Source organism: Paraburkholderia sp. BCC1884 (assembly GCF_900996225.1).
GTDB lineage: Bacteria > Pseudomonadota > Gammaproteobacteria > Burkholderiales > Burkholderiaceae > Paraburkholderia.
In genome coordinates, this window is sequence record NZ_CAAJGL010000112.1 from 403,701 (window position 1) to 447,385 (window position 43,685).

40 protein-coding genes (1 of these 40 only partly in view) are annotated in these 43,685 nt (G+C 62.4%); 28 read left to right on the forward strand and 12 right to left on the reverse strand.

Translation table 11 applies throughout. The features are described 5' to 3' along the window. The 4 genes from FQ705_RS27400 to FQ705_RS27415 all read left to right on the forward strand — a co-directional run. Window positions 1-670 carry the end of a sugar ABC transporter ATP-binding protein gene (locus tag FQ705_RS27400; RefSeq protein WP_144146547.1) on the forward strand. It extends 845 nt beyond the left edge of the window, so the window shows 670 of its 1,515 coding nt (coding positions 846-1,515); its start codon lies beyond the left edge, outside the window; the stop codon is at window positions 668-670. Window positions 671-686: 16 nt separating this feature from the next. Further along, the gene (locus tag FQ705_RS27405) at window positions 687-1,712 is read left to right on the forward strand and encodes an ABC transporter permease (protein WP_144146549.1); all 1,026 of its coding nucleotides are present in this window, start codon (window positions 687-689) and stop codon (window positions 1,710-1,712) included. 89 nt (window positions 1,713-1,801) lie between these two features. Continuing rightward, a complete protein-coding gene (locus FQ705_RS27410; RefSeq protein WP_144146552.1) occupies window positions 1,802-2,743 on the forward strand; it encodes an ABC transporter substrate-binding protein in 942 nt (313 codons plus the stop codon). Between the two features lie 115 nt (window positions 2,744-2,858). After that, window positions 2,859-4,157 (forward strand): L-fuconate dehydratase, encoded by a 1,299-nt coding sequence (locus FQ705_RS27415; protein WP_144146555.1) that lies wholly within the window; start codon window positions 2,859-2,861, stop codon window positions 4,155-4,157. Here FQ705_RS27415 and FQ705_RS27420 read toward each other — a convergent pair. Beyond that, window positions 4,118-5,584, reverse strand: coding sequence for a UdgX family uracil-DNA binding protein (locus FQ705_RS27420; RefSeq protein ID WP_144146558.1), 1,467 nt, complete (start codon window positions 5,582-5,584; stop codon window positions 4,118-4,120). The genes FQ705_RS27415 and FQ705_RS27420 overlap by 40 nt on opposite strands. A 9-nt stretch (window positions 5,585-5,593) precedes the next feature. Then, window positions 5,594-6,805 carry a putative DNA modification/repair radical SAM protein gene (locus FQ705_RS27425; RefSeq protein WP_144146561.1) on the reverse strand — a complete coding sequence of 404 codons (1,212 nt, stop codon included), beginning with the start codon at window positions 6,803-6,805 and terminating at the stop codon, window positions 5,594-5,596. A gap of 113 nt (window positions 6,806-6,918) precedes the next feature. On the opposite strand from FQ705_RS27425, the gene FQ705_RS27430 reads away from it, so the two are divergent. From FQ705_RS27430 to FQ705_RS27485, 11 genes are all read left to right on the forward strand, one after another. Beyond that, entirely contained in the window at window positions 6,919-7,533 is a 615-nt protein-coding gene (locus tag FQ705_RS27430; protein WP_144146564.1) for a 2'-5' RNA ligase family protein, read from the forward strand. 573 nt (window positions 7,534-8,106) lie between these two features. Next, on the forward strand, window positions 8,107-8,508 hold the full coding sequence (locus FQ705_RS27440) for a DnaJ family domain-containing protein (RefSeq protein WP_144146570.1): 402 nt from the start codon (window positions 8,107-8,109) through the stop codon (window positions 8,506-8,508). 50 nt (window positions 8,509-8,558) lie between these two features. Further along, window positions 8,559-9,245, forward strand: coding sequence for a tRNA adenosine(34) deaminase TadA (tadA, locus tag FQ705_RS27445; RefSeq protein ID WP_409934740.1), 687 nt, complete (start codon window positions 8,559-8,561; stop codon window positions 9,243-9,245). Between the two features lie 27 nt (window positions 9,246-9,272). Further along, the gene (gene ldcA / locus FQ705_RS27450; RefSeq protein ID WP_144146576.1) at window positions 9,273-10,199 is read left to right on the forward strand and encodes a muramoyltetrapeptide carboxypeptidase; all 927 of its coding nucleotides are present in this window, start codon (window positions 9,273-9,275) and stop codon (window positions 10,197-10,199) included. A gap of 333 nt (window positions 10,200-10,532) precedes the next feature. Then, the gene (locus FQ705_RS27455) at window positions 10,533-11,270 is read left to right on the forward strand and encodes a GntR family transcriptional regulator (RefSeq protein ID WP_144146579.1); all 738 of its coding nucleotides are present in this window, start codon (window positions 10,533-10,535) and stop codon (window positions 11,268-11,270) included. Between the two features lie 333 nt (window positions 11,271-11,603). After that, complete coding sequence (locus tag FQ705_RS27460; RefSeq protein WP_144146582.1) at window positions 11,604-13,085, forward strand: NCS1 family nucleobase:cation symporter-1; 1,482 nt, start codon at window positions 11,604-11,606, stop codon at window positions 13,083-13,085. A gap of 51 nt (window positions 13,086-13,136) precedes the next feature. Further along, window positions 13,137-14,003, forward strand: coding sequence for an aspartate/glutamate racemase family protein (locus FQ705_RS27465; RefSeq protein WP_144146585.1), 867 nt, complete (start codon window positions 13,137-13,139; stop codon window positions 14,001-14,003). 160 nt (window positions 14,004-14,163) lie between these two features. After that, the gene (gene puuE, locus FQ705_RS27470) at window positions 14,164-15,114 is read left to right on the forward strand and encodes an allantoinase PuuE (protein ID WP_144146588.1); all 951 of its coding nucleotides are present in this window, start codon (window positions 14,164-14,166) and stop codon (window positions 15,112-15,114) included. Then, complete coding sequence (gene uraD, locus FQ705_RS27475) at window positions 15,111-15,632, forward strand: 2-oxo-4-hydroxy-4-carboxy-5-ureidoimidazoline decarboxylase (protein ID WP_144146591.1); 522 nt, start codon at window positions 15,111-15,113, stop codon at window positions 15,630-15,632. The genes puuE and uraD overlap by 4 nt, the downstream gene beginning before the upstream one ends. A gap of 76 nt (window positions 15,633-15,708) precedes the next feature. Beyond that, window positions 15,709-16,722, forward strand: a complete 1,014-nt coding sequence (gene alc, locus FQ705_RS27480) for an allantoicase (protein ID WP_144146594.1) — start codon at window positions 15,709-15,711, stop codon at window positions 16,720-16,722. Further along, a complete protein-coding gene (locus FQ705_RS27485; protein WP_144146597.1) occupies window positions 16,719-17,231 on the forward strand; it encodes an ureidoglycolate lyase in 513 nt (170 codons plus the stop codon). The genes alc and FQ705_RS27485 overlap by 4 nt, the downstream gene beginning before the upstream one ends. A 123-nt stretch (window positions 17,232-17,354) precedes the next feature. Here the strand turns inward: FQ705_RS27485 and FQ705_RS27490 are convergent, their stop codons facing one another. From FQ705_RS27490 to uraH, 4 genes are all read right to left on the reverse strand, one after another. Further along, window positions 17,355-18,707, reverse strand: coding sequence for a type II toxin-antitoxin system HipA family toxin (locus tag FQ705_RS27490; RefSeq protein ID WP_144146600.1), 1,353 nt, complete (start codon window positions 18,705-18,707; stop codon window positions 17,355-17,357). Then, entirely contained in the window at window positions 18,704-18,970 is a 267-nt protein-coding gene (locus FQ705_RS27495) for a helix-turn-helix domain-containing protein (RefSeq protein ID WP_144146603.1), read from the reverse strand. Before FQ705_RS27495 ends, FQ705_RS27490 begins: the two co-directional genes overlap by 4 nt. 258 nt (window positions 18,971-19,228) lie before the next feature. Continuing rightward, a complete protein-coding gene (locus tag FQ705_RS27500) occupies window positions 19,229-20,422 on the reverse strand; it encodes a urate hydroxylase PuuD (RefSeq protein WP_144146606.1) in 1,194 nt (397 codons plus the stop codon). 190 nt (window positions 20,423-20,612) lie between these two features. Then, a complete protein-coding gene (gene uraH, locus FQ705_RS27505) occupies window positions 20,613-20,966 on the reverse strand; it encodes a hydroxyisourate hydrolase (protein WP_144146609.1) in 354 nt (117 codons plus the stop codon). 528 nt (window positions 20,967-21,494) lie between these two features. Between uraH and FQ705_RS27510 the strand changes: the two genes are divergently transcribed. Then, window positions 21,495-22,883 (forward strand): 8-oxoguanine deaminase, encoded by a 1,389-nt coding sequence (locus tag FQ705_RS27510; RefSeq protein WP_144146612.1) that lies wholly within the window; start codon window positions 21,495-21,497, stop codon window positions 22,881-22,883. A 67-nt stretch (window positions 22,884-22,950) separates the two neighbouring features. On the opposite strand, the gene FQ705_RS27515 is transcribed toward FQ705_RS27510, so the two are convergent. Beyond that, a complete protein-coding gene (locus FQ705_RS27515; protein WP_144146614.1) occupies window positions 22,951-23,883 on the reverse strand; it encodes a LysR substrate-binding domain-containing protein in 933 nt (310 codons plus the stop codon). Window positions 23,884-24,134: 251 nt separating this feature from the next. Here FQ705_RS27515 and FQ705_RS27520 point away from each other — a divergent pair, with 251 nt between their 5' ends. The 4 genes from FQ705_RS27520 (at window position 24,135) to FQ705_RS27535 (ending at window position 29,030) form a co-directional block, all read left to right on the forward strand. Further along, complete coding sequence (locus tag FQ705_RS27520) at window positions 24,135-25,736, forward strand: ABC transporter ATP-binding protein (protein ID WP_144146617.1); 1,602 nt, start codon at window positions 24,135-24,137, stop codon at window positions 25,734-25,736. A gap of 66 nt (window positions 25,737-25,802) precedes the next feature. Next, a complete protein-coding gene (locus FQ705_RS27525) occupies window positions 25,803-26,909 on the forward strand; it encodes an ABC transporter permease (protein WP_144146620.1) in 1,107 nt (368 codons plus the stop codon). 27 nt (window positions 26,910-26,936) lie between these two features. Continuing rightward, window positions 26,937-27,866, forward strand: a complete 930-nt coding sequence (locus FQ705_RS27530; RefSeq protein WP_144146623.1) for an ABC transporter permease — start codon at window positions 26,937-26,939, stop codon at window positions 27,864-27,866. Window positions 27,867-27,935: 69 nt separating this feature from the next. Further along, window positions 27,936-29,030, forward strand: a complete 1,095-nt coding sequence (locus tag FQ705_RS27535; protein ID WP_144146626.1) for a BMP family ABC transporter substrate-binding protein — start codon at window positions 27,936-27,938, stop codon at window positions 29,028-29,030. Window positions 29,031-29,139: 109 nt separating this feature from the next. Here the strand turns inward: FQ705_RS27535 and FQ705_RS27540 are convergent, their stop codons facing one another. Continuing rightward, the gene (locus FQ705_RS27540) at window positions 29,140-29,346 is read right to left on the reverse strand and encodes a dodecin (RefSeq protein WP_144146629.1); all 207 of its coding nucleotides are present in this window, start codon (window positions 29,344-29,346) and stop codon (window positions 29,140-29,142) included. 183 nt (window positions 29,347-29,529) lie between these two features. Here FQ705_RS27540 and FQ705_RS27545 point away from each other — a divergent pair, with 183 nt between their 5' ends. The 4 genes from FQ705_RS27545 (at window position 29,530) to FQ705_RS27560 (ending at window position 34,270) form a co-directional block, all read left to right on the forward strand. Then, the gene (locus tag FQ705_RS27545) at window positions 29,530-30,480 is read left to right on the forward strand and encodes an NAD(P)-dependent oxidoreductase (protein ID WP_144146632.1); all 951 of its coding nucleotides are present in this window, start codon (window positions 29,530-29,532) and stop codon (window positions 30,478-30,480) included. Window positions 30,481-30,563: 83 nt separating this feature from the next. Then, entirely contained in the window at window positions 30,564-32,156 is a 1,593-nt protein-coding gene (locus tag FQ705_RS27550; RefSeq protein ID WP_144146635.1) for an ABC-F family ATPase, read from the forward strand. A gap of 196 nt (window positions 32,157-32,352) precedes the next feature. Beyond that, entirely contained in the window at window positions 32,353-33,543 is a 1,191-nt protein-coding gene (locus tag FQ705_RS27555) for an NAD(P)H-dependent flavin oxidoreductase (RefSeq protein ID WP_144146638.1), read from the forward strand. Window positions 33,544-33,613: 70 nt separating this feature from the next. Further along, a complete protein-coding gene (locus tag FQ705_RS27560) occupies window positions 33,614-34,270 on the forward strand; it encodes an OmpW/AlkL family protein (RefSeq protein WP_144146641.1) in 657 nt (218 codons plus the stop codon). 73 nt (window positions 34,271-34,343) lie between these two features. Here FQ705_RS27560 and FQ705_RS27565 read toward each other — a convergent pair whose 3' ends face one another. The 3 genes from FQ705_RS27565 to FQ705_RS27575 all read right to left on the reverse strand — a co-directional run bounded on the left by FQ705_RS27565 (window position 34,344) and on the right by FQ705_RS27575 (window position 37,660). Continuing rightward, window positions 34,344-34,547, reverse strand: a complete 204-nt coding sequence (locus FQ705_RS27565) for a DUF1289 domain-containing protein (protein ID WP_144146644.1) — start codon at window positions 34,545-34,547, stop codon at window positions 34,344-34,346. A 147-nt stretch (window positions 34,548-34,694) separates the two neighbouring features. Beyond that, window positions 34,695-35,966, reverse strand: coding sequence for a phospholipase A (locus FQ705_RS27570; protein WP_260854623.1), 1,272 nt, complete (start codon window positions 35,964-35,966; stop codon window positions 34,695-34,697). A gap of 389 nt (window positions 35,967-36,355) precedes the next feature. Continuing rightward, complete coding sequence (locus FQ705_RS27575) at window positions 36,356-37,660, reverse strand: Nramp family divalent metal transporter (RefSeq protein WP_144146647.1); 1,305 nt, start codon at window positions 37,658-37,660, stop codon at window positions 36,356-36,358. A 532-nt stretch (window positions 37,661-38,192) separates the two neighbouring features. Here FQ705_RS27575 and FQ705_RS27580 point away from each other — a divergent pair. The 4 genes from FQ705_RS27580 to FQ705_RS27595 all read left to right on the forward strand — a co-directional run bounded on the left by FQ705_RS27580 (window position 38,193) and on the right by FQ705_RS27595 (window position 42,324). After that, window positions 38,193-39,293, forward strand: coding sequence for a polyamine ABC transporter substrate-binding protein (locus tag FQ705_RS27580; RefSeq protein WP_144146650.1), 1,101 nt, complete (start codon window positions 38,193-38,195; stop codon window positions 39,291-39,293). A 120-nt stretch (window positions 39,294-39,413) separates the two neighbouring features. Beyond that, window positions 39,414-40,580, forward strand: a complete 1,167-nt coding sequence (locus FQ705_RS27585; RefSeq protein WP_186308017.1) for a polyamine ABC transporter ATP-binding protein — start codon at window positions 39,414-39,416, stop codon at window positions 40,578-40,580. Further along, on the forward strand, window positions 40,577-41,509 hold the full coding sequence (locus FQ705_RS27590; RefSeq protein WP_144146653.1) for an ABC transporter permease subunit: 933 nt from the start codon (window positions 40,577-40,579) through the stop codon (window positions 41,507-41,509). Before FQ705_RS27585 ends, FQ705_RS27590 begins: the two co-directional genes overlap by 4 nt. Continuing rightward, on the forward strand, window positions 41,506-42,324 hold the full coding sequence (locus FQ705_RS27595) for an ABC transporter permease subunit (protein ID WP_144146656.1): 819 nt from the start codon (window positions 41,506-41,508) through the stop codon (window positions 42,322-42,324). The genes FQ705_RS27590 and FQ705_RS27595 overlap by 4 nt, the downstream gene beginning before the upstream one ends. 312 nt (window positions 42,325-42,636) lie before the next feature. Here FQ705_RS27595 and FQ705_RS27600 read toward each other — a convergent pair whose 3' ends face one another. Further along, on the reverse strand, window positions 42,637-43,023 hold the full coding sequence (locus FQ705_RS27600) for a hypothetical protein (RefSeq protein ID WP_186308011.1): 387 nt from the start codon (window positions 43,021-43,023) through the stop codon (window positions 42,637-42,639). Window positions 43,024-43,685 lie beyond the last annotated feature (662 nt).

Consider the following 43,685-nt stretch of genomic DNA (forward strand, 5'->3'; position numbering starts at 1 on the left):
AATCCTGGGGTTCGCCGGCCTGATGGGCGCCGGCCGCACGGAGGTCGCGCGCGCGGTGTTCGGCGCCGACCCGATCGAATCCGGCGAGATCGTCGTACGCGGGGTGAAGGCGAGCATCCGCCAGCCGAGCGACGCGGTGGCGCGCGGCATCGGTTATCTGTCGGAAGACCGCAAGCGCTATGGGCTCGCCACCGGCATGGACGTCGAGTCGAACATCGTCATGTCCAATCTGCGCAAATTCCTGTCGTTCAATTTTTTCTTGCGACGCACGCAGATCCGCAAGACTGCCCGCCATTTCATCAAGCTGCTCGCCATTCGCACGCCCTCGGCGACCCAGCAGGTGCGGCTGCTGTCGGGCGGCAATCAGCAAAAGATCGTCATTGCGAAGTGGCTCGAACGCGATTGCGACGTGCTCTTCTTCGACGAACCGACGCGCGGCATCGACGTCGGCGCCAAGAGCGAGATCTACAAGCTGCTGCGCGCGCTCGCCGAACAGGGCAAGGCGATCGTGATGATCTCGTCGGAACTGCCGGAGATTCTGCGCATGAGCGACCGCATCGTCGTGATGTGCGAAGGCCGAATCACCGGCGAACTGACCGCCGCGCAGGCGTCGCCGGAAAGCATCATGCATCTGGCGACCCAGCGCGAAACCCTGAACGCAGTGGCCTGAACCTCAAGAGGTCCTTATGACCGTGCCATCGGATACGCCGGCGCTAGCGAACGAGGGGCTTGCCTCGAGTCTGAGAGCCCGGCTTTTCGCGCCGACCGCGTTGCAGAAGCTGCTCGCCTTCGCGAGCCTGATCCTGCTGCTGGCATTTTTCGGCTTCGCCTCGCCCGCGTTTCTGCAGATCGACAATATCCTCGGCATTCTGCAGGCGACCGCTGTCAACGGCGTGCTGGCAATCGCGTGCACGTTCATCATCATCACGGGCGGGATCGATCTGTCCGTCGGCACCTTGATGACTTTCACCGCGGTGATTTGCGGCGTGTTCCTTACCTACTGGCATTTGCCGATGTGGACCGGCGTGCTCGCCGCGATCGGCACCGGTGCACTGTGCGGGACCATTTCGGGCACGCTCACGGCGAAAATGAAAATCCCGCCGTTCATCGCCACGCTCGGCATGATGCTGTTGCTGAAGGGATTGTCGCTGGTGGTCTCCGCCGACAAGCCGATCTATTTCACCGACACCGACAATTTCTACATGATTTCGCAGGACTCGTTGATCGGCTATTTCCTGCCGAGTCTGCCGGTGCCGAACGGTGTGCTGATCCTGTTTTTCCTCGCGATCGTCAGTTCGATCACGCTCAATCGGACGGCGCTCGGCCGCTACACCTTCGCGCTCGGCAGCAACGAGGAAGCGGTGCGGCTCTCGGGCGTGAACGTCGATCGATGGAAGATCGCCATCTATGCGCTGGGCGGCGCGATTTGCGGTATCGCCGGACTGCTGATCGCGTCGCGGCTCAATTCGGCGCAACCGGCGCTCGGCCAGGGCTATGAACTCGAAGCGATCGCCGCCGTGGTGATCGGCGGCACGTCGCTCAGCGGCGGCTCGGGCACGATACTCGGCACGATCATCGGGGCCTTCATCATGAGCGTGCTGACCAACGGGTTGCGCATCATGTCGGTCGCGCAGGAGTGGCAGATCGTGGTGACCGGCCTGATCATCATTCTGGCGGTCTACGCCGATATCCTGCGACGCAGAAAAAGCTGACGCTTCACGCCATACGATCAAGAAGAGGAGGGCGCTCGCACTTCCTCGATAACTGAAGGTTGATGTTCCACCTTAGGAGGAGACTTGCCATGTTGAATCGACGATTGTTCGGTGTCGTGGTCGGGCTGGGCGCGCTGATTGGCGCAACCCCTGCGGCGCACGCGGATGAGCCGTATATTCCGCTGATTTCGAAGGGCTTCCAGCATCAGTTCTGGCAAGCCGTTAAAGCCGGTGCGGAACAGGCGGCCAAAGACCAGAAAGCCAGAATCACCTTCGAAGGCCCGGAAACCGAGGCCATGGTCGACAAGCAGATCGACATGCTGTCGGCGGCGCTCGCTAAAAAGCCGCAGGCGCTCGGCATCGCCGCACTCGACAGCAAGGCGGCGATTCCGTTGCTCAAACGCGCGCAGGCTTCGAAGATCCCGGTGATCGCGTTCGACTCGGGCGTCGACAGCGACATTCCGCTCACCACGTGTGCAACCGACAATATCGCCGCCGCCGCGCTCGCCGCCGACAAAATGGCCGAGGCGATCGGCAATGCCGGCGAAGTGGGGCTGGTCGTGCACGATCAGACGAGCCGCACCGGCATCGATCGTCGTGATGGATTCCTGAACGAGATGAAGGCGAAGCATCCGAACATCAAGATCGTCTCCGTTCAGTACGGCGCGGGCGACCATTTGAAGTCGGCGGAAATCGCCAAGGCGATGATTCAGGCCAATCCCAACCTGAAGGGCATTTTCGGCGCCAATGAAGGTTCGGCCGAAGGCGCGGCGATCGGCGTCAAGGAATCGGGCAAGAAGCTCGTGCTGATCGGCTACGACTCCGGCAAGGAGCAAAAGGACGACATCAACTCAGGTTTGATGCTCGGCGCCATTACGCAGAATCCGGTCGGCATCGGCAAGTGCGTGGTCGACTCCGCGATGAAGGCGCTCAAGGGCGAAAAGCTGCCCAAAAAGGTCGACACCGGCTTCTACTGGTACGACAAGAGCAATATGAACGATCCCAAGATCTCCGCCGTGCTCTATGACTAAGCGTCGCCGCTAAAGCGCGATCGGGCAGGAGGGCGGGCGGCCTTTCCTGCTCGTTGGGTTCCGTCTTCGCTCTCGCAGGCGGAAGTCGATCACTGTCGACGAGGAGTGTGCTCAGGTGACTACGATCACAAAACTGTCCGTGCGGGATATCCGGTTTCCGACCTCGCGTTCACTCGACGGCTCCGACGCGATGAACGCGGCGCCCGATTACTCCGCCACCTACGTGACGCTTGAAACCGATTCGCCGCGGGCGCTCACGGGCCACGGACTGACTTTTACGATCGGCCGTGGCAACGAGATTTGCGTGACGGCGGTCGAGGCGCTGGCGCCGCTGGTGATCGGTAAAACGCTGGAGGAAATCGCCGCCGATATGGGCGGGTTCTGGCGCGCGCTGACCTCGGATAGTCAGCTACGCTGGATCGGCCCGGACAAGGGCGCGATTCATCTGGCGACGGCGGCGGTGGTCAACGCGGCGTGGGACCTGTGGGCCAAAGCGGAAGGCAAGCCGGTGTGGAAGCTGCTCGTGGACATGAGCCCGGAAGAACTGGTGCGCTGTCTGGACTTCCGCTACGTGACCGATGCGATCACGCCCGAAGAAGCGATTGCAATGCTGCGTCGTCACGCGAACAGCAAGGACGAACGCGAGCAGGAAATGCGCGCTCACGGCTATCCGGCTTACACGACCTCGGCCGGCTGGCTCGGTTACGACGACGAGAAGATTCGCCGGCTCGCCCGCGAAGGCGTGGCGCAGGGATGGACGCATTTCAAGCAGAAGGTGGGCGGTAATCTCGATGAAGACATGCGGCGCGCCCGCATTCTGCGCGAGGAAATCGGCGAAGACCTGAAGCTGATGATGGACGCGAATCAGGTGTGGGATGTCGACGAAGCCATCGCCAATATGCGGCGTCTGGCGGAATTCGACCCATGGTGGATCGAGGAACCGACGAGTCCCGACGATATTCTCGGGCATGCGGCGATCCGGCAGCGGCTCAAACCGATCGGCGTGGCGACCGGCGAGCATTGTCACAACCGGGTGATGTTCAAGCAGTTGCTGCAGGCGCAGGCGATCGACTTCTGTCAGGTGGACAGTTGCCGTTTGGGTGGCCTGAACGAGGTGCTCGTGGTCCTGCTGATGGCGGCGAAATTCGGCGTGCCCGTTTGTCCGCATGCGGGTGGCGTCGGCTTGTGCGAATACGTGCAGCATATTTCGCTGTTCGACTATATCTGCGTGTCGGCGTCGCTCGAAAACCGGGTGCTCGAGTATGTGGATCATCTGCATGAACACTTCGTCGATCCGGTCGTGATCCGCCACGGCCGGTACATGCCGCCGGAGCGTCCGGGTTACAGCATCGAGATGCGGGTCGCCTCGCTCGATCAGTTCGACTTTCCCGATGGCCCGGCCTGGCGATCCTGAGCGGCTAACTCGCGGGCGCGAACGAGCGCCTGACTGATCGCGGCGAGGATCGTGTCGCGCGCCTTGTCGTCCTGCTGCCTGAGCGCGAACGACGGATGATAGGTGGCGATACCCCACGCGCCCGCTACGTCGAACGGCGCGCCCAGGTGGTCGCGCAAGCTCGCTTTCTTGTGGAGCAAAGCGGTGAGCGCCGTCGCGCCGAGCGTGACGATCACGGCGGGGCGCACCGTTTCCAGCTCACGTTCGAGCCAGACGGAACAGGCCTCGATCTCGCGTTGTCCCGCTGTTTTGTGCAAGCGGCGTTTGCCACGCGGCTCCCATTTGAAATGCTTGACGGCATTGGTCAGATAGACCTCGTCGCGCGACAGACCGGCGCGCGTGATCGCGAGCGTCAGCAATTGTCCGGCGGGACCGACAAACGGCAAGCCGGCCAGATCCTCCTGATCGCCGGGTTGCTCGCCAATCAGCATGATTCGCGCATCACCGGGTCCCGAGCCGCCGACGGCCTGCGTCGCATTGCGCCACAAGTCGCAGCGCCGGCAACGATCGAGCGAAGAGGGGGGCTCGCGAGCCGGCTGCGCAGATTCCGCTTCAACCGGGATTGATTTGCCGTCGAGCATACCGACGCCGCTCGCCTGCGCCACGCGACGCGCACCGCTTTTCGCATCGCTGATCATGGCGGGAATCAGATGACCCTCAGGCAGGCCTTTCCAGAAGCGCACCGGCATGTGCTGTTCGAGCGCGGCTTCGTTCAGCCGGGCCGGATTGAAGGTGCTGCGGTAGTAGGCGAGCCAGAGGGCCTCGGCTTCGTCCGGCGTGTCGGAACGATGCTCGCCGGCCAGCGCGTGACGCTGCTCCAGATGCAACTGCTGGCCGTCCCAGAACGCGGCGGCGCGCGGCGTGGCGATCATCCACGAGGTGCGGCCCATGCGCTCGGCGAAATGTTCCGCTGCCCACTCGAGCACATCGTGATCGGGCTCGTACCATGCGAGGTATTCCGGCGTTTGCGCCGCTGGCGTTTGCTTGCGAAAGCGCACGTACGCAATCATGTCGTGTTTGGCGCGCCGTACGCTTTTGGCCATGCGATAAAGCTGGGCGCCGTCTGCGTCGGCTGGCGAAGCGACGGCTCGGTCGCCGTGTTGCCAGCGCCATAGCACTTTGTACAGGAATGCCCAACGTTCGGCGGCGCGGTATAGCGCGGCGTCCTGCAGTAAGGCCGCCAGTTCTTTTGAAACGTGGACGGTCGACGCGGGTGCCGCTGCGTTTTCGGACGCCTCGCCATAGTCGAACAGCGCCTGCTCCTGCGGCAACGCGGCGTGTTGCATGACGCGCCACTCGATCATTTCCGGTGCAAGACCTTCGCCCAGCGCGCCGAGCGACGCGGCGCGCCACGCGGCAAAGTTGTCTTCGATCGCGAGGGAGCGCATGGCCTTGTCTCACAGCAGCGCCAGTTGCACGGGCGGCGGCGTCAATACTTGCCGCAACTGGGCCGACGATGCGTCATGCAGCGCCGCCCGATAGTCTTGCGTGACGACGAACGGCTTGATTTTCTGCAGCGGACAACGCAGACGCACGAGATCTTCGTAGCGCACGCGCCGCGACCGCCTCAACTCCACCAGCCGTTTGGCGTTGCGCATACCGATGCCCGGCACGCGCGCAATCATGCGTAGCGGCGCGCGGTTCAGGTCGACGGGAAACTGATCGCGATGCGCGAGCGCCCACGCGAGCTTCGGATCGATCTCCAGCGACAGATCGCCGGGTTGCTCGAAGAGTTCGTTGGCCGTGAAGCCGTAGGCGCGCAACAAAAAGTCGGCCTGGTACAGCCGATGTTCGCGCAACAGCGGCGGCGCCTGGGCCGGCAGGCCGGACGGGCTATCGGGGATTGGGCTGAAGGCAGAGTAGTACACGCGTTTGAGCCGGTATGCGCCGTAAAGCGTTTCGGCGGTCTGCAAGATCGTGCTGTCGTTCGTGGGATCTGCGCCGACGATCATCTGCGTGCTCTGGCCGGCGGGCGTAAAGGTCGGCGCCCGGGTGTCGCTTTGCGCCTCTTCCTGTGCCAGGCGGATCGAGCCCATGGCCAGCTTGATGGTGTGGATGTTCTTTTCCGGCGCGAGCCTCGCGAGGCTGCCATCGGTGGGGAGTTCGATATTGACGCTCAGGCGGTCGGCGTAGCGGCCGGCTTGCGCGATCAAATCCGGGTCGGCGTCTGGAATCGTCTTCAGATGAAGATAGCCGCGGAATTGATGCTCCTCACGCAGCGACTGCGCCACGCGCACGAGTTGCTCCATCGTGTAGTTCGACGACTGAATGATTCCAGAGCTGAGAAACAACCCGTCGATATAGTTGCGGCGATAGAAATCCAGCGTGAGGTCGACGACTTCCTCCGGCGTGAAACGGGCGCGCGGCACGTTGCTCGAACGCCGGTTGACGCAGTACTGGCAGTCGTACAGGCAGAAATTGGTGAGCAGGATTTTCAGCAGCGACACGCAGCGCCCGTCTGGCGTGAAACTATGGCAAATACCCGCGCCGGTGCTGGCGCCCAGCCCGGCGACGCCGCGCGAACCGCGTTTGGGCGCACCGCTGCTCGCACACGATGCGTCGTATTTGGCCGCGTCGGCCAGGACTTCCAGCTTTTTGAGCAATTCCACGTTGCCGCCAATACTGTATGGATGTACAGTATTGTACGTTCGCTGCGTATGAGTGCAAGCGCTATCTGGAGGAAATTTGATCGACACGCCGGCTTTACCCCGTCAGGCGCGACATGCCTGAACAACTCTGGCTGCCGGGGCTCGAAGCGCCGCCCGCGCCAACCGACGGTCTGTTTTTTGCCGTGTTTCCCGATGCTCAAACGGCGGCTGGTATTGCGAAGCTCGCACAGCAGCTTTGCGGGGAGGCGCGTGTGCGGAGCAAACCGCTGGCGCCGGGCCGATTGCACGTTACCTTGCAGCACCTGGGGAATTTCGCGGGCGGCCTGCCGCAGGCCGAAGTCGACGCGGCCATGCGGGCGGCTGCTTCGATCAGCATGGAGCCGTTCACGGTCGAATTCGGTTCGGTCGTCAGCTTTGCTTCGAAACCGCGGCCGGGCCCGCTGGTATTGGGTGGGGACGAGGGCGTGGTTGGCTTGCACACGCTTCATGACGCGTTGAGCGAGGCGCTGCAAAAAACGGGGCTCGCGGGATTTGCGCGGGATCGAATGATGTCGGCCGCCGTGCCATATACCCCGCATGTCACGCTGGCGTACGGCATGCCGTGGGCCGCAGCGCGCTCAATCGAGCCAGTTTGCTGGAACGTGCGCGAATTCGCGCTGATGCACAGCCTGCTCGGGCGCACCAGGCATGTGGCGTTGGCGCGTTGGCCTTTGGCGGGTGCTACGTGATGAAGCTAAGGGTCCGCGGCCGGGGATGCCAAGGATGCGCCGCGCCGGATCGCGCCAATGGACTAACTTCCTGAGCTAGCGCGCGTAGCGCTCAGAAGCGCACGCCGGTTGAGCAGCCGCCGGCAAAACCTCCGCCGCTTCCGCCCGCGCCGCCGCAGAACACGCCGCAGCCGGATAGTGCGACGGCGACCGTCACGGCCACCAGCGTCGTTCGCAGACGAGGCAGGGGTTGGCATTTGCCGGGCGGCGTGCCGTATGCCGGGGGCGTGGGATAACGCCGACGGATTTGGGCGGCGAGCATTGTTTCTGAAAGCGCCGAGCTGGGTTGTGTTGTTCTTGATTGCATAGCGTGATTGGGGTTGCGAGGGACGGGTCAAGCACTTGCATGCCTTATTACTGATCTGTCGATTTTGAGGGCCGTACGCGGCGCGGCCGCGAATCCTTCAGCCTAGCGTGCACGGGCCGTCCCTGAAATACGCAAAATCTGAAAACCAGGGGTTTCGTCGGTTGGAGAGGCTAAGGCGTGACGCGCACCCTGATAGAATGCTTGGGCCGCAACGTAGTGGATTGCAGATGAGATTGCTTGACGCGCTAGTCGAACAGCGTATTGCCGCCGCAGCCGCGCGCGGCGAGTTCGACGACTTGCCGGGCGCTGGCGCGCCGCAGACGCTCGAGGACGACTCATGGGTCCCTGACGAGGTGCGCGTCGCCAACCGGATTCTGAAAAATGCGGGCTTCGTGCCGCCCGCTGTCGAGCAGTTGCGCGCCTTGTGCGACCTGCAAGCGGAGCTGAATGCCGTGAGCGACCCGACGACCCGCTGCCGTCTCCAGGCGCGTATGCTTGCGCTCGACATGGCGCTCGAATCGCTGCGCGGCGGTCCGCTGGTTCTCCCGCGCGAATATTGCCGGCGAATTGCCGAGCGCTTGTCTGAGCGCGCGGGCAATCTCAATACGGCCGACGCAGGTTCGCAGTGAGCGAGCCGCTTGAGGTTTTCGCCGCGTCGCCTACCGCTGAGTCCGGCGAAATGTCCAATGAGCCGTCTGTTCAGGCTGGCTCTTCGGGACTGGCCGCTTCCTTTGCCGCAGTCTCGGCAGACCTCCCTGGCCCCATATCCAATACCGAATCTTTGGCACCGCCTGTGTCCGAGCGTGATCGCCGTTTCATGGCGCTCGCTCAAACCGCCGCTGAGGCCGCGCGCGCGGCCGGTGAAGTGCCCGTTGGCGCCGTGCTCGTGCGAGGCGACGAAGTGCTCGCCACCGGTTTCAATCATCCGATCGGCGCGCACGACCCGTCGGCACATGCGGAAATGGTTGCGTTGCGCGCGGCGGCGCAAGCCGTCGAAAATTATCGTTTGCCGGGTTGTGAGCTTTACGTCACGCTCGAACCCTGTCTGATGTGCGCAGGCGCGATCATGCATGCGCGGATTGCCCGTGTCGTGTTCGGTGCGCGCGATCCGAAAACGGGCGCGTGCGGCAGCGTCGTCGACGCTTTCGCCAATCCGCAACTGAATCACCACACCAGCGTAATTGGCGGCGTGCTCGAAACCGAATGCGGCGCCGCGCTCAAGTCGTTCTTTGCCGAGCGGCGGCGCGCCAGCCGCGAGGCCCGCGCGGCAGCCCGGGCAGAGGCGGCGAGTAAATCTGCAGATGACGCAGCAAGTAAGCGGGCAGACAAAGCAGCCAATGCGTCAGACTCCGCTGAGCCGCTCTAAAACAACAACATCCAACAGGTCTTGCCAATGACCGTTCATCGCACCATCGAACTGATCGCACCGTCTGGCTATCCGCATGACTCCGAGATCCTGCATCGCGCGTTGCAGCGTCTGCACGCGCAAGGGCATCGACTCGAAGGCGTGGAGGTGACCAGGCGTCGTTATCAGCGTTTCGCCGGCACCGACGGCGAGCGCGCAGCGGATCTGAACCGGCTCGCCGATCCGTCGCGCAAGCTGCCAGACGTCGTGCTGGCTGTGCGCGGCGGCTACGGCGCGGTACGCGTCCTGCACGGGCTCGACTACGAAGGGTTGCAACGGCGTCTGACCGATCAGCCGGTCGCGCTGGTGGGGCACAGCGACTTCACGGCGATTCAGCTCGCGTTGCTCGCCCGCGCCGGCGTGAAAACGTTTGGCGGTCCGATGTTGATGAGCGACTTCGGCGCTGAGGAAGTCAGCGAGTTCACGATGCATCATTTCTGGTCGGCGTTGACGAATCCGACCATGACGGTGACCGGCAAGACGCCCCAGGCGCAAACGGTCGACGTGTCGGGGATGCTGTGGGGCGGCAACCTGGCCGTGCTGACGTCGCTGATCGGCACGCCGTACATGCCGCCGGTGCAAGGCGGCATCCTGTTTCTCGAGGACGTCAACGAGCAGCCGTTTCGCGTCGAGCGGATGCTTTATCAGCTGCATCTGTCCGGCATTCTCGCGCAACAGCAGGCGGTGGTGCTGGGCGACTTCTCCGGCGGCAAGTCCTACGACTACGACAACGGTTACGATCTGCACGCGGTCGTCGAGCAGATGCGGTCGGTGATCGGCATTCCGATCGTCACCGGGTTGCAGTTCGGACATGTGCACAACATGCTGACGCTGCCGGTGGGTGCCGACGCGCATCTTGTCGCCGATCCTCATGGGTTCACGCTGACGCTGTCGGGCTATCCCCATTTGGGGTGAAGTCGTCAGAAAAAGAGAAAAGAAGCGGGCGTTTCGCCCGCTTCTTTTTACTGCATAAAAGGCAACTAACGGCCTGTGACTAACCGTCTACACGTGCCTCTACGGCAGTGAAGGTCCCCGTGTTTTGTTGACAAAAATCGCAGGCAAAAGGGCGCCGTTTCAATCTCGTTAATTGTCTGTCCAGCCTTTACTGCAGCCACTAAATAAGCAAATGGCCAAGCCTTTAATCATCTCAAAACGCTCCGCGTCGCAGAGATTGTCGAACCAAAAACCAAAAATTGTTGACAATCTTTATGTCCATCCTATGATGACCAACATACCGGGACGCACATCATGTCAGACACAGATTCCGCCGCGCCTAGTTCGAAACCCGAAGCGATCGCCGAGCGCATCCGCGCCGCGATTCTCGAGCATCGGCTCGCTCCCGGCGCCAAGCTGACTGAAGCACAGTTATGCGAAGTATTCGGCGTGAAGCGCGGCCCGATCCGGCAGGCGCTGGCGCAATTGGCCACCGACCATCTCGTCGACCTCGAGCCGAATCGCGGTGCGTTCGTGGCGAGCCCGTCGTTGCAGGAAGTGCATGAAGTGTTCGAAATGCGGCGCATCGTCGAACTGGCTGTCGTCGAAAAGATCTGCAATGGCCACGGCCTGCGGCGGTTGAAGAGTATCGGCAGCATGATCGGCCGCGAACGCAAAGCGTTCGAAACACGTGATTTTCCCGCGTGGATTCGTCTGTCGGGCGAGTTCCACACGGAGTTGGCCAGTCTGACGGGCAATACGGTGTTGTGCGATTGCCTGAACGGGCTAGTGGCACGCTCCACGCTGATTTCCGCGCTGTACGAGTCGCTCGGACGCAGCCCCTGTTCGTTCGAAGACCATGAAGGCATTCTCGCCGCACTCGATGCCGGCGATGCAAAAGCGGCGGCGGCCCTGATGTCGCGCCATTTGCAAAGCGTCGAGTTAAAGATGCTGGAGCGTCCCGCGCGCGGCGCGGCCGATCTTCATGAAGTGTTCGGCGCGCTCAACGGTGCGCCAAAAGCGTCAGCTAAAACAAAGTCCGCGCCAGACTAAAGGCAGGCGGCCGGTGCGCGCCTTACTGGTGCGCGCCGCACTGAATTGAACTGAACCATCAAGCGTTGCAAGGCGGCCCGGCGTGAGCGCTGCCGGCTTGCGCACGCGTATCCGCCGCCGGGCGACGGATTTCGGGTAGCAACGTAGCGCCGGGGATCTGCGGCTCCCAGCGCTGCGACAACCACAAGTACATCAGTACGGAGACAGCCGCCGCACGGCTTGAACAGACAGCGCCTGATCCCCCGGTCGAAGCTCGACGAGGCGGGTGCAACTGGCATGGCCGATGCAATGTTCTTCGTTTGCTATCGATAGTCCCTATCCCAAGGAGGAGTCATGGCTCAGTTCAGTGCAGCGCCCGGCGGTCCCGCCGTTCCGACATACGACGAGGGCGGCGCGCCCAACGATCCGTCGATGCCATCCGGCTACAGCGAGCGGCTCTACAACGAAGACCTGGCGCCGCTGCGCCATCAGACCTGGGGCGCTTACAACATCTTCGCGTTCTGGATGTCGGACGTGCACAGCGTAGGCGGTTATGTGTTCGCGGGTAGTCTGTTTGCGCTGGGTCTCACCAGTTGGCAGGTGCTGATTGCGCTGCTGGTCGGCATCACCATCGTCAACCTGCTTTGCAATCTGATCGCCAAGCCGAGCCAGGCGAACGGCGTGCCGTATCCGGTGGCGTGCCGCGCGACCTTCGGCGTGCTCGGCGCAAACATACCGGCCGTGATTCGCGGCCTGATCGCGGTCGCGTGGTATGGGATTCAGACCTATCTGGCGTCGAGCGCGCTGGTGATCGTGGTGCTGAAGTTCGTGCCGCAGTGGTTGCCTTATGCCGACGTTCATCAACACGGTCTCTTCGGACTGTCTACACTTGGCTGGTGCGGCTTCATGCTGCTCTGGGTGTTGCAGGCGCTGGTGTTCTGGCACGGCATGGAAACCATCAAGAAGTTCATCGACTTCGCCGGTCCCGCTGTCTACGTGGTGATGTTCATCCTCGCGGGCTACATGGTGTATCGCGCGGGTTGGCGCAACATCGGCATCAACCTAGGCGGCGTCAAATATCACGGCATGGAAGTGGTGCCGGTGATGATCACGGCGACCTCGCTGGTGGTCTCGTACTTCTCCGGACCGATGCTGAATTTTGGCGACTTTTCACGCTACGGCAAGAGCTTTCGCAGCGTGCAGCGCGGCAATTTCTGGGGACTGCCGGTCAATTTTCTGGCCTTCTCGCTGGTGACGGTGGTCACGACCGCGGCGACGCTGCCGGTGTTCGGCCAACTGATCACGGACCCGGTCGAAACGGTCGGCCGGATCGATTATCCGACGGCGGTGATTCTCGGCGCGTTGACCTTTACGATCGCGACGATCGGCATCAACATCGTCGCCAATTTCGTGTCGCCGGCTTTCGATTTTTCCAACGTCGCGCCGCGTCTGATCAGCTGGCGCGCGGGCGGCATGCTTGCGGCGGTGGCGTCGATCTTCATCACGCCCTGGAATCTGTTCAACAACCCGGCGGTGATTCACTACACGCTCGACATTCTCGGTAGCTTCATCGGACCTTTGTACGGCGTCCTGATCATTGATTATTACCTGGTCAAACGGCAGAAAATCGTTCTGGACGATTTGTACTCGGTGGCGCCCACCGGTTCGTACTGGTACAGCAACGGCGTGAATTACCGGGCCGTGGCTGCCTTGCTGCCGGCCGCGCTCATCGCCGTCATGTGCGTGATGGTGCCGGCGCTCGACGGCATGGCCAATTTCTCGTGGTTCATCGGCGCAGGGCTGGGCGCGCTGTTCTATCGCGTGCTCGCACGCTGAGTCGTGCGTTTCCGGAGGAGACTTCCTCCGGGTGCTGCAACAGGAGTCGATATGCGTATCAAACTGATCAACCCGAATACGACTCAACGTATGACGGAAGCCATGGGCCGTTGCGCGCGCGAGGTCGCCGCGCCCGGCACGGAAGTGATCGCGGTGAATCCGACCATGGGACCGCCGTCGATCGAAGGCTATTACGACGAAGCACTCGCCACGCCGGGTTTATTGGCCGAGGTGCTGGCAGGTGAAAGAGACGGCTGCGACGGTTACGTGATCGCCTGTTTCGGCGACCCGGGTTTGTACGCGGCGCGTGAGTTGGCACGCGGTCCGGTGATCGGCATTGCGGAGGCGGCGATGCACGCGGCGAGTGTGTTGGCGCCGGGCTTCTCGGTCGTGACGACGCTCGCGCGCACCTGCGGCATGGCGTGGCATCTCGCCGAGCGTTACGGCATGAAGCGTTTTTGCCGCAACGTGCGGGCGACCGACGTCGCCGTGCTCGATCTCGACAAGCCGGGCTCGGCGGCGCGCCGCATCATCCTCGACGAATGCCGGCGCGCGCTCGCGGAAGACGGTTCGGATGCGATCGTGCTCGGCTGCGCCGGCATGGCCGAATTGTGCGCGGAGATCGAGGACGCGTTGGGCGCACCGGTGATCGAAGGCGTGACCGCTGCCGTGAAATGGACCGAGGCGCTGGTCTCGCTGCGTCTTTCGACGGCCAAACGCGGCGACTACGCGCGGCCGCTCGCCAAGCGTTACGACGGCGCGCTGGAATCGTTCAGTCCGACGCAAGACGATCCGAATCCGCCTTCACCGCGCGGTTTCAATAGTCTTTCAGCCGCGAATGCACAGGAAAACGCGGGCAGTGCCGATTTGCTGCGGGTAAACACTACAGATCCCGGCCAGCACATACATTCAGTCTGACACGCACTATCTGCCCGGGTGTATGGGCGCACCCGGGTGTTTTCGCTACACTGGTCCAACTCGGCGGGGGTGTCCAAAACGCTATTTTTGTGCTTTGGGCGTGCTGGCCACGCGGGTTCAACGCGAATTTTACGTACCGTCATCACGCATTCTTCAAACCATGCCACTCGACTCGAACTACCCACGCGATCTGATCGGCTACGGCCGCCACCCGGTGCAGGCAAACTGGCCGGGTCGAGCGCGTGTTGCGGTGCAATTCGTCCTGAACTACGAAGAGGGCGGTGAAAATTGCGTGCTGCATGGCGACCCCGGCTCGGAGCAGTTCTTGTCGGAGATCGTCGGTGCGGGGGCTTATCCGGCTCGCCACATGAGCATGGAATCGATCTACGAATACGGCTCGCGTGCGGGCGTCTGGCGCATCCTGCGCGAGTTCGAAAAGCGCGGCTTGCCGCTCACGGTGTTCGGTGTCGGCATGGCGATCGAACGGAATCCGGAAGTGGCGCGCGCCTTCGTCGAACTCGGTCACGAGATCGCTTGCCACGGCTATCGCTGGATTCACTATCAGGACATGGCGCCGGAGCAAGAGGCTGAGCACATGCGCCTCGGCATGGAAGCGATCCAGCGCGTGACGGGTGAGCGTCCGCTTGGCTGGTACACCGGCCGCGACAGTCCCAACACGCGTCGTCTGGTGGCGGAATACGGCGGCTTTCTGTACGACTCCGATTACTACGGCGACGATCTGCCGTTCTGGATGGACGTCGGCGTCACGGGCGGCGCAACGGTGCCGCAACTGATCCTGCCGTACACGCTCGACACCAACGACATGCGCTTCGCGAGCCCGCAGGGCTTCAACACGGCGGACCACTTCTTCACCTATCTGCGCGACGCATTCGACGTGTTGTACGAAGAAGGCGACGAAGCGCCCAAGATGCTTTCCATCGGCATGCACTGCCGATTGCTCGGACGCCCTGGGCGTTTGCGCGCGCTGCAACGTTTTCTCGACCATATCGAACAGCACGACCGCGTGTGGGTGACGCGGCGCGTCGATATCGCGCGTCACTGGCGCGAACATCACCCTTACCAACAAAACCACCGCGGGGCTGCGGCATGAAGGCGATGCAATACACTCTGGATCAACTCAACAGCACCTCGACCGACGCGTTTGTCGCGGCGCTGTCGGGCATTTTCGAGCACTCGCCGTGGGTCGCGGAAATCGCCGCGCAGCAGCGGCCCTTCGCCAGCATCGACGAACTGCATAGCAAGATGTCGGGCATCGTCGAGACGGCCGGTGAAGAGAAGCAACTGGCGTTGATCAACGCTCACCCGGAGCTCGCCGGCAAGGCCGCGGTACGTGGAGAACTGACGGTCGAGTCCACGCGCGAGCAGAGCGGCGCGGGCCTCGCGCAATGCACGCAGGAAGAGTTCGACCGGCTGCTTGCCTTGAACACGGCGTATCGCGAGAAGTTCGGTTTTCCGTTCATTCTCGCGGTGCGCGGCTACGACCGTCACGGCATCATCGCGAATTTCGAGGCGCGCGTGAACAACAGCCGCGCCGACGAATTGCGCGCGAGCCTCGATCAGATCTACCGCATCGCACGTTTCCGGCTCGACGACCTGATCGACGCGTGAGTTTTTAGCAACCGCGCGTCGCGGTTTCCGAACCGAAACGTTTTTTTAGCACTAACGAACATTAAGGAAGACAACGATGGCACTCCCGATTCTCGACCCCAACGCGCCTGAATTCACGCGTCGCTATGTGAACCTGGCGGACCCGCGTCTGGGCGCGCAGGCACTGGAGACTAGCGACGATTTCTTCGCGCCGAAAGAGCGCATGCTGAATCCGGAGCCCGCCGTCTTCATTCCGGGCAAGTACGACGACAACGGCAAGTGGATGGACGGCTGGGAAACGCGCCGTAAGCGCGCGACCGGGTACGACTGGTGCGTCGTGAAGTTGGCGCGTCCGGGCGTGATCAAGGGCCTGGACCTCGACACCAGCCACTTCACGGGTAACTTCCCGCCGGCGGCCTCGGTTGAAGCTGCGCGCGTAGTCGACGGCGCGCCGAACCAGTCCACGCAGTGGACCGAAATCGTCCCGTCGACCACCTTGCAAGGCAACAGCCACCACTATCACGAAGTCAGCGACGCCAACGCGTTCACGCACCTGCGCGTGAACATCTACCCGGACGGCGGCATCGCGCGTCTGCGTGTGTATGGTCAGCCGCAAGTGGACTGGGCCGGCGCGAGCCGCACCGAACAGTTCGATCTGGCCGCCATGGAAAACGGCGCGTATCTGGTCGCGGCGAACAATCAACACTTCGGCGCGGCGTCGACCATCCTGATGCCGGGCCGTGGCGTGAATATGGGCGACGGCTGGGAAACGCGTCGCCGCCGCGAACCGGGCAACGACTGGGCGATCGTCGCGCTGGCGCAACCGGGTGTGATCAAGAAGATCGAAGTCGACACGGCCCACTTCAAGGGCAACTTCCCGGACCGCTGCTCGATCCAGGCTGCGTATGTCACGGGCGGCACCGACAGTTCGCTGGTCACGCAGGCTATGTTCTGGCCGGTGCTGCTCGGCGAACAGAAGCTGAAGATGGACAACCAGCATTACTTCGAAAGCGAAATCGCTTCGCTGGGTCCGGTCACGCACGTGCGCTTCAACATCATTCCGGATGGCGGCGTGTCGCGTCTGCGTCTGTGGGGCACGCTCGCATCATGAAAACGCTCGCGATCGAACCGTTGATGAAGGAAGCGTTCGCCGCATTCGGTGACGTGATCGAACTCGAAGGCGCGAAGCAGATTCCGATCAACCTCGGCACGACGATCCGCTATCACGATCTCGCGAAAGTGGACGTCACTGATGAAAGCGGCCGTACGCTCGTGAACCTGTTTCGTGGGCAGCCGCGTACGCTGCCGTTCGAAGTGAAGATGCTCGAACGCCATCCGCTCGGCAGCCAGGCGTTCGTGCCGCTCAACGACAAGGCGTATCTGGTCGTGGTAGCGCCGGCGGGCGAGCTGGATGCGTCGAAAATTCGCGCGTTCGTGACGAGCGGCTGGCAGGGCGTCAACTATGCGAAAGGGGTGTGGCATCACCCGTTGATCGCGTTGGGCGACGTGAGCGACTTTATCGTCGTCGATCGTGGGGGTGACGGGCTCAACCTCAATGAGCAGGATCTGGTCGAGTCGTTGTGGCTCACGGAAGATGCGTTGAGCGCCGTAGCGGTGTGAGCCTGCACGCTTCGGCGTAGCGAGCAGATCGATGTTATAGAAAAGCCCACGGTTAAACGCCGTGGGCTTTTTTCTTGCCGCAGTGTGGAGCGAAGTGCGCCGCGGTCTTCAGCTTTCCGGGGTTCAGCCTCGTTTGCCGAGTAGCGGCGAACGCCCAATCACTTCTCGCGCCCGTTCCGCCGGCTCCGGCGCGGAAAATCCCGCGGCCTCGATGGCGGGTTTGAGTCCTTTGAATTGCAAGCTCTTCTTCGGCGAACGTAACGACGCCATGCCGTCGTCCCACGCATGCAGCATGTGCTTGGCGACGGTGTGCCATTGCGGCTCGTTGCGCGCCGCTTCGATCAGCTCATGACCGACGCTGACGGCCGAATCGCACAGCGCCTCGACCATCTGCGCATATTGCCGGGGCGCGATGCCCATCCGCGTGCTGAAAAAGCGCTCCAGCGCGCGGCTGGCCGCCCAGGTTTTACGACCGTCGATCGGCAGGCCCGGCGGATTGGCGGCAAAACGCGGATACGCCTGCGTCGTGACGATGTCGTAGACGGGCGTGAACGCGACATCGTCGACCGTCGTGTAGATCAGCGCGACGTTTTTCGTGTGACAGTCGGCGTTGCGCACCACGTAGTTCGTCAATAGATGCCAACCGAGATGCTCGAGTTGCTGGCGCATGCTGTCGCGATCGAGCAGATAGGCACGCGCGGCGTTGAGCATCTTCTCGCTGGTCGAATTGTATTTTTCGTGCGGCGGCAGGCCCAGCAGGCCGCACATATCCTCGACGCCGTACGCGGGCAGTCCGCGCGCATCCACATCGAAGCGCTCGACGATCAGCGCGCGGCCATCGTCGGACATCTGCGTACGTGCCACCGGCGCCACGCCTAGCCTTTCGAGCACACGCATCGAGTAGAACTCGTTGAAGCCGAGAAACGGCGTGCTGTCGTCCGAGCCTTTGACGATGTGGCGGCTCGTGCGGATAGTGGGCTTGCCGAGGACCGTCGCCAACGATGCAGACGAAGAAGCCTCTTCCTGAGGTGCGATGAACTTCGGCACGGCGCCCGAAATGGCTGCGCGCGCATATTCGCGTACGAGTCGCGCGAAATGTTCAGCGGTGTTATCGCCGTGGAGGATGTTCTGTACGTCGAGCGCTTGCAGTTCGGTGCCGGGCGCGACGCCCTCCGGTGTCACGGTGACGCGGCCAATGCCCATCGCGCCGACGACGGCGAGCAGCGACAGGTCGGTACCGTCGAGCAAGGGGCCAAACTGTTCGCGGATCAGGTTCAGCAGGTAGCCTTCCGGCAGGTTCTGCCGGAAAAACGGATGCAAGTCGCGCGGCCAGCGCCATGCCTCTTCGCGCACGGGCATGGTCAGACTGACGAAGTCGGCGGCGGTCGCGTCGCGGTTGTACTTGAGGACATAGTCGTCGCGCTCGCGAAATAGCGTGGCGACATGCTTGCCCAGAACCTGAACGTCGAGTCTCATGGGGCGGTGTCCGGGTTGCGTTGTTCAGCGAGGATATCTTCGAGCGTGCGCCCATGTCCGTGCGCGACGAACTTGAGATCGTAGCCGGCCGCTTCGAGCAGGCGAACCAGCACGGACACGCTCATATCGTTTTTGGCGAGCGTCTCCATGCGCGCGACGGTGGTCCGCGCGACGCCGGCGCGGCGCGCCAATTCCTCTTGCGACAGGCTGCTCGCACGCCGAACGGCTTTGAGCATGTCTGATACGTCTGCGAGATCGGTCATTTGTAGCCCCAAGGCATCAATTCTGACGAGTTTGGAACTAATTGTAGCCCAAAGGCGACATTTTTCCGTCCTTAAATTGTGCCTTTCAGGCTACAAAAACATCGATATTAGAATCTATTGTAGCCGTCGGGCTACAAAATAGCTTGCTGACCTGAAGGCCCCCGCGATACGGTCACACATAAAAAAGCGGGTTTTCCGCTGCCGCGAAAAACCCGCTAGATGTCCTTCACTCGGTCGGCCGCCAAGCCGGCCTGGACGTTACTTCACTGCACCGCCTTCGAACCATGCGGCAATCTTCATGCGTTCGTCGTCGGTCATGTGTGTGACGTTGCCCAGCGGCATCGCCTTCAGCGTCACGGCCTGCTGATAGATCCGCTGCGCGTTCTGCGAGATTTCATCGGGCGTATCCAGCAGCACGCCGGCCGGGGCGCTGCCCATCATCGTCGGATGGGCGGAGTGGCAGGCCACGCAGCGCTGTTGCAGCACCGGTGCGATATCGGCCACCTTGACGACCGGCGCATTCGCGGCTTGCGCCTGCGGCACGACGGGCTTCGGCATGGTCCAGAAGAGGGCGAAGAACATCAGCACGATACCCACCAGCGGCAGATACCACAGCACTTGGCCGCGGTGACGCATCACGAAGAACTGACGAATCAGCGCGCCGGCCAGCATGATGATCAGGAGCACAGCCCAGTTGTACGGGTGCGTGTAGGTCATTGCGTAGTGGTTCGACAGCATCGCGAACACTACCGGCAAGGTGAAATACGTGTTGTGCACCGAGCGTTGCTTGCCGCGCTTGCCGTAGATCGGATTCGGCGTGTCGCCCTTCAGCATCGCGGCGACCATCTTGCGTTGGCCCGGAATGATCACGAAGAACACGTTGGCCGACATGATCGTCGCCAGCATTGCGCCCATGATCAGGTAAGCCGCACGGCCCGCGAAGATATGGCAGGCGAGCCATGCCGCGATGAATACATAGACGCCGACGCAGATGCCGAGCACCTTGTCTTTATTGCCGAGAATGCGGCACAGCGAGTCGTAGACGATCCAGCCGGCGGCGAGGAAGCCAAGCGCCGAAGCAACGGCAACCACCGGACCCATGTCGAGCACGTTCTTGTCGATCAGATACGTGCTCGGCGAGAACAGATACAGCACGGTGAACAGACCAAAGCCCGACAACCACGTGGTGTACGACGGCCACTTCGACCAGTGCAGATCGTCCGGCATTTCCGGCGGTGCGACGGTGTACTTCTGCATGTTGTAGAAGCCGCCACCGTGCACGTGCCACAGTTCACCGAACACGCCACGCTTGCGCTGGTTCGGATCGGTTGGCGGTTTCAGGCTGTTGTCGAGTGCGACGAAATAGAACGACTCGCCAATCCATGCGATCGCGGCGATGACGTGGAACCAGCGAATCGCCAGATTCAGCCAGTCGGTGATAAAGCCTTCCATGAAACTCCTCCACTTCTGATTCGTTGTACGCGCAACGACGTTCAGCGCCTTCGGGAACCCGGCTAACGGGTGGTCGGCGAACAGGACGTCATGGCGCAGACTGCGGGGTGAAAGACGCGGTGCGCTCAGTTCGCACTGCGCCGTTTTTTTAGTGGGTCTTCAAATCGAGCCGCGTGCGGCCGATGTCTCCTCAACTGCCGCGATACGTGCTGTATGCCCACGGCGACACCAGCAGCGGCACGTGATAGTGCGCGCCGGCATCGGCCACGCCGAAGCGCAACACGACGCGGTCGACGAAACGCGGCTCCGGCACCTTCGTGCCGATCGACGCAAAGTAGTCGCCGGCGCCGAACACGAGTTCGTATTCGCCCGCGACTAACGCGTCGCCTTCGAGCAGCGGCTGGTCGCAGCGGCCGTCGTCATTGGTGGTGGTGGTTTTGAGCGCGCGGCGGGTGTCGCCCGAGAGCGCGAAGAGTTCGACCTTGATGCCCGCGCCGGGACGGCCGTTCGCGGTGTCGAGCACATGGGTAGTGAGCTTTCCCATTCGCAATTTTCCTTATGTGAATGCGAGGTTTCGGCGGCAGCCCGATCCAGATACGTTTGCGGCGGATCGAGGCTCCACGTCAGTGGCTACATACCCGTCGGCGAATTGAAGCGAGCGCCGTGGCAGCCATTGTAAAAAGGTTGTTCCGTTCAGCGCGCCCGAGATAGGAAAGATAATACCTGGCGCATGACAGACAGCCTGCTGAAAGCCGCAGCGAGTCGATTCGTTCGACTATTGGAAGACAATTTGATCGTACCGGCGCCAAAAAAGCCCCACTATATCGACGACGTGAAGTTGGGTATCTCATTGGCGCGAGTTGTCATCGTTATTTTGGCCGTCGAAGGTTACACCTGTGCGCCGCAACAGACATGAGCCGGGAACGGCCTGAAGCGCGGCACACCCCGAAGACGGCGGAAGCACGCTGGGTAACCGGGCCAACGGCGTTCGACGGGACGCGGCGGCACGGTTGGCGTGTCGTCACATCGCGTTCGAACGGCTTTGCACGGAAGCATTGAAGCGGAGAAGCGAATGACGATGGAACAAACGGCTGGCAAGCCGAAGAAAACGATGCTGGTCAAGCACGCGGACGTGCTGGTCACGATGGACGGCGCCCGGCGCGAGTTGCGCGACGGCGGCCTGTATATCGAGGACAACCGCATCGTCGCGGTCGGGCCGACGGCCGAGTTGCCGCAAACGGCCGACGAAGTGCTGGATATGCGCGGGCATCTGGTGATCCCAGGTCTCGTGAACACACACCATCACATGTATCAGAGCCTGACGCGCGCGATTCCCGCCGCGCAGAACGCCGAGTTGTTCGGCTGGCTGACCAGCCTCTACAAGGTGTGGGCGAACCTCACACCGGAAATGATCGAAGTCTCGACGCTGACGGCCATGGCCGAACTGTTGCTGTCCGGTTGCACGACGTCGAGCGACCATCTGTATATCTACCCGAACGGCAGCCGCCTCGACGACAGCATCGTCGCGGCGCGCCGGATCGGCATGCGCTTCCATGCGGCACGCGGCAGCATGAGCGTAGGGCAGAAGGACGGTGGTCTGCCGCCGGATTCGGTGGTCGAACGTGAAGCGGACATTCTGAAAGACACGCAGCGTCTGATCGAGACATATCACGACGAAGGCCGTTACGCGATGCTGCGCGTGGTCGTCGCGCCATGTTCGCCGTTTTCGGTGAGCCGCGATCTGATGCGCGAATCGGCGGTGATGGCGCGTCACTACGGCGTCTCGATGCACACGCACCTGGCGGAGAACGTCAACGACATCGCGTATAGCCGCGAAAAGTTCGGCATGACGCCCGCCGAGTACGCGGAAGACCTCGGCTGGGTCGGTCACGACGTCTGGCACGCGCACTGTGTGCAACTCGACGACGCGGGCATCGAACTGTTCGCGCGCACGGGCACCGGCGTCGCGCATTGTCCGTGTTCGAACATGCGGCTCGCGTCGGGCATCGCGCCAATCAAGCGGATGCGTCTCGCAGGCGTGCCGGTGGGGTTGGGCGTCGACGGTTCGGCGTCGAACGATGGCGCGCAGATGGTGGCGGAAGTGCGTCAGGCGCTGCTGCTGCAACGCGTCGGCTTCGGACCGGATGCGATGACCGCGCGCGAAGCATTGGAAATCGCGACGCTCGGCGGTGCGAAGGTGCTCAATCGCGACGACATCGGCGCCTTGGCGCCGGGCATGGCGGCGGACTTCGTGTCGTTCGATTTGCGTCAGCCGCTGTTTGCCGGTGCGCTGCATGACCCGGTCGCGGCGCTGGTGTTCTGCGCGCCGTCGCAGGTGAGTTACAGCGTGATCGGCGGCAAGGTGGTAGTGAAAGACGGACAGTTGACGACGCTGGAACTCGGACCGGTCATCGAGCAGCACAACCGGCTGGCCAGGACGCTTTACGAGGCTGCGGCGTAACACATGGAAGCGAGGGTTATCGGCTCATTCATCGGAACGGCCGCCGATAACCCGCAAAACCCAGGCCTCAGGGCTTGTCGATCAACGTTTTGGTCGCTTCGGCGACCAGACTGCGCAACCAGCGCACTTCATCGGAGTAATGCACGCGCTCGTGCCACAGCTGGTAGTACTGCATCGGCGGGAAATCGAGCGGCGCGGGCACCACGGTGAGCGGCAGGAACTTGGCGTAGTAGTCGGCAAAGAGGCGCGTCGTCGTGAAGATCAGATCGGACTTGATCAGCACGTACGGCGCCAGATTGAAGTACGGCAAAGTCACGACCACATGACGCTTCAGGCGCTCGCGCGCGAGGTGGACGTCGATCGCGCCGCGCTGGCCCACCGAGTAAGGAGTAGGCGCAAGATGCGGCGCATTCAGGTACTGGTCGAGCGTCAACCCGCCACGCTTGGCAAACGGATGCGCGCTGCTCATCAGGCAGACGATCTGATCGACGAACAGGTTCGACAGGTGCAGTTGCTCCGGCGGTTCCGGCCAGTTGCCGACCACGATGTCGAGCTTGCCGTCCTCGAGCGCGAGTTCGTAGTCGAACGCGGGCCCGAGCGAATGAAACTCGAGCGTCGCGTTCGGCGCGGCCTGGCGAAAGCGTTCGACCACCGTCGGCACGAACAGCACGTTCAGGTAGTCCGGACAGCCGATCCGGTAGCAGCGAATGGACGTCGCCGGATCGAAGTTGTGCTGCTGGAACTTGATGCGTTCGATTTCGCGCAGCGCGTTCTGCACCGGTTCGAGCAGGCGCAGGCCGTACTCGGTCGGCACCATGCCGGACTTGCCGCGCACCAGCAGCGGGTCGCCGGTGATGTCGCGCAAACGGCGCAGCGCCGCGCTGATGGCGGGTTGCGATTGATTCAGTTTGACGGCCGCGCGCGTGACGCTGCGTTCCATCAACAGGGTGTGCAAGACGCGTAAAAGATACGTATCGATCGCCTCGCGTTGCTGACTCATGACTTCTCCGAAATATATGTTCTGGCTGATCGAGCGGGCGTGGGGGTATATGACTTTTAATATGAACACAAAGCCACGTCAAGGGTGGGATACCCGCAGAGCACGTATTGGCGCGGGTTTGCGGGGAATTTTGGCGGCTCGACTGAGCGGGTCGAATTAGGTATTGTCATCCGGTTGTGGTGACGGATCGCTTGCCGGCAAGGCGGGCGGACGCGCTGGAACCGGCAGTCACTGACGTACTACGGAATCACATGAGCAACTCTTCTTATAGCGACGGCGCCGCCGCGCAGCCGGCAAACAGGCCGGAACAGGCGGCGCCCCGGTTGATGCTCACGGGCATCACCAAACAATATCCGGCCGTGCGGGCCAACGACGACGTCACGTTGATCGTCGCGCCGGGTGAAATCCACGCCGTGCTCGGCGAGAACGGCGCCGGCAAAAGCACGTTGATGAAAATCATCTACGGCGCCGTGCGCCCCGACGCCGGCGAAATTCATTGGGAAGGTCGGCCAGTCGAGATCGCGAGTCCGGCGGCGGCCCGCAAGCTCGGCGTCGGCATGGTGTTCCAGCATTTTTCGCTGTTCGAGACGCTCACGGTCGGCGAAAACATCGCACTCGCACTCGACGAACCCTTCGACCTGAAAACGCTCTCCAAACGGATTCGCGAAGTGTCGGCCGATTACGGTCTCGACATCGATCCGCAGCGTCATGTGCATAGCCTGACGGTGGGCGAGCGGCAACGCGTCGAGATCGTGCGCTGCCTGCTGCAGAACCCGCGTCTGCTGATCATGGACGAGCCGACTTCGGTGCTCACGCCGCAAGCCGTGCGCAAGCTCTTCGCAACGCTGCGCCGGCTCGCTGCCGAAGGCTGCAGCATTCTCTACATCAGCCACAAGCTCGATGAAATCCAGGAACTGTGCGACACCGCGACGGTGATGCGCGGCGGCCGCGTCACCGGTCACGTGACGCCGAAGCAGGAGACCCACGCGTCGCTCGCGCAGTTGATGGTCGGCCATTCACTGCCCGATTACACGCGGCGCGAACACAATCCGGGCGCCGTGCTGCTCGACGTGAAGCAACTCTCGGTGCAAAGCGACGACCCGTTCGGCACTTCGCTCGATAACGTGTCGTTCGGCGTGCATGCCGGCGAAATCTTCGGCATCGCGGGTGTGTCGGGCAACGGCCAGGCGGAATTGCTCTCGGCGTTGTCGGGTGAAAAGCGCGGCGCGCGGGCGGACGCCGTCACGATTTGCGGTAAGGCAGCCGGGCGCCTCGGCGCGGGCGGCCGACGTTCGCTCGGTTTCGGCTTCGTGCCGGAAGAGCGGCTGGGTCGTGGCGCAGTGCCCGCGATGAGCCTGTCGGAAAACGCATTGCTCACCGCCCATCGTCAGCAGATGGTGAGCTCGGGCTGGATCAAGGCGGGCGCGATGCGAGCCTTTGCAAAACGCTGCATCGAAGCCTTCGACGTGCGTTGCGGCGGCTCGGAAGCGCTGGCGCAATCGCTCTCCGGCGGCAATCTGCAGAAATACATCATGGGCCGCGAGATTCTGCAGGCGCCCAAGGTGCTGGTGGTCGCGCAGCCCACGTGGGGCGTCGACGTCGGCGCAGCGGCGTTTATTCGCCAGCAGTTGCTCGATCTGTCGGCGCGCGGCGTGGCGATTCTGGTGATCTCGGAGGAGTTAGAAGAGTTGTTCGACATCTGCGATCGCATCGCGGTGCTCGCAGGCGGCAGACTCTCGCCGGTGCGCGCCACGGGGGCCACCAACGCCGAGGAAATCGGCCGCTGGATGGCGGGCCTGTTCGGCGACCGCGAAGGCGCGGCGCCGTCGGCGGAACAGCCGGCGCATGCCTGAGCGGTTGACTGCGCCAGAACGCAGTCTGCTGCTCAGCACCAGAACCCTACAAAACACACGCTACCCATGATTCTTCCGTATCGACTCGAAGCCCGCACGACGCCCTCGCGCACCATGCAGCTCGCCGTGCCGCTGATCGCCGCGTTGCTCACGCTCGTGATCGGCTTTCTGATCTTCAGCCTGGTCGGCCGCGATCCGCTCGAAGCCATGCACGCGTTTTTCATCGAACCGCTGTCGAGCGTGAACGGCTGGTCCGAGCTGCTGCTGAAAGCGTCGCCGTTGTGTCTGATTGGGCTGGGCCTCGCCATCGGTTACCGCGCCAACGTCTGGAACATCGGCGCCGAAGGGCAGATGCTGCTCGGCGGGATTGCCGCGAGCGGCGTGGCGATCTATTTCGATCAGGCCACCGGCTGGTGGATTCTGCCGACCATGATGATCGCCGGTGTGCTTGGCGGCATGGCGTGGGCGGCGATTCCCGCGCTGTTGAAAAGCCGCTTCAACACCAATGAGATTCTCGTCAGTCTGATGCTCACGTACGTAGCCACGCAGCTGCTGATCTATCTGGTGAGCGGCCCGTGGCGCGACCCGCAGGGCATGAACTTCCCACTTTCGGAGATGTTCAGCGGCGACGCGCTGTACCCGACTTTCGCAGGCGACTGGCACTGGAAGTGGCTACGTGGCACGCGCCTGAACGCCTCGGTGTTCGTCACGCTGATCGCGATTCCGCTCGTGTGGGTCTTCATGCGCAAGAGCTTCGCGGGTTACCGGATGAACGTCGGCGGTCTCGCGCCGCTCGCCGCCCGCTACGCCGGTTTCTCCGACAAGAAAACCATCTGGACCTCGCTGCTGATTAGCGGCGGTCTCGCGGGCCTTGCCGGCATGGGCGAGATTTCCGGTCCGATCGGCCAGTTGCAGGCCACGTGGTCGCCGGGGTATGGCTTCACCGCGATCATCGTCGTGTTCGTCGGCCGACTGCATCCGGTCGGCATCGTACTCGCGAGTCTGCTGATGGCGCTGCTGTACCTCGGCGGCGAAGCGGTGCAGACCTCGATGCAATTGCCGCAGGCGCTCTCCGGCGTGTTCCAGGGGCTGTTGCTGTTCTGCCTGCTGGGCGCCGACCTGTTCGTGAACTACCGTGTGCGCCGCCGTACGCTGGCCGCGCAGGTTCACTAACGCTCAACGACTTCCTGCCGGATCACCATGGATATCAACCAAGCCAGCTCGCTCACGTCGAGCGCCGTCACCGCCGCGATTCCGCTGATGTTCGCGGGCGCGGGTGAACTCGTCGCCGAGAAATCGGGCGTCCTCAACCTCGGCGTCGAAGGCATGATGCTGATGGGCGCCGTCAGCGGCTACGCCGTCACCGCGATCACCGGCAACCCGTGGCTCGGCGTGCTCGCCGCGATCGGCGCCGGGCTCGCGATGTCGCTGCTATTCGCCTTTCTCACGCTCACCATGCTTGCCAACCAGGTCGCCACGGGCCTTTCGCTGACGATCTTCGGCATTGGCCTGTCGGCGTATGTCGGCAAGCCGTACACGTCGGCCGCGGTGCGCGCGACCATCGACACGTGGACCATCCCCGGTCTCTCGAAGATCCCGGTGCTCGGCCCAGCGTTCTTCAGTCTCACGCCGCTCGATTACCTCGCCTTCATCATGTTCGCGGTGATCGGCTGGTTCCTGTATCGCACGCGCGCCGGCCTCGTGCTGCGCTCGGTCGGCGAGTCGCCGCAGGTGGCGCACTCGGTCGGCTTTCCGGTGGTTGGGGTGCGATACGGCGCAGTGGCTTTCGGCGGCGGCATGGCGGGGCTCGCGGGCGGTTACTACTCGATCGTCAATCTGCACTTGTGGCAGGAGAATCTCACCTCGGGCCGCGGCTGGATCGCGCTTGCGCTGGTCGTGTTCGCGACGTGGCGCCCCGGACGTCTGCTGATCGGCGCACTGCTGTTCGGCGCCGTGACGGGGCTGCAGTTCTACGCGCAGGCGATCGGCGTGCCGGTGCCGACGCAGTTCCTCGCGATGCTCCCGTACGTCGCCACGGTCGTCGTGCTGGTGCTGATCTCGCGCAATCCGAACACGATCCGGCTGAATGCGCCGGCATCGCTGGGCAAGCCGTTTTTCTCGGCAGGCTGACCGACCACACGGTTCTCATTCGACAAACATAGTCGACGAACACATTCGATAAACGCAACAGGAGAAAACATGAAGAGAAGAAATCTGCTGACCGCATTCGCTTGGGGCGCGGCCTCGCTCGCACTCGCCGCGCCGCTCGCACAAAGCGCGCAGGCCGCCGATGTGCCGGGCGTCGCATTCGTCTACCTCGGCAATCCGGGCGACGCGGGCTGGACGTTCGCGCACGACCAGGGCTCGAAGGAAGCGGAAGCGAAGTTCGGCAACAAGATCAAGATCACCCGCATCGAGAACGTGCCGGAATCGGCCGACTCCGAGCGCGTGTTCCGCGATCTGGCGAGCAAGGGCAACAAGATCATCATCGGTTCGAGCTTCGGCTACCAGGACTTCGAACTGAAGGTCGCGAAGGACTTCCCGGATACGGTGTTCCTGCACGCAACCGGCTACAAGAAGGCGCCGAACTTCGGCACCTATGACGTGCGCATGTATCAGGGCGCGTACCTCGCCGGCGTCGCCGCAGGCTATGTGACGAAGACCAACACGCTCGGCTTCGTCGCCTCGGTGCCGATTCCCGAAGTGATCCGCAACATCAACGCGTACACGCTCGGCGCGCGCTCGGTGAATCCGAAGGTGCACACCAAGGTCATCTGGATCAACAGCTGGTTCGATCCGGGCAAGGAAAAGCAGGCCGCTGAAACGCTGATCGGCCAGGGCGCCGACGTGCTGCTGCAAAACACCGACTCGAGCGCGACGCTCGCGACCGCATCGGAAAAGCACGTGCATGCGTTCGGCTGGGATTCGGACATGAAGAAGTTCGGTCCTGACGCGCACCTCGGTTCGGTGGTCGCGCATTGGGGCGTGTACTACAACGCGGCGATCCAGCAGGTGCTGGACGGCAAGTGGAAGAACGATCCGGTGTGGTGGGGTATTCCGCAAAAGGCCGTCAACCTGGAAGACCTGAACACCGGTGTGATCTCGGCCGACGCGCAGAAGCAGGTCGCGGCCAAACGCGACGAACTGGCTGGCGGCAAGTGGGACGTGTTTACCGGCCCGATCAAGGATCAATCCGGCGCAGTGAAGGTGCCGGCCGGCAAGACGCTGACCGATCCGGAACTGCAACGCCTGAACTGGTACGTGGAAGGCGTGGACGGCTCGCTGCCGAAGTAACGCTTCGGTGCCTGAGCGCATCACGATGCGTCAGGCGGCGCTCTCGGTAACCGCTGTTCGCTAAAGCTGCGTCCCTCACGGACGCAGCTTTTTTTTCGCCGGCGCGTCGTCAATCGATGCGCAAACCGACCTTGATGGTTACCTGCCAGTAAGCCACCTTGTCGTTTTCGATCTGGCCCCGCGTTTCCGTCACTTCGAACCAGTGCAGATTGCGCAGCGTCTTCGACGCTTTTGCAATGGCGGTGCTGATGGCGTCGTCGATGGATTTGGGCGACGAGCCCGTCAGTTCGATCTGCTTGTAGACGTGTTCGGACATGTTCTTCCTCCGTTGATCTTCGTTGGTGTTCAAAAAGTATAGGCAACGGGCCACGCGCCGGAGGCCCGGCATGTAGCGCCCACGAGCGAGTCATGTCGCACGTCACGTGCCCGATATACGGGGCGAAGGCGTGGCCGTTATCATGTCCGCGCAACGTAATCCGTTATCTGACGAGGTTCGAAAGTGGAAATTGGTTTTTGCGGTCCCGGTCTGATGGGTACGCCGATGATCCGGCATCTGCTGCGCGCGGGGCACACCGTGCACGTGTGGAATCGCACGCGGGCGAAGGCTCAGGCGTTGGTGGCCGATGGCGCTCAGGTGGTCGACACGTCTCGTGAGCTTGCTGCGCGCTGTGAAGCGGTGCTGCTGTGTGTCGCGGACGCGGCGGCGGTCGAGGAGACGATATTCGGCGCGCAAGGGCTCCTGAGTGCCGGCGATGTATCTGCACCGGGTCGGGTGCGCTGGATCGTCGACCATTCGAGCATTCCGCCTGCTGCGACGCGGGCGCTGGCGCAGCGCGCGGCTGCCGCGTATGCATCGTCGAATGCGGCGCATGGCAGTGCCGGCGCAGGCGAAGCCGCGTCGGCCATCGGCTGGGTCGACGCGCCCGTCTCAGGCGGCGTGGCCGGCGCCACCGCCGGCACGCTGGCGGTCATGGCCGGCGGCGCCGACGCAGATGTGGCCGCCGTCAAACCCTTGCTCAGCGCCTACGCGGCCCGCGTCACGCATATGGGCGCAGTCGGCGCGGGCCAAACCGCCAAGCTGTGCAATCAGACCATCGTCACCGCAACCCTGGCGGCGATTGCCGAGGCCGTGAGCCTCGCGCAGCGCAGCGGCCTCGACGCCGCGAAACTCACCGAAGGCCTGGCCGGCGGTTGGGCCGATTCCGTGCTGCTGCAGATTTTCGTGCCGCGCATGACGCAAACCGGCCTCGCGCCGGTCGGCGCGTTCCGGACCTTTCAAAAGGACCTCGACACCGTCGCCGCCACCGCCTATGAAACCGGCACGCCGATGCCGGTCTCGTCGACGGTTCAGCAACTGCTGCGTCTCGGCGCGGCGATGGGGCTCGGCGAGGCCGATCTGTCGGCCTTCATCGACGTTTTGCAGACGCCGCGCGGCGGCCAAAGCCAGTAGCGCGGCGGCCGTGGGGGTTGAATTCGCGATAACCTGCTAAAATATTGGGTTTTTCGCCGATATCACATTCAAAGGGACGCGCCGTGCTGTCTACCGCCAATATCACCATGCAATTCGGGCCCAAGCCCCTCTTCGAGAACATCTCGGTCAAATTCGGGGGAGGGAATCGCTATGGCCTGATCGGTGCGAACGGCTGCGGCAAGTCCACCTTCATGAAGATTCTGGGCTCCGACCTGGAACCGAGCTCAGGCACCGTGATGCTCGAGCCGAACGTGCGCCTTGGTAAATTGCGCCAGGATCAGTTTGCGTACGAAGACGTGCGCGTGCTCGACGTCGTGATGATGGGCCACGCCGAAATGTGGGCCGCCATGACCGAGCGCGACGCGATCTACGCGAACCCCGACGCGACCGACGACGACTACATGCATGCCGCCGAACTCGAAGCAAAGTTCGCCGAGTACGACGGCTATACCGCCGAAGCGCGCGCGGGCGAGTTACTGCTCGGCATCGGCATTGCGATCGAAGACCACAACGGTCCGATGAGCAAGGTGGCGCCGGGCTGGAAGCTGCGCGTGCTGCTCGCGCAGGCGCTGTTCTCGAAGCCGGACGTACTGCTGCTCGACGAGCCGACCAACAACCTGGACATCAACTCGATCCGTTGGCTGGAAGACGTGCTCAACCAGTACAACTCGACGATGATCATCATCTCGCACGATCGACACTTCCTGAATCAGGTTTGCACGCACATGGCCGACATGGACTTCGGCACGCTGAAGGTCTATCCGGGCAACTACGACGACTACATGCTGGCCAGCACGCAGGCGCGCGAGCGTCAGCAGAACGCCAACACGAAGGCGAAGGAGCGCGTGGCCGACCTGCAGGACTTCGTGCGCCGCTTCTCGGCGAACAAGTCGAAGGCGCGTCAGGCAACCAGCCGTATGAAGATGATCGACAAGATCAAGATCGAGGAATTCAAGCCGTCCTCGCGTCAGAATCCGTTCATCCGCTTCGAGTACGAGAAGAAGCTGCACAACATCGCGGTGGTGGCGGAGAAGATTTCGAAGAAGTACGAACGCACGATTTTCAACGACTTCAGCGTCAGCGTGCAGCCGGGCGAACGGATCGCGATCATCGGCGAGAACGGCGCGGGCAAGACGACGCTGCTGCGCTCGCTGCTCGGCAAGCTCGGGCTCGATCACGGCACGGTGAAGTGGGCCGAGAACGCGAATATCGGCTACATGCCGCAAGACACGTACGAAGAGTTTCCGGACGACGTCACGCTGATGGACTGGATCGACGGCTATCGCCAGGAAGGCGACGACGAGCAGATGGTGCGTGGCACGCTGGGCCGTCTGCTGTTCAATGCCGACGACATCCGCAAGTCGGTCAAGGTGCTCTCGGGCGGCGAGAAAGGCCGCATGATCTGGGGCAAGCTGATGCTGGGCCGCCACAATGTGCTGCTGATGGACGAGCCGACCAACCACATGGACATGGAATCGATCGAGTCGCTGCAGATCGCGCTCGACAAGTTCGAAGGCACGTTGATCTTCGTGTCGCACGACCGTGAGTTCGTCAGCGGCCTGGCGAACCGGATTATCGAAGTGAAGACGGACGGGACGTTGAACGACTTCGGCGGCAACTACGAAGATTTCCTGTTGAGCCAGGGCGTGCAGTAAGCGTACGCGTCGTACCGTCAATAGAAAAAGCCCGCTTCTCTGAAGCGGGCTTTTTTTTGAGCTGTGCCTGAAGTGATCGACATCAACGAATCGATCGGCTTGCTGACCTGATCCGCACACCGCTTGACCTGAAACAACCCCCGCGGCCCCCGACAGCCGATTATCGAACGCTTCGATAATCCGCCAACGGTTCGCCATGCTCCCCTCTCATTCCTTTGCGCCGCTCGTGATTCGCGGGCGCTCGTTGCTTCCCGTCGTGCAGGGCGGCATGGGCGTCGGCATATCCGCGCATCGGCTGGCCGGCAGCGTCGCTCGTGAAGGGGCGCTCGGCACGGTCGCCAGCATCGACCTGCGGCACCATCATTGCGATCTGATCGACCTGTGCCGCCGCTCGCCCGATCGCGCAACGCTCGAAGCCGCCAACCTCACCGCACTGGCGCGCGAAATCCAGGCGGCCAAAGCGCTCAGCGAGGGTAACGGCATGGTCGCCGTGAACGTGATGAAAGCGGTCAGCGCACAAGCCGACTACGTGCGCGTGGCCTGTGAGAGCGGCGCGGACGCCATCGTCATGGGCGCCGGTCTGCCGCTCGATTTGCCCGACATGACGCAAGGCCACGACATCGCGCTGATTCCGATCCTGTCGGACAGCCGTGGCGTCGCGCTCGTGCTGAAGAAGTGGATGAAAAAAGGCCGTTTGCCCGACGCCGTCGTGATCGAACATCCGGCTCATGCGGGTGGCCATCTCGGCGTCACGAATCTCGCCGACATGCAGGATCGACGCTTCGATTTCGTCCGCATCCTCGAAGAACTCGATACGGTCTTCGGCACGCTCGGTCTGAATCGGCAAGACGTGCCGCTGATCGTCGCGGGCGGCATCAACAGTCACGAAGCGGTACGCGCGCTGCTGAGCGCCGGCGCCAATGGCGTTCAGCTCGGCACGCCGTTCGCCGTCACCGAAGAGGGCGATGCGCACCCCAACTTCAAGCGCGTGCTGGCCGAAGCCAGGCCCGAGGACATCGTCGAATTCGTCAGCGTGACGGGGCTGCCCGCGCGCGCGGTGAAAACGCCTTGGCTCATGCGTTATCTGCGCCACGAAACGACGATTCGCGAGAAGGTCGGCGCGCTCAAACATACGTGTCCGACCGCGCTCGACTGCCTCAGCCTGTGCGGCTGGCGCGACGGCATCGAGAAGTTCGGCCACTTCTGCATCGACACGCGGCTTGCTGCCGCATTGCGTGGCGATGTGGCCAATGGTCTCTTCTTTCGAGGACGCGAATCCTTGCCGTTCGGCACGGCGATTCGCAGCGTTCACGACCTGATCGAGTTGCTGCTGACAGGGGCGACGCGGCCTGCGGTCGCAGGACGCTGGACGTTCGCCTTGGGTTGACGCCGGTCAACCTGCAAACGGATCAGACCTTCGACAATCCCCGCAGATCATTCAACACCCGGGGAAGCACATGAAGCGTTCGCTCAGCAATACCATCAAGACTTTCGCCATCGCCTCGAGCCTGCTAGGCGGGCTCGCGCTGGCGTCGCCAGCTCAGGCCGCCGGCGACGACGCCATGAGCGGCATCCATGCCGGCGACGTGCTCGTGCGCCTGCGGGCCATCAGCATCATGCCGAGCGTGAAGACCAATCAATCGCTGGCGGCGCTCAACGTCGACGTGAACAACGCCATCGTGCCGGAGCTGGATCTGACTTATATGATCCGCGACAACCTTGGCGTCGAGCTGATTCTCGGTACCTCGCGCCATCAGTTGACGTCGAGCATCGGCAATCTCGGCGGCGTGAACGTGCTGCCGCCCACGCTGCTGCTGCAATATCACTTCAATCACGCAGGACGGATTCGTCCGTACGTCGGCGCGGGCATGAACTACACGCTGTTCTACAACAACGGTTTGAGCGCAGGCGGGGCGCCGGTCTCGATCACGAATCACAGCTTTGGGCCCGCTCTGCAGGCGGGCGTGGACGTGCAGGTGACCAAGTCGCTGTTCGTCAACGCGGACATCAAGAAAATCTGGATGCACACGGACGCGTCGGCCGGCGGTGAGCCGCTCGGCCGTCTGAATATCGATCCGGTGATCGTGGGCTTCGGCGTCGGGATGCGCTTCTGATGTTCCGGCGCATCGCGGCATGAAACCGCTTGTCGCCAAAAAAAACGCCGGGCAATCCCGGCGTTTCATCAAACTACAGCTTGTCGTTCCTGAAGCGCATCGCCGTGCCTTCCTGCTCGATGCGCACCCACACGGCACGCTTTTCCTCGTCGCTCAGAAAAACCCAGTTGGACACCTCGGTGGCGGTGCGGCCGCAGCCTTTGCAGATATCGTCGAAAAGCGTGGAACAGACGCCGATGCACGGGCTGTCGGGGAGAGCGTGGAGATTCGAAGCCATCGGAAACCTTGGGGCAGAGAAGCGAAGTTCCGCTATGTTAACCGATGCGTGCCCGGCGCCTCGCCGGGACGGCCGTCATGGCCGACGCTCACGCACGGTTGGCAGCATCCACCGTACGGTTCGTGGCACGCCATACGTTGCCCACGCTCAGCGCGCAATGCTGTAGCCGATCCGCGCGATCCAGTGCTGGCGGTTGTTGTAGTCGAGCAGATCCTCGCCGTAGCCGTTGAAGTAGCCCACCCACACATAGCCGCCCCATGCGCTGCCCAACAGTTTGGCCAGCGGATACGTGAGTTGCGAGTCCACGCTGCCGTACCAGTGCTTGGTGCCCTTGCGTACCGTGGTGGCCAGTTGCCAGCCGTCCGGGCTGCCGTATTTCACCAGCAGATCGACGTAGCCGCGATAGTCGGCGATATCCGGGTTGTTGCTCGTGCCGAAGTAGTAATAAATCTTCGGCGACACGGTCAGATGGTTGGCGCTCAGATCGCCGAACTCCCAGGTCGGCCGGATAAACGGCATGTTGATGCTGCGCGAGTCGTCGCCGGCCTTGCCGTTGGACTCGTGCGCGAACCCTGCGGCAAAGCCCATGCGTGTGAACCACGAACTGCGCCAGCCGGTGTCCGGCACGTAATAGAACAGTTGCGGGCTGTAGGTCGTGTCGCGGAACGGACGCGAGTCGGCGGACAGGTCCCAGATCGAAGTTTGCGTATAGCCGAAATACAGATTGTCGAGAAAGGCTTTCGAGCGCAGATCGTCGGGGATCAGGATGCGGTATTTGAAGCTCAGTTGCAGCCTTGCATTCGTATCGCCGTTGTGGCCGAAGGCGATATACATCGGCTCGTAGAGCGAAAGATGCGCGAGCACGCCGCGCGAGTCGGTGGCGAGCGAGTCGCTCGGCGGCAACATCGCATCGCCCGTCGGACCGCCGACGACGGCTGCGGTCGCCGCGACCTGCGCCGGCGTGGTCGCCTGGCTCTCCGAGCGTTCTGCCTGGGCCACGGCGTCCTGCTGCGGTCCGCGATTGATCGCGACGAGGGCCGGCGAGGCGTCGAAGCCCACCGGATCGATGCGCACTTCGCCGCGCGCCGATTGCGGCCACGGCGCGGAGAAGCGCACCTTGCGGAACTGGCCGGGGCGCAGATGCAGGGTGTTGGGCACGCCGGCTTCGCGTTGCAGTTCGAGCGGCTGCGGCGACTGCTCGGCGCCGTTCAGCGACACGCGGATGGTCGGTGGAACGGTGACCGTCAGAGGCTTGGCGTCGTCGGCGGAATAGAGCAGCGTGATCTGCAACGGCTCGTTGGCGGCGGCGACGCGCGCCGGTTGCAACATTGCGACCGTCGCACGCGCGTCGCCGGGAAACGCAGCGAAAGTGCCGAATGCGGCGCTGGCAACGAAAGTGGATAGCACGGCACCGCGCATGCGGCGCGGCGCGCCGGGAAGAACTGGCAACGACGCGTTACCGATCGAGCCACCGAACGAGGTAGGCAGGGACGCGCCAGAAGGCGCGGTAAAAAAAGCACGAAGGCGCATGGGCTGTTTCGTCCAGTAGCAAAAGCGCGCGAGCGGCACGGTGTGGCAGGGGTCTCGGAACAGCCCTGCGTCGCTACACCGGTCGCTCGCGCCGAAGCGCACAAGAGGCGCGAAAGTGGCACAAAAACGGCTGCCGTAAAAGAAGCCGGCAGCCGCGTCGAAACCGTGACGTCATGCTTCAGGCGATGCCGCAGCGGACGGCGACGCGAGTCATGACGCGATACTTCGAACAATACTTACAAACTCACTTCAGTTAAAGATGCTTGCAAAACGGCGCGTCATCCACCGAACGCCAACTGCCCCAGCAGCGCCGCGTTCAACACGACGATAAACGCAGCCGACAGCCACGCCAGCGCGAGCGGTACACCTCGCACGCGCCAGCCGCGCATCAGGCTCGCATCCGACGTGCAACGGATCAGCGGCACGACCGCGAGCGGCAATTGCAGGCTCAGCACGACCTGGCTCGCCACCAGCAATTGATTGGAACCATGCGGCCCGAACAGCGCGACCGCGAACAACGCTGGGCCGATCGCCAGCGCGCGTGTCAGCAAAGCGCGCTTCCACCTCGGCAAGCGGATACGCAGAAAACCTTCCATCACGGTCTGGCCTGCCAGCGTGCCGGTGACCGTCGCGCTCAGCCCACAGGCGAGCAGGGCCGCTGCGAACAGAATGCCGGCCCAGTGCGTGCCGAGCAGCGGTGCAATCAGCCGATGGGCATCCGCGAGATCCGTGACATCGCGATGGCCGCTCGCGTAGAACACGGCGGCCGCCACGATCAGCAGCGCCGCGTTGATCACGAACGCAAAACACAGCGAGCCGAAGGTGTCGAGATTGACGACCTGCAACGCGGCCTTGATCTGCTCGTCGGTGCCCTCCGGCGCATGGTGTTTGACGAGCGCCGAGTGCAGGTAAAGGTTATGCGGCATCACCGTCGCGCCGACGATGCCCGCCGCCAGCCACACCATCCCCGCATTGCGCAGCAGTTCGAGACTCGGCGCGGTGCCGGCCAGCGCCGCGTGCCAGTCCGGCCGCGCCAGCGCCAGTTCGACCACGAAACACAACCCGACGAAGCCGATCAGCGCCGCGATCACCGCTTCGAGCCGGCGGCCGCCTTTCTGCTGGAGCGCAAGCAGTGCGAAGGTGCAGACCGCCGACATCAGCACGCCGACCGTCAACGACACGCCAAGTAGCAATTGCAACGCGACGGCACTGCCGACCACCTCCGCGACGTCGCACGCGATGATCGCGACTTCGCTGGTCAGCCACAGAAAGAGGGCGCCGCGACGGCTCGAACGCTCGCGGCACACTTGCGCGAGATCGCGCCCGGTCACCACCCCGAGCCGCGCCGACAGCCACTGCATCAGCATGCCCATCAGGCTCGCCAGCAGCACGATGCCGAGCAGGCGGTAGCCGTAGCCCGCGCCCGCGCCGAGCGCGGTCGCCCAGTTGCCCGGATCGATATAACCCACCGCGATCAGCGCGCCCGCGCCGACGAACGAAAACCAGTGCGCAGGACGTGTTGGCCCGTCGCCGGGCAGACGCCGGCGGCGGTTGGGTCGCAACGCGGAGGGATTGGTATTCATCGGTGCCAGAGGGTCAAGACCGCATGCGGTCGCAAGCCACGTGCCTGCCGCGCGTGCGGCGCTTGCGCGTCGAGGCCCGCTTTGCGCGTCGCGCGCTTCGCGGTGGGCGCGCACGCGGGTCTCTCCAGGCTATTGTGCACCGTCGCGCAGCGCATGGCTCGGGCCTCATTCGACGGTCTCGCACGAGGTCAGCCGGCGCGCATAATCTGCGCCGCAAAGGCCCGCCAGGCGAGACGCTGCACTCGACACAACCTGTTTCGACGTGGCTCGGTTGCACCAAGCTGACAACCAGATAACGCGGCAGTATGACCCAGTGTTTTTTTCGGGTAGACACGCGCCCATAACCCGCTAAAATTGCGCCCAATTTTCCAGCGGTGCGGCTTGCGCTGTACCGTTTGCGCGACATCCAGGCATTTTTTTTGGAGCGCGCAATAATTGATGGTAGTTTTCGGGTTTTTCAGGGGAGCCGTGTGCGCGGTGCCGCGGCAGGGTTGAGTCGGTCGATTCGGGCCGGTCAGGATCGGAGAACGGGATGAAAAGACGGGTAGTGGGGCAGGTGGCGGCGCTGGTTTTGTGCGCGACGCCGTGGTTGACGGCCGCTGCGAAAGACACGCAGCTGAACGTGTATAACTGGTCCGATTACATCGCCAAGGACACCATCCCGAACTTCAGCAAGCAGACGGGCGTCAAGGTCAAATACGACAACTACGACAGCGACGACACCCTGCAGGCCAAGCTCCTCACGGGCAACTCAGGCTACGACATCGTCGTGCCGACCAGCAATTACGCCGGCAAGCAGATCGCCGCCGGCATCTTCGCGCCGCTCGACAAATCGAAGCTGCCGAACCTGAAGTACCTCGATCCGTCGCTGATGGCGCTGGTGGCCGGCGCCGATCCGGGCAACAAGTACACGGTGCCCTGGGCCTATGGCACGACCGGCCTTGCGTACAACGTCACCAAGGCGCAGCAGATCCTCGGCAAGAACGTGCCGCTCGATAGCTGGGACGTGCTCTTCAAGCCGGAAAACATATCGAAGCTGAAGGCCTGCGGCGTGTCCGTGCTCGACGCGCCCGACCAGATGTTCGCCGCCGCGCTGCACTACATCGGCAAAGATCCGATGAGCACGAACCCGGCCGACTATCGCGCCGCGCTCGAGATGATGAAGAAGATCCGCCCGTACATCACGCAGTTCAACTCGTCGGGCTACATCAACGACCTGGTCGGCGGCGACGTGTGTTTCGCATACGGCTGGTCGGGCGACGTCGTGATCGCCAAGCATCGCGCGATCGAGGCGAAGAAGGCCTACAAGATCGAGTACTTCATTCCGAAGGGTGGCGCACCCGTGTGGTTCGACGTGATGGCGATTCCGAAGGACGCGAAGAACAAGGAAGCCGCGCTCGAGTGGATCAACTACATCGAAACGCCGCAGGTTCACGCCGCGATCACCAACGCCGTCTATTATCCGAGCGCCAATCTCGAAGCCCGCAAATACGTGGACAAGGACGTGGCGAACGATCCGGCCGTGTATCCGTCGCCGGAAGTCATCAAGACTCTGTTCCTGTTGAAGCCGTTGCCGCCGGAAATCCAGCGGCTGCAAACGCGGCTGTGGACTGAATTCAAGTCCGGCCGCTGATCCGCGCACGCTGTGAATGCGCGGTGAACGCTCAGTGAACAGGTAGTCAGCAACATCATGAAGCCCTCGGTGTCCACCGGGGGCTTTGTTCGTCAAACGCCAGAGTGAAGCAGCAATATGATGAGTAGTGACCAGTCAGGTGCGTCGGCCGGTGTCGCCGTGCCGTCCGCGCGAGTGAATGCCGTGACGGACGACGCAGCGGACAATTTCGTCCAGATCGTCGACGTCGTGAAGAAGTTCGGCGAGAGCGTGGCGGTCAAGGGCGTCAACCTGTCGGTGAAGAAGGGCGAGCTGTTCGCGCTGCTCGGCAGTTCCGGTTGCGGCAAGTCCACCTTGCTGCGCATGCTGGCGGGACTCGAAACCATCACGTCGGGCAAGATCCTGATCGATGGCGAAGACCTCGCGCAATTGCCGCCGTATCGCCGGCCGGTCAACATGATGTTCCAGTCGTACGCGCTGTTTCCGCACATGACGGTGGAGACGAACGTCGCCTTCGGTCTGAAGCAGGAAGGGGTGCCGAAAGCCGAGTTGAAAGATCGCGTGCAGACTGCGCTCGATCTCGTGCAGATGAGCCGTTTCGCGAAGCGCAAGCCGCATCAGTTGTCGGGTGGCCAGCAGCAGCGCGTGGCGCTGGCGCGTTCGCTGGTCAAGCGTCCCAAGCTGTTGCTGCTCGACGAGCCGATGTCCGCGCTCGACAAGCAGATCCGTCAGCGGACCCAGATCGAACTGGTCAACATTCTCGACAAGGTCGGCGTGACCTGCATGATGGTGACGCACGATCAGGAAGAGGCGATGACGATGGCAAGCCGCCTCGCGGTAATGAGCGAAGGCGAGATCGTGCAGCTCGGCACGCCGCACGAAGTGTACGAATATCCGAATAGCCGGTTCTCGGCCGAATTCATCGGCTCGGCCAATCTGTTCGACGGCCACACGGTCGAAGACGAGCCCGATCACGTGTTCATCGAAACGGCGGACCTGCCGGTTCGGCTGTACGTGAATCACGGCATCACGGGACCGCTTGGCATGCCGGTGACGATTTCGGTGCGGCCCGAGCGGATCGCGCTCACGCGCAAGCCGCCCGAGGGCGTGTACAACTGGGGCAAGGGCATCGTCACGAATATCGCGTACATGGGCGGCTATTCGCTCTATCACGTGAAGCTCGACGCCGGCAAAACGGTGATCGCGAACGTGTCGAGTCTCGCGCTCATGGAGATCGATACGCCCACCTGGGGCGACGAGGTGTACGTGCGCTGGAGCGCCTCGGCGGGTGTGGTGCTGACGTCATGAAGCGCTCGTTCAATTCGTTCGTCAACTGGCCGGTGCGGCGCTTCAATCTGAGCGGTCGCACGGCGGTGGTGGCTGGTCCGTTCATCTGGCTGCTGCTGTTTTTTCTCGTGCCGTTCCTGCTGGTCGTGAAGATCAGCTTCGCCGATTTGCAGCTTGGTATTCCGCCTTATACGGAGTTGACCAATTTCACGGACGGCGCGATTCACATCACGCTGGACCTGTCGCATTACGTGTTTTTGCTGACCGACAGCCTCTATTTCGCGACGTATGTCAATTCGGTGATGGTCGCGGCGATCTCGACCTTGCTGTGTTTGCTGATCGGTTATCCGATGGCGTATTACATCGCGCGATCGAATCCGGCGAACCGCAATCTGTTGATGATGGCGGTGATGTTGCCGTTCTGGACGTCGTTTCTGATTCGCGTGTATGCGTGGATCGGGATTCTGAAGAACAACGGCTTGCTGAATAATTTCCTGATGTCGATCGGGCTGATTCATTCGCCGATCGAGCTGTATCACACGAATACCGCTGTTTATATCGGCATGGTGTATTCGTATCTGCCGTTTCTCGTCATGCCGCTGTATGCGCATCTGGTGAAGATGGACATGACCTTGCTCGAAGCGGCCTACGACCTTGGCGCGAAGCCATGGAAGGCGTTCTGGCAGATCACCTTGCCGCTCTCGAAGAACGGCATCATCGCCGGTTGTTTGCTGGTGTTCATTCCGGCGGTGGGCGAGTACGTGATTCCTGAATTGCTGGGCGGCGCCGATACGCTGATGATCGGCCGCGTGATGTGGAATGAGTTCTTCGACAATGCCGATTGGCCGATGGCCTCCGCGGTGACGTGTGCGATGGTGTTGCTGTTGCTGGTGCCGATGGCGTTTTTCCAGTACGCGCAGGCGAAGGCGATGGAGGAAGGACGTCGATGAAGCCGAACCGGATTTTGCAGTTTATTGCCCTGGGGATCGGGTTTCTGTTTTTGTATATACCGATCGTGAGTCTGGTGGTGTACTCGTTTAACGAGTCGCAACTGGTCACGGTGTGGACGCGGTTTTCGACGCGGTGGTACGCGGCGCTGTTGCAGGATGACGAGCTGATCGCGGCGGCGTGGTTGTCGCTGCGGGTGGCGTTGATGACGGCGTTTGCGTCGGTGATCATCGGCACGTGGGCTGGATTCGTGCTCGCGCGGATGGGGCGGTTTCGGGGTTTTACGCTCTATACCGGGATGATCAATGCGCCGTTGGTGATTCCCGAGGTGATTCAGGGGATTTCGCTGCTGTTGCTGTTTATCGAAATGGCCAAGTGGTTGGGGTGGCCCGCGGGACGCGGTGTCTTCACGATCTGGATCGGGCACGTGATGCTGTGTATTTCCTATGTGGCGATCATCGTGCAGTCGAGGGTTAAGGAGTTGCATCCGTCGCTGGAAGAGGCTGCTCTGGATTTGGGGGCTACGCCGGTCCGGGTGTTCTTCTTTATTACTTTGCCGTTGATTTCTCAGGCTCTTGTTTCTGGGTGGTTGTTGTCTTTTACCTTGTCTATCGATGATCTCGTGCTGTCGGCGTTTTTGTCGGGGCCTGGGTCGACGACTTTGCCACTTGTTGTCTTCTCTCGTGTTCGGCTTGGGTTGAATCCAGAGATGAATGCGCTGGCTACGCTGTTTATTGCGGTTGTTACTGTTGGGGTGGTGGTGGCTAACTATTTTATGCAACGGGCTGAGAGGCGGCGGGCTGTGATGGCGGTTTGAGGTTTTGGTGGGTGTGTTTGTGCTTGTGTTTGTGCTTGTGTTTGCGTTTGTGTTTGTGTTGGCCTTTCCTTGAGGTCACGGTGGTCTATTGGCGTTCCCCCTGTGCGGGGGGGCACTCACTTTCTTTGCCGCCGCAAAGAAAGTAAGCAAAGAAAGCGGGCTCACACCGCTAGCTCAGAAGCGGGCGCCCTGGCTCGGAGGTGCTAGTGGCTCATCTGGAATCCGTGTTCTCGCACATTCGACGTCGGTGACAAAGCCGTCATTCATCCCGCCTCGCGCTGTGCGCTCAGCAGTGCGGTCAGCCGAAAACAGTTAGTGCATCGGCGCTCGAAAATTTGTCGGCGCTTTCCGTGCCGCTTTGGCCAGCAGCTTCGCTGCGTGGCGCGCAGTCAAACGGCTTTGTGCGACTCCCCGCGCATCCAGCGCAATGACGTCGTAGAGCTCCTTGTCACTCTCGACTTCACGACGGTAGTCCTCGCCCGTTTCGAGCCACATTCCCAGTAACGTCCGCTGTCGGCATCGCTCGTCATAGGTGACGGCAGGGCTCCGGTATATCGCTGTCGCCAGCGTCAATAATTTGTCCAGTTGGCTCAGGTGGCGCTCAATGAGTCGCGAAGCGGATAGCGCAAGTTTCTCGTATTGCAGCGCGTCGACCGGCGCACGCGTAGCACTTCGAGAACTCTTTGGGGATTTACTCATGTGCGATCTCCAGTTGCTGACTTGGATCGCCCGACACGCACTTCGTAAAGCTGGTGAGCGGGCACATTGACGGGATTCGCAGACCGGCACGTAGAACCAAAACCGGCGAGCCGTGAGGCTCTCCCGCCAAGGCCCGCCCATGGATACGGACGTTCGAAGGCAGCCGCGCACCTACTCAGTAAGCACACGGGTTCTACGTAATACAGGCCGCGAAACCTGTTTGTCGTGATATGCACGACAAAACAAGTCTAAGAGAGAGCCTCTCACAAGCGATCACCTGAGCAGGCTAAAAAGCGCGCAAAACCACCAATTCCGAAACGTCCGAACGCCGACGTCAGACGGCGTCTGACACACCGACAAAGATGAACCGTTCCGAGGAGCGCGCAGCGCGAGGCGGGAGGTATGACTGCCTTGTCACGCACGCGCAATGTGCGAGAACACGGATTCCAGATGAGCCACTAGCACCTCCGAGCCAGGGCGCCCGCTTCTGAGCTAGCGGTGTGAGCCCGCTTTCTTTGCTTACTTTCTTTGCGGCGGTGTATGGAACTGGGACATAGGTAACAGGTGTATCGGGACATGGGTAACACTTCGGAAACGTTTTTTCCGGAGCTGGCCATGTCATGGAACCCGAGAGATACCGTGAACCTACGTCTGGAATTTGT

Bases quoted from the DNA above. Each gene is read 5' to 3' on its own strand.
- FQ705_RS27570 (WP_260854623.1), bottom strand. From the start codon at position 35,966: ATGCGCGGTGCCGTGCTATCCACTTTCGTTGCCAGCGCCGCATTCGGC.
- FQ705_RS27555 (WP_144146638.1), top strand. From the start codon at position 32,353: ATGCTCCCCTCTCATTCCTTTGCGCCGCTCGTGATTCGCGGGCGCTCG.
- FQ705_RS27500 (WP_144146606.1), bottom strand. From the start codon at position 20,422: ATGGAAGGCTTTATCACCGACTGGCTGAATCTGGCGATTCGCTGGTTC.
- FQ705_RS27455 (WP_144146579.1), top strand. From the start codon at position 10,533: ATGTCAGACACAGATTCCGCCGCGCCTAGTTCGAAACCCGAAGCGATC.
- FQ705_RS27515 (WP_144146614.1), bottom strand. From the start codon at position 23,883: ATGAGTCAGCAACGCGAGGCGATCGATACGTATCTTTTACGCGTCTTG.
- FQ705_RS27580 (WP_144146650.1), top strand. From the start codon at position 38,193: ATGAAAAGACGGGTAGTGGGGCAGGTGGCGGCGCTGGTTTTGTGCGCG.
- FQ705_RS27405 (WP_144146549.1), top strand. From the start codon at position 687: ATGACCGTGCCATCGGATACGCCGGCGCTAGCGAACGAGGGGCTTGCC.
- tadA (WP_409934740.1), top strand. From the start codon at position 8,559: ATGTCCAATGAGCCGTCTGTTCAGGCTGGCTCTTCGGGACTGGCCGCT.
- FQ705_RS27525 (WP_144146620.1), top strand. From the start codon at position 25,803: ATGATTCTTCCGTATCGACTCGAAGCCCGCACGACGCCCTCGCGCACC.
- alc (WP_144146594.1), top strand. From the start codon at position 15,709: ATGGCACTCCCGATTCTCGACCCCAACGCGCCTGAATTCACGCGTCGC.
- ldcA (WP_144146576.1), top strand. From the start codon at position 9,273: ATGACCGTTCATCGCACCATCGAACTGATCGCACCGTCTGGCTATCCG.
- uraH (WP_144146609.1), bottom strand. From the start codon at position 20,966: ATGGGAAAGCTCACTACCCATGTGCTCGACACCGCGAACGGCCGTCCC.
- puuE (WP_144146588.1), top strand. From the start codon at position 14,164: ATGCCACTCGACTCGAACTACCCACGCGATCTGATCGGCTACGGCCGC.
- FQ705_RS27595 (WP_144146656.1), top strand. From the start codon at position 41,506: ATGAAGCCGAACCGGATTTTGCAGTTTATTGCCCTGGGGATCGGGTTT.
- FQ705_RS27530 (WP_144146623.1), top strand. From the start codon at position 26,937: ATGGATATCAACCAAGCCAGCTCGCTCACGTCGAGCGCCGTCACCGCC.
- FQ705_RS27420 (WP_144146558.1), bottom strand. From the start codon at position 5,584: ATGCGCTCCCTCGCGATCGAAGACAACTTTGCCGCGTGGCGCGCCGCG.
- FQ705_RS27465 (WP_144146585.1), top strand. From the start codon at position 13,137: ATGCGTATCAAACTGATCAACCCGAATACGACTCAACGTATGACGGAA.
- FQ705_RS27575 (WP_144146647.1), bottom strand. From the start codon at position 37,660: ATGAATACCAATCCCTCCGCGTTGCGACCCAACCGCCGCCGGCGTCTG.
- FQ705_RS27560 (WP_144146641.1), top strand. From the start codon at position 33,614: ATGAAGCGTTCGCTCAGCAATACCATCAAGACTTTCGCCATCGCCTCG.
- FQ705_RS27565 (WP_144146644.1), bottom strand. From the start codon at position 34,547: ATGGCTTCGAATCTCCACGCTCTCCCCGACAGCCCGTGCATCGGCGTC.
- FQ705_RS27430 (WP_144146564.1), top strand. From the start codon at position 6,919: ATGCCTGAACAACTCTGGCTGCCGGGGCTCGAAGCGCCGCCCGCGCCA.
- FQ705_RS27485 (WP_144146597.1), top strand. From the start codon at position 16,719: ATGAAAACGCTCGCGATCGAACCGTTGATGAAGGAAGCGTTCGCCGCA.
- uraD (WP_144146591.1), top strand. From the start codon at position 15,111: ATGAAGGCGATGCAATACACTCTGGATCAACTCAACAGCACCTCGACC.
- FQ705_RS27440 (WP_144146570.1), top strand. From the start codon at position 8,107: ATGAGATTGCTTGACGCGCTAGTCGAACAGCGTATTGCCGCCGCAGCC.
- FQ705_RS27460 (WP_144146582.1), top strand. From the start codon at position 11,604: ATGGCTCAGTTCAGTGCAGCGCCCGGCGGTCCCGCCGTTCCGACATAC.
- FQ705_RS27585 (WP_186308017.1), top strand. From the start codon at position 39,414: ATGAGTAGTGACCAGTCAGGTGCGTCGGCCGGTGTCGCCGTGCCGTCC.
- FQ705_RS27495 (WP_144146603.1), bottom strand. From the start codon at position 18,970: ATGACCGATCTCGCAGACGTATCAGACATGCTCAAAGCCGTTCGGCGT.
- FQ705_RS27540 (WP_144146629.1), bottom strand. From the start codon at position 29,346: ATGTCCGAACACGTCTACAAGCAGATCGAACTGACGGGCTCGTCGCCC.
- FQ705_RS27410 (WP_144146552.1), top strand. From the start codon at position 1,802: ATGTTGAATCGACGATTGTTCGGTGTCGTGGTCGGGCTGGGCGCGCTG.
- FQ705_RS27535 (WP_144146626.1), top strand. From the start codon at position 27,936: ATGAAGAGAAGAAATCTGCTGACCGCATTCGCTTGGGGCGCGGCCTCG.
- FQ705_RS27510 (WP_144146612.1), top strand. From the start codon at position 21,495: ATGACGATGGAACAAACGGCTGGCAAGCCGAAGAAAACGATGCTGGTC.
- FQ705_RS27520 (WP_144146617.1), top strand. From the start codon at position 24,135: ATGAGCAACTCTTCTTATAGCGACGGCGCCGCCGCGCAGCCGGCAAAC.
- FQ705_RS27600 (WP_186308011.1), bottom strand. From the start codon at position 43,023: ATGAGTAAATCCCCAAAGAGTTCTCGAAGTGCTACGCGTGCGCCGGTC.
- FQ705_RS27490 (WP_144146600.1), bottom strand. From the start codon at position 18,707: ATGAGACTCGACGTTCAGGTTCTGGGCAAGCATGTCGCCACGCTATTT.
- FQ705_RS27590 (WP_144146653.1), top strand. From the start codon at position 40,577: ATGAAGCGCTCGTTCAATTCGTTCGTCAACTGGCCGGTGCGGCGCTTC.